General features: G+C 37.5%; 63 protein-coding genes (1 of these 63 cut by a window edge). 37 read left to right on the forward strand and 26 right to left on the reverse strand.

Features of this window, described 5'->3' with window-relative positions; genetic code table 11:
* Window positions 1-45: 45 nt before the first annotated feature.
* Window positions 46-1,545, forward strand: a complete 1,500-nt coding sequence (purF, locus tag LIV57_RS07025) for an amidophosphoribosyltransferase (protein WP_227942257.1) — start codon at window positions 46-48, stop codon at window positions 1,543-1,545.
* A gap of 139 nt (window positions 1,546-1,684) precedes the next feature.
* Window positions 1,685-2,632 carry a glycerophosphodiester phosphodiesterase family protein gene (locus LIV57_RS07030; protein ID WP_227942041.1) on the forward strand — a complete coding sequence of 316 codons (948 nt, stop codon included), beginning with the start codon at window positions 1,685-1,687 and terminating at the stop codon, window positions 2,630-2,632.
* Between the two features lie 90 nt (window positions 2,633-2,722).
* Here LIV57_RS07030 and LIV57_RS07035 read toward each other — a convergent pair whose 3' ends face one another.
* The 6 genes from LIV57_RS07035 to aroB all read right to left on the reverse strand — a co-directional run bounded on the left by LIV57_RS07035 (window position 2,723) and on the right by aroB (window position 8,548).
* The gene (locus tag LIV57_RS07035; protein ID WP_227942042.1) at window positions 2,723-3,442 is read right to left on the reverse strand and encodes a porin family protein; all 720 of its coding nucleotides are present in this window, start codon (window positions 3,440-3,442) and stop codon (window positions 2,723-2,725) included.
* A 363-nt stretch (window positions 3,443-3,805) separates the two neighbouring features.
* A complete protein-coding gene (locus tag LIV57_RS07040; protein ID WP_227942043.1) occupies window positions 3,806-4,501 on the reverse strand; it encodes a porin family protein in 696 nt (231 codons plus the stop codon).
* Between the two features lie 447 nt (window positions 4,502-4,948).
* Window positions 4,949-5,542, reverse strand: a complete 594-nt coding sequence (locus LIV57_RS07045; protein WP_227942044.1) for a porin family protein — start codon at window positions 5,540-5,542, stop codon at window positions 4,949-4,951.
* A 188-nt stretch (window positions 5,543-5,730) separates the two neighbouring features.
* Window positions 5,731-6,348, reverse strand: a complete 618-nt coding sequence (locus LIV57_RS07050) for a porin family protein (protein WP_227942045.1) — start codon at window positions 6,346-6,348, stop codon at window positions 5,731-5,733.
* A 230-nt stretch (window positions 6,349-6,578) separates the two neighbouring features.
* Window positions 6,579-7,226 carry a porin family protein gene (locus LIV57_RS07055; protein WP_202840194.1) on the reverse strand — a complete coding sequence of 216 codons (648 nt, stop codon included), beginning with the start codon at window positions 7,224-7,226 and terminating at the stop codon, window positions 6,579-6,581.
* Window positions 7,227-7,501: 275 nt separating this feature from the next.
* Complete coding sequence (aroB, locus tag LIV57_RS07060) at window positions 7,502-8,548, reverse strand: 3-dehydroquinate synthase (RefSeq protein WP_227942046.1); 1,047 nt, start codon at window positions 8,546-8,548, stop codon at window positions 7,502-7,504.
* Between the two features lie 102 nt (window positions 8,549-8,650).
* On the opposite strand from aroB, the gene LIV57_RS07065 reads away from it, so the two are divergent.
* Entirely contained in the window at window positions 8,651-9,832 is a 1,182-nt protein-coding gene (locus LIV57_RS07065; protein WP_227942047.1) for a pseudouridine synthase, read from the forward strand.
* Between the two features lie 157 nt (window positions 9,833-9,989).
* Here LIV57_RS07065 and LIV57_RS07070 read toward each other — a convergent pair whose 3' ends face one another.
* A complete protein-coding gene (locus tag LIV57_RS07070) occupies window positions 9,990-11,555 on the reverse strand; it encodes an amidase (protein ID WP_227942048.1) in 1,566 nt (521 codons plus the stop codon).
* 148 nt (window positions 11,556-11,703) lie between these two features.
* The gene (pncA, locus tag LIV57_RS07075; protein ID WP_110008849.1) at window positions 11,704-12,309 is read right to left on the reverse strand and encodes a bifunctional nicotinamidase/pyrazinamidase; all 606 of its coding nucleotides are present in this window, start codon (window positions 12,307-12,309) and stop codon (window positions 11,704-11,706) included.
* A gap of 214 nt (window positions 12,310-12,523) precedes the next feature.
* Between pncA and LIV57_RS07080 the strand changes: the two genes are divergently transcribed.
* The 5 genes from LIV57_RS07080 to LIV57_RS07100 all read left to right on the forward strand — a co-directional run bounded on the left by LIV57_RS07080 (window position 12,524) and on the right by LIV57_RS07100 (window position 15,799).
* Entirely contained in the window at window positions 12,524-13,666 is a 1,143-nt protein-coding gene (locus tag LIV57_RS07080) for a DEAD/DEAH box helicase (RefSeq protein ID WP_227942049.1), read from the forward strand.
* A 171-nt stretch (window positions 13,667-13,837) separates the two neighbouring features.
* Window positions 13,838-14,374 carry a YfiT family bacillithiol transferase gene (locus LIV57_RS07085; RefSeq protein ID WP_227942050.1) on the forward strand — a complete coding sequence of 179 codons (537 nt, stop codon included), beginning with the start codon at window positions 13,838-13,840 and terminating at the stop codon, window positions 14,372-14,374.
* The gene (locus LIV57_RS07090; RefSeq protein WP_227942051.1) at window positions 14,368-14,829 is read left to right on the forward strand and encodes a DUF1569 domain-containing protein; all 462 of its coding nucleotides are present in this window, start codon (window positions 14,368-14,370) and stop codon (window positions 14,827-14,829) included. Before LIV57_RS07085 ends, LIV57_RS07090 begins: the two co-directional genes overlap by 7 nt.
* Window positions 14,826-15,206 (forward strand): bacillithiol system redox-active protein YtxJ, encoded by a 381-nt coding sequence (ytxJ, locus tag LIV57_RS07095; protein ID WP_110008852.1) that lies wholly within the window; start codon window positions 14,826-14,828, stop codon window positions 15,204-15,206. Before LIV57_RS07090 ends, ytxJ begins: the two co-directional genes overlap by 4 nt.
* The gene (locus tag LIV57_RS07100; RefSeq protein WP_110008853.1) at window positions 15,203-15,799 is read left to right on the forward strand and encodes a Crp/Fnr family transcriptional regulator; all 597 of its coding nucleotides are present in this window, start codon (window positions 15,203-15,205) and stop codon (window positions 15,797-15,799) included. Before ytxJ ends, LIV57_RS07100 begins: the two co-directional genes overlap by 4 nt.
* A gap of 126 nt (window positions 15,800-15,925) precedes the next feature.
* Here the strand turns inward: LIV57_RS07100 and LIV57_RS07105 are convergent, their stop codons facing one another.
* Window positions 15,926-17,347, reverse strand: coding sequence for a PLP-dependent aminotransferase family protein (locus tag LIV57_RS07105; RefSeq protein ID WP_227942052.1), 1,422 nt, complete (start codon window positions 17,345-17,347; stop codon window positions 15,926-15,928).
* 97 nt (window positions 17,348-17,444) lie between these two features.
* Here LIV57_RS07105 and LIV57_RS07110 point away from each other — a divergent pair, with 97 nt between their 5' ends.
* The 17 genes from LIV57_RS07110 (at window position 17,445) to LIV57_RS07190 (ending at window position 30,484) form a co-directional block, all read left to right on the forward strand.
* A complete protein-coding gene (locus LIV57_RS07110; RefSeq protein ID WP_227942053.1) occupies window positions 17,445-18,329 on the forward strand; it encodes a DMT family transporter in 885 nt (294 codons plus the stop codon).
* 86 nt (window positions 18,330-18,415) lie between these two features.
* Window positions 18,416-18,649 carry a hypothetical protein gene (locus LIV57_RS07115; RefSeq protein WP_227942054.1) on the forward strand — a complete coding sequence of 78 codons (234 nt, stop codon included), beginning with the start codon at window positions 18,416-18,418 and terminating at the stop codon, window positions 18,647-18,649.
* Between the two features lie 317 nt (window positions 18,650-18,966).
* Complete coding sequence (locus LIV57_RS07120) at window positions 18,967-19,563, forward strand: Crp/Fnr family transcriptional regulator (RefSeq protein ID WP_227942055.1); 597 nt, start codon at window positions 18,967-18,969, stop codon at window positions 19,561-19,563.
* A gap of 56 nt (window positions 19,564-19,619) precedes the next feature.
* Window positions 19,620-19,913: a hypothetical protein gene (locus LIV57_RS07125; RefSeq protein ID WP_227942261.1), complete on the forward strand. Its 294-nt coding sequence runs from the start codon at window positions 19,620-19,622 to the stop codon at window positions 19,911-19,913.
* Complete coding sequence (locus tag LIV57_RS22965; protein WP_227942056.1) at window positions 19,801-20,061, forward strand: helix-turn-helix domain-containing protein; 261 nt, start codon at window positions 19,801-19,803, stop codon at window positions 20,059-20,061. The genes LIV57_RS07125 and LIV57_RS22965 overlap by 113 nt, the downstream gene beginning before the upstream one ends.
* Window positions 20,062-20,281: 220 nt before the next feature.
* Window positions 20,282-21,079, forward strand: coding sequence for a KGG domain-containing protein (locus tag LIV57_RS07135; RefSeq protein ID WP_227942057.1), 798 nt, complete (start codon window positions 20,282-20,284; stop codon window positions 21,077-21,079).
* Window positions 21,080-21,151: 72 nt separating this feature from the next.
* Complete coding sequence (locus LIV57_RS07140) at window positions 21,152-21,739, forward strand: ferritin-like domain-containing protein (RefSeq protein WP_227942058.1); 588 nt, start codon at window positions 21,152-21,154, stop codon at window positions 21,737-21,739.
* A 47-nt stretch (window positions 21,740-21,786) separates the two neighbouring features.
* Window positions 21,787-22,104 carry a hypothetical protein gene (locus LIV57_RS07145; RefSeq protein ID WP_202840211.1) on the forward strand — a complete coding sequence of 106 codons (318 nt, stop codon included), beginning with the start codon at window positions 21,787-21,789 and terminating at the stop codon, window positions 22,102-22,104.
* A gap of 15 nt (window positions 22,105-22,119) precedes the next feature.
* Window positions 22,120-22,497: a hypothetical protein gene (locus LIV57_RS07150; protein ID WP_110008860.1), complete on the forward strand. Its 378-nt coding sequence runs from the start codon at window positions 22,120-22,122 to the stop codon at window positions 22,495-22,497.
* A gap of 59 nt (window positions 22,498-22,556) precedes the next feature.
* A complete protein-coding gene (locus tag LIV57_RS07155; protein WP_227942059.1) occupies window positions 22,557-24,695 on the forward strand; it encodes a catalase in 2,139 nt (712 codons plus the stop codon).
* 49 nt (window positions 24,696-24,744) lie between these two features.
* Window positions 24,745-25,923 carry a zinc-dependent alcohol dehydrogenase gene (locus tag LIV57_RS07160; protein WP_227942060.1) on the forward strand — a complete coding sequence of 393 codons (1,179 nt, stop codon included), beginning with the start codon at window positions 24,745-24,747 and terminating at the stop codon, window positions 25,921-25,923.
* Window positions 25,924-25,959: 36 nt separating this feature from the next.
* Window positions 25,960-26,460, forward strand: coding sequence for a CinA family protein (locus LIV57_RS07165; protein ID WP_202840219.1), 501 nt, complete (start codon window positions 25,960-25,962; stop codon window positions 26,458-26,460).
* A 4-nt stretch (window positions 26,461-26,464) separates the two neighbouring features.
* Window positions 26,465-27,262: an SDR family NAD(P)-dependent oxidoreductase gene (locus LIV57_RS07170; RefSeq protein ID WP_202840221.1), complete on the forward strand. Its 798-nt coding sequence runs from the start codon at window positions 26,465-26,467 to the stop codon at window positions 27,260-27,262.
* 8 nt (window positions 27,263-27,270) lie between these two features.
* Complete coding sequence (locus LIV57_RS07175) at window positions 27,271-28,020, forward strand: SDR family oxidoreductase (RefSeq protein ID WP_227942061.1); 750 nt, start codon at window positions 27,271-27,273, stop codon at window positions 28,018-28,020.
* A 36-nt stretch (window positions 28,021-28,056) separates the two neighbouring features.
* A complete protein-coding gene (locus LIV57_RS07180; protein ID WP_202840226.1) occupies window positions 28,057-28,221 on the forward strand; it encodes a hypothetical protein in 165 nt (54 codons plus the stop codon).
* Between the two features lie 20 nt (window positions 28,222-28,241).
* Window positions 28,242-29,774, forward strand: coding sequence for an FAD-dependent oxidoreductase (locus LIV57_RS07185; RefSeq protein WP_227942062.1), 1,533 nt, complete (start codon window positions 28,242-28,244; stop codon window positions 29,772-29,774).
* 53 nt (window positions 29,775-29,827) lie between these two features.
* On the forward strand, window positions 29,828-30,484 hold the full coding sequence (locus LIV57_RS07190; protein ID WP_227942063.1) for a DUF6766 family protein: 657 nt from the start codon (window positions 29,828-29,830) through the stop codon (window positions 30,482-30,484).
* Here LIV57_RS07190 and LIV57_RS07195 read toward each other — a convergent pair.
* Window positions 30,466-31,269 (reverse strand): AraC family transcriptional regulator, encoded by an 804-nt coding sequence (locus LIV57_RS07195; protein ID WP_227942064.1) that lies wholly within the window; start codon window positions 31,267-31,269, stop codon window positions 30,466-30,468. The two genes, LIV57_RS07190 and LIV57_RS07195, sit on opposite strands and share 19 nt — an antisense overlap.
* A 116-nt stretch (window positions 31,270-31,385) precedes the next feature.
* Between LIV57_RS07195 and LIV57_RS07200 the strand changes: the two genes are divergently transcribed.
* Window positions 31,386-32,522: an Atu1372/SO_1960 family protein gene (locus tag LIV57_RS07200; protein WP_227942065.1), complete on the forward strand. Its 1,137-nt coding sequence runs from the start codon at window positions 31,386-31,388 to the stop codon at window positions 32,520-32,522.
* Window positions 32,523-32,747: 225 nt separating this feature from the next.
* On the opposite strand, the gene LIV57_RS07205 is transcribed toward LIV57_RS07200, so the two are convergent.
* Entirely contained in the window at window positions 32,748-34,175 is a 1,428-nt protein-coding gene (locus LIV57_RS07205; protein WP_227942066.1) for a PLP-dependent aminotransferase family protein, read from the reverse strand.
* A gap of 100 nt (window positions 34,176-34,275) precedes the next feature.
* Here LIV57_RS07205 and LIV57_RS07210 point away from each other — a divergent pair, with 100 nt between their 5' ends.
* The 3 genes from LIV57_RS07210 (at window position 34,276) to LIV57_RS07220 (ending at window position 36,012) form a co-directional block, all read left to right on the forward strand.
* Window positions 34,276-34,731, forward strand: a complete 456-nt coding sequence (locus LIV57_RS07210; protein ID WP_227942067.1) for a cupin domain-containing protein — start codon at window positions 34,276-34,278, stop codon at window positions 34,729-34,731.
* 152 nt (window positions 34,732-34,883) lie between these two features.
* On the forward strand, window positions 34,884-35,774 hold the full coding sequence (locus LIV57_RS07215; RefSeq protein ID WP_227942068.1) for a dihydrodipicolinate synthase family protein: 891 nt from the start codon (window positions 34,884-34,886) through the stop codon (window positions 35,772-35,774).
* Between the two features lie 4 nt (window positions 35,775-35,778).
* Window positions 35,779-36,012, forward strand: a complete 234-nt coding sequence (locus LIV57_RS07220) for a thioredoxin family protein (protein ID WP_227942069.1) — start codon at window positions 35,779-35,781, stop codon at window positions 36,010-36,012.
* A gap of 100 nt (window positions 36,013-36,112) precedes the next feature.
* Here the strand turns inward: LIV57_RS07220 and LIV57_RS07225 are convergent, their stop codons facing one another.
* The 5 genes from LIV57_RS07225 to LIV57_RS07245 all read right to left on the reverse strand — a co-directional run bounded on the left by LIV57_RS07225 (window position 36,113) and on the right by LIV57_RS07245 (window position 38,580).
* Window positions 36,113-36,619: a pyridoxamine 5'-phosphate oxidase family protein gene (locus LIV57_RS07225; protein ID WP_227942070.1), complete on the reverse strand. Its 507-nt coding sequence runs from the start codon at window positions 36,617-36,619 to the stop codon at window positions 36,113-36,115.
* Between the two features lie 178 nt (window positions 36,620-36,797).
* The gene (locus tag LIV57_RS07230) at window positions 36,798-37,160 is read right to left on the reverse strand and encodes a rhodanese-like domain-containing protein (RefSeq protein WP_227942071.1); all 363 of its coding nucleotides are present in this window, start codon (window positions 37,158-37,160) and stop codon (window positions 36,798-36,800) included.
* A complete protein-coding gene (locus tag LIV57_RS07235) occupies window positions 37,157-37,459 on the reverse strand; it encodes a DUF3817 domain-containing protein (RefSeq protein ID WP_227942072.1) in 303 nt (100 codons plus the stop codon). The genes LIV57_RS07230 and LIV57_RS07235 overlap by 4 nt, the downstream gene beginning before the upstream one ends.
* Window positions 37,460-37,461: 2 nt before the next feature.
* Window positions 37,462-37,920, reverse strand: coding sequence for a hypothetical protein (locus LIV57_RS07240; RefSeq protein WP_227942073.1), 459 nt, complete (start codon window positions 37,918-37,920; stop codon window positions 37,462-37,464).
* A gap of 69 nt (window positions 37,921-37,989) precedes the next feature.
* Complete coding sequence (locus LIV57_RS07245) at window positions 37,990-38,580, reverse strand: TetR/AcrR family transcriptional regulator (RefSeq protein ID WP_227942074.1); 591 nt, start codon at window positions 38,578-38,580, stop codon at window positions 37,990-37,992.
* Between the two features lie 151 nt (window positions 38,581-38,731).
* Here LIV57_RS07245 and LIV57_RS07250 point away from each other — a divergent pair, with 151 nt between their 5' ends.
* Complete coding sequence (locus LIV57_RS07250) at window positions 38,732-39,952, forward strand: MFS transporter (protein ID WP_227942075.1); 1,221 nt, start codon at window positions 38,732-38,734, stop codon at window positions 39,950-39,952.
* Window positions 39,953-40,013: 61 nt separating this feature from the next.
* Here the strand turns inward: LIV57_RS07250 and pdeM are convergent, their stop codons facing one another.
* The 6 genes from pdeM to LIV57_RS07280 form a co-directional block, all read right to left on the reverse strand.
* On the reverse strand, window positions 40,014-40,658 hold the full coding sequence (gene pdeM / locus LIV57_RS07255; RefSeq protein ID WP_227942076.1) for a ligase-associated DNA damage response endonuclease PdeM: 645 nt from the start codon (window positions 40,656-40,658) through the stop codon (window positions 40,014-40,016).
* A 49-nt stretch (window positions 40,659-40,707) separates the two neighbouring features.
* Window positions 40,708-41,310, reverse strand: coding sequence for a 2,3-bisphosphoglycerate-dependent phosphoglycerate mutase (locus LIV57_RS07260; protein ID WP_227942077.1), 603 nt, complete (start codon window positions 41,308-41,310; stop codon window positions 40,708-40,710).
* A gap of 129 nt (window positions 41,311-41,439) precedes the next feature.
* The gene (locus LIV57_RS07265; protein ID WP_227942078.1) at window positions 41,440-43,893 is read right to left on the reverse strand and encodes a ligase-associated DNA damage response DEXH box helicase; all 2,454 of its coding nucleotides are present in this window, start codon (window positions 43,891-43,893) and stop codon (window positions 41,440-41,442) included.
* Window positions 43,894-43,912: 19 nt separating this feature from the next.
* Window positions 43,913-45,493, reverse strand: coding sequence for an ATP-dependent DNA ligase (locus tag LIV57_RS07270; RefSeq protein WP_227942079.1), 1,581 nt, complete (start codon window positions 45,491-45,493; stop codon window positions 43,913-43,915).
* Window positions 45,490-46,512 (reverse strand): ligase-associated DNA damage response exonuclease, encoded by a 1,023-nt coding sequence (locus LIV57_RS07275; RefSeq protein ID WP_227942080.1) that lies wholly within the window; start codon window positions 46,510-46,512, stop codon window positions 45,490-45,492. The genes LIV57_RS07270 and LIV57_RS07275 overlap by 4 nt, the downstream gene beginning before the upstream one ends.
* A 138-nt stretch (window positions 46,513-46,650) precedes the next feature.
* Window positions 46,651-48,108 carry a S41 family peptidase gene (locus LIV57_RS07280; RefSeq protein WP_227942081.1) on the reverse strand — a complete coding sequence of 486 codons (1,458 nt, stop codon included), beginning with the start codon at window positions 48,106-48,108 and terminating at the stop codon, window positions 46,651-46,653.
* Window positions 48,109-48,302: 194 nt separating this feature from the next.
* Between LIV57_RS07280 and LIV57_RS07285 the strand changes: the two genes are divergently transcribed.
* The 3 genes from LIV57_RS07285 to LIV57_RS07295 are packed head-to-tail and all read left to right on the forward strand — an operon-like array spanning window position 48,303 to window position 50,322.
* On the forward strand, window positions 48,303-49,094 hold the full coding sequence (locus LIV57_RS07285) for an SDR family oxidoreductase (protein ID WP_227942082.1): 792 nt from the start codon (window positions 48,303-48,305) through the stop codon (window positions 49,092-49,094).
* 4 nt (window positions 49,095-49,098) lie between these two features.
* A complete protein-coding gene (locus LIV57_RS07290) occupies window positions 49,099-49,500 on the forward strand; it encodes a GlcG/HbpS family heme-binding protein (RefSeq protein WP_227942083.1) in 402 nt (133 codons plus the stop codon).
* Between the two features lie 18 nt (window positions 49,501-49,518).
* The gene (locus LIV57_RS07295; RefSeq protein ID WP_227942084.1) at window positions 49,519-50,322 is read left to right on the forward strand and encodes a helix-turn-helix domain-containing protein; all 804 of its coding nucleotides are present in this window, start codon (window positions 49,519-49,521) and stop codon (window positions 50,320-50,322) included.
* 123 nt (window positions 50,323-50,445) lie between these two features.
* On the opposite strand, the gene LIV57_RS07300 is transcribed toward LIV57_RS07295, so the two are convergent.
* Window positions 50,446-50,892 (reverse strand): PPC domain-containing DNA-binding protein, encoded by a 447-nt coding sequence (locus tag LIV57_RS07300; protein ID WP_227942085.1) that lies wholly within the window; start codon window positions 50,890-50,892, stop codon window positions 50,446-50,448.
* Window positions 50,893-50,902: 10 nt separating this feature from the next.
* The gene (locus LIV57_RS07305; protein WP_227942086.1) at window positions 50,903-51,748 is read right to left on the reverse strand and encodes an NAD(P)-dependent oxidoreductase; all 846 of its coding nucleotides are present in this window, start codon (window positions 51,746-51,748) and stop codon (window positions 50,903-50,905) included.
* A gap of 212 nt (window positions 51,749-51,960) precedes the next feature.
* On the opposite strand from LIV57_RS07305, the gene LIV57_RS07310 reads away from it, so the two are divergent.
* Window positions 51,961-52,590, forward strand: a complete 630-nt coding sequence (locus tag LIV57_RS07310) for a chloramphenicol acetyltransferase (RefSeq protein ID WP_227942087.1) — start codon at window positions 51,961-51,963, stop codon at window positions 52,588-52,590.
* Between the two features lie 41 nt (window positions 52,591-52,631).
* Here LIV57_RS07310 and LIV57_RS07315 read toward each other — a convergent pair whose 3' ends face one another.
* A complete protein-coding gene (locus LIV57_RS07315) occupies window positions 52,632-53,225 on the reverse strand; it encodes a Crp/Fnr family transcriptional regulator (protein WP_227942088.1) in 594 nt (197 codons plus the stop codon).
* Window positions 53,226-53,826: 601 nt separating this feature from the next.
* On the opposite strand from LIV57_RS07315, the gene LIV57_RS07320 reads away from it, so the two are divergent.
* The gene (locus LIV57_RS07320; RefSeq protein WP_202840275.1) at window positions 53,827-54,168 is read left to right on the forward strand and encodes a helix-turn-helix transcriptional regulator; all 342 of its coding nucleotides are present in this window, start codon (window positions 53,827-53,829) and stop codon (window positions 54,166-54,168) included.
* A gap of 12 nt (window positions 54,169-54,180) precedes the next feature.
* On the opposite strand, the gene LIV57_RS07325 is transcribed toward LIV57_RS07320, so the two are convergent.
* Window positions 54,181-54,912 carry an MBL fold metallo-hydrolase gene (locus tag LIV57_RS07325; RefSeq protein ID WP_227942089.1) on the reverse strand — a complete coding sequence of 244 codons (732 nt, stop codon included), beginning with the start codon at window positions 54,910-54,912 and terminating at the stop codon, window positions 54,181-54,183.
* 256 nt (window positions 54,913-55,168) lie between these two features.
* Between LIV57_RS07325 and LIV57_RS07330 the strand changes: the two genes are divergently transcribed.
* Both LIV57_RS07330 and LIV57_RS07335 read left to right on the forward strand, forming a co-directional pair.
* Entirely contained in the window at window positions 55,169-56,365 is a 1,197-nt protein-coding gene (locus tag LIV57_RS07330) for an MFS transporter (protein ID WP_227942090.1), read from the forward strand.
* A 205-nt stretch (window positions 56,366-56,570) separates the two neighbouring features.
* Window positions 56,571-56,785: the 5' end (the start) of a DsbA family oxidoreductase gene (locus LIV57_RS07335; protein WP_227942091.1), read on the forward strand. 487 nt of this gene lie beyond the right edge of the window; the window shows 215 of its 702 coding nt (coding positions 1-215); it begins with the start codon at window positions 56,571-56,573; its stop codon lies off the right edge, out of view.

The following is a 56,785-nucleotide window of genomic DNA, read 5'->3' on the forward strand; positions in this document are numbered from 1 at the left end:
CAAAACCCCCCTAGTAACATCCACGACAGCACAAAAAGTGTAGAAATGAAAAGTTTAGACATTCATAAAAGTGAATATTTAAAACAATTTAAAACCCAGACCTACGGAAGAAATCTTTTCAGAACTCAGGAAGAGGAAAGACTGGATGCTCCTAATGAAGAGTGTGGGATCTTCGGATTGTATTCGGATAATGATCTGGATACTTTCTCTCTTTCTCAGTTCGGGCTTTTTGCTTTGCAGCACAGAGGCCAGGAAGCTTGTGGTATTTCCGTTTTAAAGGAAGGAAGAATCACAAACATGAAAGACGAAGGACTGGTTTTAGATGTTTATAAAGACATTCAGGAACCTGAAACTTTTATGGGAAATTCTGCAATTGGTCATACCCGTTATACTACTGCAGGAGATAAGAAGAAATATAACTTCCAGCCATTTTTCGCCAAAAACGAATATGACCAGATTATACTTTCTATAGCACACAATGGTAACCTTACCAATGCGAAAGAATTAAAGGCTGAATTAGAGGCTGAAGGCGTTGTTTTCAGAGCAACTTCCGATTCTGAAGTAATCCTGAGACTGATCCAGAAAAACCTTGATTTAGGCCTTCGCGGAGCGATCAAAGCAACCATGGAAAAGATTGAGGGAGCTTATTCTGTAGTAGGGATGACAAGAAATAAATTCTTTGCCTTCAGAGACTTCAACGGTATCCGACCGCTGGTGTTGGGAGCTATCGACGAAAAGTCTTATGTGGTGGCGTCAGAATCTGTTGCATTGGATGCCGTTGGCGCTCAGTATGTACGTAATATCCTTCCTGGTGAGATCATTTATACCAATGAAAACGAACCTGGAAAACTTCATTCTTATATGATGGATGAGGCGAAAGGAAAGCAGAGAATCTGCTCTTTTGAATATATTTATTTTGCAAGACCCGACTCTACGCTTGAAGACATCAACGTTTATGAAATCAGAGAAAAATCCGGAGAGAAAATTTGGGAACAGGCTCCAGTAGAAGCTGATCTGGTAATTGGAGTTCCTGATTCCGGTGTTCCTGCTGCTATCGGTTTCTCAAAAGCTTCAGGAATCCCTTTCCGCCCGGTATTGATCAAAAACAGATATATCGGAAGAAGTTTCATCGTTCCTACACAGGAAATGAGAGAAAGGGTAGTGAACCTTAAACTGAACCCGATCATCTCTGAGATGAAAGGTAAGAGAGTAGTCATTATAGACGATTCTATTGTTCGTGGAACAACATCTAAAAGACTGGTTAAAATTTTAAAAGATGCAGGAGTAAAGGAAATCCACTTCAGAAGTGTTTCCCCTCCAATTATCGCTCCTTGCTACCTTGGAATTGATACTCCGTCCAAAGATGATCTGATTTCTGCCAATATGACTACGGAAGAACTTAAAAATTATCTGGGAGTAGACTCCTTAGAGTTTTTAAGTATTGATAACCTGAAAGATATTTTAGGATCAGCCAACCACTGCTTCGGATGCTTTACAGAAGAATATCCTGTAGGAAAAGGAGAAGAAGTAGATTTATTCAATTAATCTCTTTATTGAAATAATAAAAAAGAACCGGGTGTACAACCTGGTTCTTTTTGTTTTAGAAATGTAGCAAAAGCTTAATATTCCTGTATTATTCAATATACAATGGAGTTTTAATTTTGTAAGATTAAAACTTCAGGATATGAAAAATGCGCTATTCACGGGTATTTTTATTGTATTTACCCAATTTTATGCTTCACAATCTTTTGACAGGCAGGCACACCGCGGAGGAAAATCCCTTTACCCGGAAAATACAATACCGGCTATGAAAAACGGATTAAAAATGAATGTTACCACATTGGAAATGGATCTGGCCATAACAAAAGATAAAAAAGTAATTCTTTCCCATGATGCTTTTCTTTCTCCTGAATTGGTAACAAAACCAGATGGAACCTATATTCCCAAGGATTCGGGGTTTTATTATAAAATTTATGAAATGCCTTATGCAAAGATCAAAACTTTTGATGTTGGTTTAAAAAAACTGGAAAACTATCCTGATCAAAAGAAAATGAAGGTTCAGAAACCTCTGTTTTCAGATGTAATAGATGCATGTGAGGCTTACGCCCGTGAATTGAAAAGGCCGTTACCTTATTATAATATAGAAACCAAAACCCGTCCTTTCTCAGACAATATATTCCATCCCGGGCCCAAAGAATTTGTGGATCTGATGATGAAGATCATTACTGAAAAAAAGATTCAGGACAGAGTGATCATTCAGTCTTTTGATCCAAGAACACTGGAAATTCTTCATAACGAATATCCTGGAATCATGACTGCTTTACTCGTAGAAAAGGTAGATGATAAAAAGCTGGCTCAGCAGCAGGCTTATTTTAAAAATATTCCGGCAGAAAAGTTCAGAATGTATCCTAATCATATGAATGGAGTAGCCGGAGATATGAAGTTCCTGAGTTTCACTCCTACAATTTACAGCCCGGAACACAATCTTGTAACACCTCAGTTAGTACAGGAATGCCACTCATTAGGCATGAAAGTAATCCCATGGACTGTTAATACAAGAGAAAGATTAAAGGAATTAAAAGAAATGGGAATAGATGGGGTGATCAGTGATGATCCGAGAATATTTGAATAAAACTTTTTTATATAAATAGCCGGAAGAAAATCTTCCGGCTATTTTATGCGTGCAAGGTTAATGCACTTCGGTTAAAAAATTGGTTCCTAATTAGAATTTGTAGTTAAGACCTAACTGAAATACTCTGTTGTTGTTTTCAGCAGCAGGTCTGCTTTTATCAATTTTTGTCAAGCTATTTACATATCTTGCGCTGATACCGATGTTGGATGTAATATCATATCCTAAACCAAGACCCAATCCGAAATTGAATTTATTGATCTGATCTTTGTCGATATCTTCAGTATTAGAACTTGTAGTGGTTGTAGTAACACCTCCTGTAGTACTTGCTACACTTCTTTCTCCTTTAGTTTTTCCGTTGATGAAATAACTGAATTCAGGTCCGGCTTCAACGTAAAATTTCTCTGTAGGTCTCATCTGAAGCATTAACGGAACTGAAATATAGTTCATTTTTACTCTACCTTCTTCTTTAGTTTTTACATTCGTAACTCCGTTATCAGTTTCTGTAGATGAAATTACATCTTTCGCTCCCATTTGGTTGTATAATACCTCTGGTTGTAAGCTGAATTGTTTTGAAAGTGGAATATTAACGAATGCACCTGCGTGGAAACCTAGTTGTTGTGTGTTGATTCCAAACTTTTGCTCACTGAAATAAGCTGAGTTTCCTCCGGCCTTGATTCCGAATCTAACGGGTTGTACATCTTTTTTTAGTGGTGATGCATTAACTGTTTTCGTTTCCGTCTTTGTTTCTGTCTCCTGAGCGAAAGCTAGTGTACCAGCAGTTAATGCTAATCCTAAAAATAACTTCTTCATAATTTTATTTTTTAATTTTACTATTTGTGTGTCGGATATCTCTCAATCAGACTCCAAGTATTTTGCAAATTGCTTGCCAAAGTCGAAAAACGCCTGTTTAAAGGGGTTTTCAGATGGTTTTCATAAAGTTTTTTTTTAACCATTTATCCCTTTTTGATGAATAAATGTTTTATAAAATGAATGTTTTGTGAAAATAGTTGAACACTCAATATGCTTTATTGTTGATAATTAAAATGATAAAAATTTTAAATTGAATTATTTTTCTGATAATTGATAAGCTGTCCGGAAGAGCTTTTGCAGTACAGAAATAAAAAATACCGGACTATTAAAGCCCGGCACCGGTTTTGAAAATAATAAATATCTCTATTTAAATCGGTACGCAACTCCTGCCTGAATTGCATTATTTCTTACTTTATCACCGTCGTTGTATTTGTAAACTTCAGTAAGCCCAGCCGTAAATCTTGCAGTTACGCCAAAGTTTTCGGTAAAATAATATCCAGCACCAATACCTAATCCCACGTTGAAACGATTAAAAAGACTTTTTGAAATGTTCTGTGAAATATGTTCCGTACGATCAACAGTAATTGAATTTCCAGTAGTCTCAATAGTGGTTAAATCTCCTTTTGTTTTTCCTCCCAGCAGATATCCGAATTCAGGACCTGCTTCTACATAAAGCTGTGGAAGAATATTGTATTGAACCATTACAGGAAGAGAAAGGTAATTTAATGTTGTCCTATAATCATAGTGTTGTGTTATTCTGTAATTTCCTGAGCTGGTTCTGTAGTTATAGTCTGATTTTGATCCCAGCTGGCTGAAAAGAAGTTCCGGTTGGATGCTGAATTTGTCAGAAACAGGAATATTCGCAAACACTCCTGCATGAAAACCTGCTTTGATTTTCTCATTGTTATCATATTCATAGCCATCTCCTCTGGTAAGTGTAGAACCGTTAAAACCTGCTTTAACACCAAAAGTAACAGGAGAAGATTTTGACTGATGCTTTTCCTGAGCATTTGCGGAAAGGCAACCTGCAATTGCAAGTACTGCAAAGAGTTTTTTCATGATTTAAAGTTTAATTTTTTCTTTTCAACAAAATATCTGCCACAAAAGGGTAAAGTGATAAAAATCATGCAATAAGCGAAAAAGTCAGGCTTAAACTAATAAACCTGACTTCTTCTATTGAAATCAAAATGTATCTTATTTACAAACAAAATATCTTCAATATTCTGTTGTGTACTCAGACTGCCGGTCCGGCTGACACAGTTCTCGTTAAAGTTTAATGGTAATAGTTAGATTGTAATTCTGATATTCAATTGAATATCAAATGAATCAAAGTATACTCATTGTGAAACGTGAACCGTAAGTTGGAAAATTTCCGGATTGAGTACAATCAATTATTCTACAGGCAAATTTCTTGCCAAAAATATCGGGACAAATAAAAAAGCCGGATTATATTGAATCCGGCTTTGTATTGATGAAAAGTCTGCTTTAAAAAGCTAAACTGATTTCTTAGAATTTATACGCTAAACCTACCTGGAATACTCCGTTTTTAGCCTTATCTTCAGATAGATCCGGTCTGTCTTTGGCAACATCCGTTAAACCAGCCACATATCTTGCCGTAATACCGATATTGTCTGTGAAATAATATCCTGCTCCAAGACCGATTCCGAAGTCAAAACCTTTGAACAGATCTTTAGCATCTGCAGAATTGGAATCAGCTTTCAGTTTTGAGTTAATCAAAAAGCTGAATTGAGGTCCTGCTTCCACGTATAGGTTAGGAAGGGCATTATATTGAAGCATTAACGGTACAGAAATATAATCCAGGTTTACTTTTATATCATTAGTCCCTTTAATTTTTGCACCCATTCCGTTGTATAACACTTCTGGTTGGAAAGAGAAGTCCTGAGCTACAGGAATATTGGCAAATAATCCTCCGTAGAATCCCGCTTTTGAATTGAAATCATTCTCGGTAAGAGTTGAAATATTAAGACCCGCTTTCACACCAAATCTAACTGGAGAAGAAGAAGCAGTAGAAGTTGAAGTCTTCTGAGAGAAAGCAAAAGTACCTGCTACAAGCGCAAGGCCTAAAAAAATCTTTTTCATAAGTTTATTTTTAATAGTTATTAAGTTTTATTTAACATTTCTTTAAGAAACAAACTACGTGCCAAAATCAATTTATGTTCTTAATTTTCTACTTAGTATACATTTTTTAAGAATATTTTTTTATCTGCGGTAAAAAAGCCGGATTAAAATTAATCCGGCCTCCTTGTCATTAAAAAACTTAGTAAACTTTAGAATTTGTAGTTTAATCCTATCTGGAATACGCCATTTTTTACAGATCCCTCTCTGTCATATCCGTACTGATATTTTGTTTTTACAATATCAGATAAGCCTGCGGTATATCTCACATTCACCCCAATATTTTTGGTAAAAAAATAACCCGCTCCCAATCCGATCCCAAAATCGAAAGATTGAGTTCCATTTTTAAGAAGGCTCGTAGAAGCAGTTTTCTTTAATCTGGCATCAATCAAAAAGTTAAATTGCGGGCCTGCCTCTACATACAGATTAGGAAGTGCCTTATATTGGAACATGACAGGAACAGAAAGATATTCTAAATTAAGCTGGGTATTATTATCTCCTTTTCCTTTTGCTCCCGTAGCGCTATATAAAACTTCCGGCTGCACTGAAAAATCTTTAGCTACAGGAATATTGGCAAATACACCACCATAGAATCCTGCTTTTGACTTCATATCCATATTGGAAAGGGTAGAAATGTTCAGACCTGCTTTCAAACCGAATTTGATTTTAGAAGATGTGGATGGAGTAGTAGCTTCAGTAGCTTCAGTAGTGCTCTGAGCAAAAGTGAAAGTACCTGCGATAATGGCCAGGCCTAGAAAAATCTTTTTCATAGATTAGTTTAATTTTTATGTTGTTTAACGCTCGGAAAGCAACAAACAATATGCCGTCAAACCCCATGAATAAAGACTTTATATGTTTTTAACGAATGAAAAAATCAACTATGTGGGATGTATTAATGGTGAATTATTAACTCCATATTATTTTAACATAAAAAAAGACCAGATTAAAAAATTAATCTGATCTTTTCTATTGAATATAAAATTTGTTAGTGAATGTAAGCTTATTTGAATCTATAAGCTAAACCTACCTGGAATACATTGTTTTTTACAGCATCACCAGAATTATTCTTGTAAATGTCAGTAAGACCTGCAGTATATCTTGCTGTAATTCCTAAATTAGGAATGAAGTAATATCCTGCACCAATACCTATACCAAAGTTAAAAGTCTGGAAATCATCTTTGTCAAGAGTAGCAACTTGTGTATTGTTACTGTTGTTTGTTGAACTTTTTAACTTATCTTTAGCGCTTACAAGAAATCCAAATTCAGGACCTGCTTCAAGGAAGAACTCAGGTGTTGCATTATACTGGAACATTACCGGTACAGCAACGTATCCTAAATTTCTTGAATATTCGCTCTTATAATTATTACCAAGTACTGAATATTCTCTTGTTACTTTTGAGCCTAAGTCATTATAAAGAACTTCCGGCTGCACACTAAAAGAACTTGCTAATGGGATGTTGGCGAAAACTCCTGCATTAAAACCAATTTTTGATTTAGAATCACTTAAATCTGCACCGTTAGAAAGTGAAGAAACGTTCATTCCTCCTTTTACCCCAAATGTTACCGGATTAGAAGATGTGTTTCCTGTCTGTTGAGCGAATGCGAATGTTCCTGCAGTTAACGCTAATCCTAAAATTAACTTTTTCATAACTTTAATTTTTTAATTTTACTCTTTCTTAATTTTAAATTTTACTACTGTTCAACATTTTCAGTTGAACGCTGAGTATCTTTCAAATTGCTTGCCAAAAATTTTTTTTATGATTAAAATCAATAAAAAAACCACTTAGCGTTTAAGTGGTTTTAATTTCATATGTTTGATTGTTAGTGACTTACATCTTTAAATAAACATTTGTTTAGATATGGTCTAAATTGACAATTTTGTCAAAAGTTATATACCTGAAATGAATTATTTGATAAAAATCACTAGGCATCATTCAGTTTTCTATAAAAAGTTAGGGATTTAAGGATATTTTCCTGGCTGCACTGATGATCATAATTGCAGAAACCTATCCCTGTAAGCAGAGAAAAATTGATTTTACTGTCTGTATTCTTTTTATCATTCAGTAATAATGCGGTAATATCTTCATCTTTAAAATCGCTGATGTCGAGGTAAGGATAGTATCTCTGGATGTTTTCAATAATTATTTTAGAATCTTCTTCAGAGATAAGATTTTCAAGATATGCCAGATGAGCTTCGGCAATCATTCCCATCGCAACTGCTTCCCCGTGAAGGATAGGATTTTCCTGCTGTAAACATAAACTTTCCACAGCATGTCCGATGGTATGCCCGAAATTAAGCGTTTTTCTGATGTTCTGTTCATGGAAATCCTGATCTACCACATTTTGTTTAATATTCATAGAAGCCTGGATATGAGGAACAACGGTTTCCACTTCCAGTTTACGGATCTGAATCAGCTGGTCCCAATGATTTTTATCAGCAATTAGTCCATGTTTCAGCATTTCTGCAAATCCGCTTCTCAATTCTTTAAAAGGCAGTGTCTCTAAGAATTTTGGATAAATAAAGATTTGTTCAGGAAAAGCAAAAGTTCCCACCATATTTTTATAGTGCATCAGATCAATCCCGGTTTTTCCTCCTATGGAAGCATCACACATCGATAAAAGGGTAGTAGGGATATTAATGAATTGGATTCCTCTTTTATAAGTAGAGGCAACAAATCCTCCCATATCGGTAATTACACCACCACCAAGGTTGATAACCAGTGCTTTTCTGTCTGCCTGCATTTCCGTAAGAATTTCCCACAGCTGGTTGGCTGTCTGGATATTTTTCATTTCTTCTCCGGCTTCGATCTCTAAAATTTCAAAGCCAAGATCGGTTTCCATATTTCCCAGAAGAACCGGAAGACAGTATTCATGAGTATTTTCATCTACAAGAATAAAAATTTTACTGAAAGATTTCTGGTGAAGAAACTCGTTGAGCTGTGAAAAATTATCGTTTAATATTGTTATCATCTTTGATTGTATGTAAAGTTAAAAATGTAAACTATAGTGCAAAGTTATGATTCTTAATTTTTAACTCGTAACTAAATTACTATCTTTGCAGAAATTTTTAGAATGAGCAGAGATAATAATAATTCAGACAGACCAAAGAGACCAAGAATTTCAACCAAGAAAAGTTCTGATGATTCTCGTGCTTCCAGATCTGGAAATTCTTCAGGATCAAAACCTTTTAAAAAGCCTTTCTCTAAAGATGGAGGAAAAAAAGGGCCGGAACATAAAGGATCCAACTCAAGATTTGAAAAGAAACCTTTTAAAAGAAATACGGACAGTTTCGAAAATTCCAATGACGATTTTGGTCCAAAATCTGAAAGAAAACCTTATATCACGAATAAAAGTGAGAGCTATGAGAAGAAATCTTTTGGAAAGCCTAAGAGAGGAGGAAAAAATTTCGATACAAGAGATAAGTATGAAAGAGGCAGTCTGAAATACGGAAGAAGACCTTCCAGCGGTGATGACAGGAATGATGACAAAACGAGATCTTTTGTTCAGAAAAGGAGATTGAATAAAATTGAAAAAGACGTTAACAAAGACAGCATCCGTCTTAATAAGTATATCGCTAATTCCGGAATCTGCAGCAGAAGAGAAGCTGATGAGCTGATTACTCAGGGATTGGTAGAAGTCAACGGAAAGGTGGTAACTGAAATGGGATACCAGGTACAGAAAACAGACAGAGTTGTTTTTGACGGACAAAGCATTACTCCTGAAAAGCCTGTATATGTCCTGTTGAATAAGCCGAAAGGATATATTTCTACTACCAAAGATGATAAAGCAAGAAAAACTGTAATGGATCTTGTTGCGAATGCTTCTCCATACAGACTTTTCCCGGTGGGAAGACTGGATCGTTCTACAACAGGAGTTATCTTATTAACCAATGACGGACACATGACGAAAAAATTAACGCATCCGTCTTTTGATGCCAAAAAGATTTATCATGTAACATTGGATAAAAAACTTACCGGTGAAGATTTACGTCTTATTGCAGAAGGTATCCGTCTTGATGAAGGATTAGCTGTTGTTGATCAGATTTCATATATTGAGGGGAAACCTAAAAATGAAGTCGGAATTGAAATCCACATTGGATGGAACCGTGTTATCAGAAGAATTTTCCAAAGATTAGGATACGAAGTGGAAGCTTTAGACAGAGTAATGTTTGCCGGATTAACGAAGAAGAATATCAAAAGAGGACACTGGAGAATCCTTACAGAACTGGAAGTAAACAACCTTAAAATGCTTTAAACAGCATATTAAATGTAAAGAATAAAAAAGCGCAGAATTATTTTCTGTGCTTTTTTTGTTTCTATATTCCGCCCTGAAATAAGCTGACAATTAATCAATTATAAAAGATCAAGAGTTAAAAGTTGTATTTGATATATTGTAACTGATGATATACTTACTATTCTTTTAAAAACTGAGGAGCTTTTCTTTGTGGGTTGTTCTGTTCAAATGTATAGGCCATATTGATCAGTTTACCTTCTTCCCATTTTCCGGCAAAAAAAGAAATACCAATCGGTAAATTATTTATATAGCCCATTGGTAAGGTAATGCTTGGGTATCCGGCAATAGCTGCAGCACTGGAACTTGAATAGAAATTTTCATAATTATCACCATTTTTCAAATCCGTTTTCCATGCTTCCGCAGTAGTAGGTGCTATTATCGCATCTAAATTATATTTTTTTATCGTAGAGTCTATTCCTTGCTGGCTGCCTTTTTGGGCAATTGTAACAGCCTTTTTATAATTCTTATCTTTCTTTCCATTACTTTTTGCTGAAATCTCTAAATATTCCTGTCCAAAGTATTGAAGTTCTTCTTTGTTGTTTTTGTTAAAAACAATTAACTCATCTATATTTTTAATTACTGCATTTTTCCCTAAAGATTTTAAATAATCATTCAAATCATCCTTAAATTCACTGACCATCAATTCAAAGGAGCTTTTTGAAATTTCGGGGGAAATCCAATCTTTTTCTATTTCAACAATTATGGCTCCCTGAGATTCCAATATTTTTAATGTTTGTAAAAATAAATCGTCCACTTTTTTATTTGCTCCTTTGGTAATTCCTTTTACATATCCGAGCCTTTTTCCTTTCAATCCTGTTAGAGTAAGGAATCGGGTATAATCTTTATGTAGAAATGGCGTATTACCAATGGTCTTCTTATCATGTTCATCCTCACCTACCATAGTTCCAAGGCTTATGGCAATATCTTTCACCGTTCTTGCCATTGGCCCCGGGGTATCCTGTGAACTGGAAATGGGAATAATTCCTTGTCTGGAAATTAAACCGACAGTAGGTTTTAAACCAACAATTCCATTGAAGCTGGAAGGGCAAACGATAGATCCATTAGTTTCTGTACCGATTGCTATTATGCCGAGATTGGAGGAGATAGCAACCCCTGAACCAGCACTGGATCCGCAGGTATTTCTATTAAGAATATAAGGGTTTTTTGTAAGTCCGCCCAGCCCGCTCCAGCCACTTGTGGATTTCTCACCTCTGAAATTTGCCCATTCACTGAGATTGGTTTTTCCAATGATTACAGCACCTGCATCTCTAAGCTTTTTAACGAGATAACTATCCTGTAGTGGAAAAGAGTTTTTTAAAGCCAGGGAACCTGCCGTATTGGGCATTTTATCATGAGTATCTATATTATCCTTCAATAATACAGGAATTCCAAATAAAGGTTTATTTTTAAATTTTGAATTCAAATGATCCAAGGAGTCAGCAATCTTAATAGCATCCGGATTGGTGGAGATCACAGAATTTAATTGTATTCCATTTTTATCAATATCGTTGATGCGTTTAAAATAAGCTTCAACAACTTCTTTTACCGTCACTTTATTGTTTCTATACAAATTTTGGATCTTTTCAATATCATATTCCAGATATTTGAATTGCGAATCTTTTGTATCCTGAGCCTTGGTAAGAACACCAAAAAAGACTACAGCAGATAGAATTATTTTTTTCATTATAAATGTTTTATCAAATATAAAGAAATATCCCGAATTCATGTAATTATTGTATCTGAAGCTGTTGAAAGCCAAAATCCTGATTATAGAAAAAGCGCAGAATTATTTTCTGCGCTTTTTGTTTTTATATCGTTGTAAATCCTATTTATTATCCCAGAACAGTTACTCCTTTTTCAATCATTTCATAGATGGCATCTCTGGCATTGTCTGGTTTTACATTCACGGCACGTGTTCCATTGAAATGAAGACAAGTTACATATCCATTAGCTACCGCATCCTGTGCAGTGAACTTAACACAATAATCTAATGCCAGGCCTACAATTTCTACCAACTGGATGTCGTGATATTTTAAGAAATCATCCAAACCGGTTTTCATAAAGTGATTGTTATCCTGGAAACCGCTGTAGCTGTCAATTTCAATATTTTTACCTTTTTGTACAATATGGGTTACTTTATCTCTGTTCAGATCTTTATGGAATTCTGCTCCGAAAGTCCCCTGAATACAATGATCCGGCCACATAAATTGCGGAACTCCATTGAGAATAATGCTTTCCCCCACCTTTCTTCCATTGCTGCTTGCAAAACTTTTATGACCTGCAGGATGCCAGTCTTGTGTAAGAACCACCTGATCATATTCATTTTCCTCCATCAAGAGATTGATGTATGGAATAATTTCGCTGGCTCCAGGGACAGCAAGTGCTCCGCCTTCACAAAAGTCATTCTGTACATCGACTATTATTAACGCTTTTTTCATATATTGATTTCTCGAATTTTTGATAAATTTACAAAACTAATCTTCAAAAATTTGTCCAAACCCTAATTATCGGACAAATCGGCAATATAAATTTTTCAATGCTTATCAACGAAGAACCTAACACATAAAATAATTGAGTTTTGTCTGCAACGTATGCTGTTTTGAGAGCTGAACCAAATATCAATAGCGTATCTTTGCGGGAAATAAGTATTTTATGTCATTTGAATCGTTAGGATTATCACACAATATTATTCGTTCCGTTAAAAAATTGGGGTATTTAAAACCTTTTCCAATCCAGGAACAGGCTGTTCCTGTCATTTTGCAGGGAAAAGATCTGATGGGAATTGCGCAGACAGGTTCCGGGAAAACGGCGTGTTTTGTGATGCCGATTTTAGAAAAATTACAGAATGCAGAAGTAAAAAAAGATCGTAATGTTCAGGTTCTGATATTGGTTCCTACCCGTGAACTGGCTATTCAGATCGATGAAGTTTTCAGAGCATTCACTGATAATCTAAAGAGAGAAGTCCGTACAATGGCTGTGTACGGAGGTGTTTCTATCAATCCACAGATGAAGGGAATGTTTGGTGTGGAAGTTTTGATTGCCACACCGGGACGTCTGTTAGACTTGATTGATCATAATGCATTGAGTATTTCAGGAATTAAGCATTTGGTGATTGACGAAGCTGATAAAATGTTTCAGCTCGGCTTTGGCGAAGAAATGAATAAACTTTTTACCATGATGCCTGTGGCGAAACAGACTACTTTATTTTCAGCAACCCTGAATGATAAAGTTTCAGAAATGAAAGAACGTCTTTCCATCAATCCTACGATTATCGAAATTAAAAAAGAAAAGGTTGAAATTGACAATATCGAACAGCTGGCATACCATGTTGCTCCGGAAAATAAAGGACCTTTTTTACGATATTTAATTAAGGAAAAGAAAGTTGAAAAAGCACTTGTTTTCGTTTCATCCACAAGGTCTGCGGATAATCTGGTAGAGAAACTTAAAAAGAATAAAATAAAAGCAGTGGCCATTCACAGCCAGAAATCTCAGGGGGCGAGAAGAAACAACCTGGAAGAATTTAAAGTAAACGGAGCCCAGATCCTGGTTGCAACAGACTTAATCGGGCGTGGAATTCATATTGAATCACTGCCATGTGTTATCAATTATGAATTGCCGCGTTCACCGCTGGATTATATTCACCGTATCGGAAGGACAGGACGTGCCAATGAAAAGGGCACCGCAATCAGTATTCTGACGGATGATGAATTGCAACATTTCCGGGTAATTCAAAAGAAAATGGGAAAAAAAGTAACCCTGCAAAGGACAGAAGGTATTGATTTACATGGTTATTAATCCTTAATTAATAACAAAGGCTTCAGTTGATACAATTGAGGCCTTTATTATCAAATGAAGCCAGACCTTCTTATAAATAGTTATCCGTATAATTAATGCTTTATTCACCTTATATTCTTGAAATTTTGATAAATTTACACAAGCGATATTTGAAAAATTAAAACCATAACAATGAGTGATTTAGAGAAAAAAAAGTTTCCTATAGGACCGTTTGAAGTGCCTGAAAACATTTGTGATACGACATTGGATACTTATATCAAAGTAATTAAAGACTTTCCCGGCCGGCTAAAGAATCTCATTGAACATTTTACAGACGAACAATTGGATACACCTTACAGAGAAGGTGGCTGGACGGTAAGACAACTTGTAAATCATCTTTCAGACAGCCATATGAACAGTTTTATCCGTTTTAAACTAGCCCTGACAGAAGATAATCCTACCATAAAACCGTATGATGAAGCGAAATGGGCAGAACTTCAGGACAGTTTTCATATGCCTGTAAAACCCGCTATGAGAATGCTGAAAGGAACCCACCAGAGATGGGTAACACTTCTTAAAAGCCTTACCAATAAACAGTTTGAAAGGACTTTCCATCATCCCGAGCATCAGAAAAATTATAATTTAAGAGAAAGTCTTGCATTGTACGTGTGGCACTGTAATCACCATTTTGCTCATATTGAAAATCTGAAGATCGAGAAAGGTTGGTAAGGAAGAGTCTCAATAATCCAATATACTATCAGGAAATTATAGATAGAATTTCTTTGTTATCTGAAAACTCCACCGGAAGATGGGGGAAAATGAACGTTTGCCAAATGCTAAAACATTGTGATCTGGTTCTTCAGGTAGCTTTGAAAAATCTGGAACTTCCCCGTATCAATCTCTTGTTTGGAACAATAGGGATTTTTACTAAAATAGAAATGTATGTTTTCAATAATGGAATTCCGAGAAACATGCCTACTTTTCAAAAACTAATCGTTAATTTTGAATGTGATTTTGATGAATCAAAAGCCAATCTGCTGAAAACGCTGGAAGAATTCCGGGAAGCCTGTGAAAAGAGCAATTTGCCGGATCACCACAGATTATTCGGAAACATGACTGAAAAAGACTGGACATTTTTAGAATTCAAACATCTTGATCACCATCTAAAACAATTTAATGTATGAGTTTTTTTGATAAAATATTCGGTGGGAAAAGTGAAAACCCTGAGCAAAAAACATTCTGGAAAAAGATAGAATCTGAAGAGGATCTTACCAAAGCTATAGAAGACTCCTTTCAGAATAAAATAGCGATATTCAAACATTCTACAAGCTGTTTTATCAGCAGAACTGTTCTGAAAAATTTTGAAAAAGAAGTAGAGAATTCGGAGCAGCCGGTACATGTATACTATCTGGATTTATTGGCTCACAGACCTGTTTCCAACAAAATAGCAGCAGACTTTGAGATCAGGCATGAAAGTCCGCAGCTGATTGTCATAGAAAACGGAAAACCTGTTAACAGTGCTTCACATCAGGATATTTCTTTAAGCCAGATTGTATCATGAAGAATATAAATAATTATTTAGCCAAAGTTTTAAATGTTCCGCTTCAGAATGTGAACACCTGCAGCCTGCACTATGAGGTAAAGAAAATTCCAAAAAATCAGTTTCTTCTTCAGTATGGTGAAATTTGCCGTCATATATTCTTTGTAGAAAAAGGGCTTTTAAAAATGTATTCCATTGATAAAAACGGTAAAGAACATATTATTCAGTTTGCTCCGGAGAGCTGGCTGATTTCTGACCGAAGCAGTCTTTATTTCAATGAAAAGTCTATTTATTATATAGAAGCCGTGGAGGATTCTGAAGTTTTGTTTCTTCATCCTGACTTCTTCAACAAACTGGTAGAACAATTTCCGAACAGTATTGAAAGAAGTGATTTTCTCCTGCAGAAACACATCAGAAGTCTTCAGAACAGGATCAATTCTTTGCTGGGAGAAACTGCAGAAGAAAGATATATGAAATTCATCAAAATGTATCCGGATTTGCTGCTGAGAGTTCCGCAATGGATGATTGCATCTTATCTGGGAATTACTCCTGAGAGTCTGAGCCGCGTTAGAAAAGAGCTGGCAAGAAAAAATTTCATCCCGGATAATAAATAAGAAAGGCTGGAAGATGGGAGAGGAAAGCCTGAAGTTCCGGTCAACACAAAAGAACTTTTAAACATCCTTATTAATAAGAATTGAGATAAGCCTGTAATGACTTCCATCTTCCAGCCTCTATCTTCCTTACCTCAAATCAATCTTTTTGGCAAGCTGTCCAACCTGTCTGAGTTTTGCCTGCGTATTTTCCGACCATGGAAGTCCTATGCAGAGTCTCATACAATTTTCAAACTGCTGCTGAAAAGTAAACATCCTTCCGGGAGCGATACTTATGTTCTGTTTGATGGCCAGATCATATAATTCTGTTGTACGGATATTTTTATCAAATTCTATCCATAAAGACAAGCCTCCCTGTGGACGGCTGGTTTTCGTACCTTCCGGAAAAGATTCTGCAATGGTCTGAACATAGTTCTGGTAATTGATCTGTAATGTTCTGCGAAGCTGCTGAAGATGCTTTTCATATTTTCCGGATTTCAGGAAATTAGCCACCGCTTCATTCACAATAGAAATAGAAGAAGTAGAGTGCAGAAGCTTCAGCTTCATGATTTTGTCTTTATACTTCCCGGGAGCAATCCAGCCAACACGATAACCGGGAGCCAGAGTCTTTGAAATAGAGCTGCAATACAGTACATTTCCATCTTTATCAAAAGATTTACAGCATTTCGGACGGCTGGAACCAAAATAAAGGTCTCCATACACATCATCTTCTATTAACGGAATATTATTTTCAGAAAGTATTTTTACAATTTCTTTTTTATTTTCATCAGGCATACAGCTTCCCAACGGTGAATTAAAATTGGGAATCAGGAGACAAAGATCTATTTTCGGAATTAACTTTTTTAAAGCCTCAATTTCTATTCCCGTAGTAGGATGGGTAGGAAGTTCCAGTACCTTTAATCCCAGCCCGTTGGCCAGCTGAAGAATTCCGGGATAGCAGGGACTTTCGATCGCAACGGTATCTCCTGGCTTTCCCAGGGCCATCAAACAGAAAGAAAGGGCATTCATTCCTCCATTGGTGGTGATAAGATCATTTTCGCTCAGATTGCCTCCCCATTGTAAGGAACGTACTGCAATCATTCTTCTTAATTTCAGATTTCCCTGAAGTTCCTCGTATTCGGTACCACCGTCTTTTAATTCCCTGGTGGCATTCACAATCTCCTTTTTTAGTTTAGCCTGAGGCAAAAGATCTCCCGACGGAATTCCGATAGAGAAGAAGGTAAGATCCTTTTTACCCATATTTTCATATACTTTACTGATCAGCTCATCCGGTTCATCATTATTGGCGATCAATGACGGACGGCTTACTTCCGGCAAAGGAAGTTTTGCTGAAAACAGCTGGCTTACAAAATAGCCGGACTGCGGTTTGGATTCTACCAAAGACTGGGATTCCAATTCCAGAAAGACACGTTTGGCCGTATTCATGCTTACCTGATGTTCCTGACATAGCATTCTCACTGAAGGAAGCTTGTCTCCGGCCTTTAGAATACCATTTCTGATCTGTCCTGCAATGCCGTCTGCAATTTCCGTGTACAAAAATTCTTTACTCATATTATTAAACTGTGCTCATGCAAATATACAAAACTGATACTGTGTTTATCAGATTATCCTTTCTAATTTTGAACATCAATTAAAAAGCTTGAATACAATGTTGACAAAACAAATATCAAAAGATGAAAATATAAGCGGCTGGATCAATGGCTTTATTGGTGTCGTATTATTTAGTGGAGGTTTGCCTGCCACAAAGTTAGCCGTAATGGAAATGAGCCCCATTTTTGTAACGATTGTTCGTGCGGCTGTTGCAGGAATTCTTGCGCTTATCGTATTATGGCTGGGTAAAGAAAAACGTCCTGTTAAAAAAGATTTAATTCCATTACTGTTGGTTTCCCTTGGCTGTGTGATAGGTTTTCCGCTTCTTTCTGCATTGGCACTTCAATATCTTACTTCAGCCCATTCTATTGTATTTCTTGGAATGCTGCCTTTGGCAACGGCTGTATTTGGAGTGATACGTGGTGGCGAAAGGCCTCATCCCGTATTTTGGTTTTTTTCGGTTACAGGAAGTCTTTTGGTGATTGGCTATGCTGTCTCGCAGGGGATATCAGCGTCACCTGTTGGCGATATTCTGATGTTGCTTGCCGTTATTTTATGTGGAATGGGTTATGCTGAGGGCGCTAAGCTATCTAAAACATTAGGCGGCTGGCAGGTAATTTCCTGGGCTTTGGTATTGGCACTGCCTGTTATGATTCCTTTATTTTTTATTTATTTTCCTGATGATATTGAAAATATTAGTTTTCAGGGATGGTTTGGAATGGCTTATATTTCGCTTTTCAGCATGTTTATTGGATTTATATTCTGGTATAAAGGATTGGCCCAAGGCGGAATTGCGACTGTTGGACAGCTGCAGCTGCTTCAGCCTTTCTTTGGCTTGGCGCTCGCTGCCTGGCTTCTTCATGAGCAGGTAAGTGTGGGAATGCTGGGGGTGACAGTGGGCGTCATCTTATGTGTTGCAGGAACTAAAAAATTTGCGAAATAATTAAATATAAAGCATTATGACTCAAGTCATAAGAAAACAGCTTCACAATAGTCTAATTTTGATACATCACCACAAAATAGAGCATTATGAAGTTTATTATGTCAAGCCTGCTTATAGGATTTATTGTCCTGAGCTGTAAAAAAGAATCCAAAACAGAAACCAATGTTACAACAGATACTGTCATAACTGATACCATCAGGACGGATTCTGTTTCCACTATAAATCCAATCCCTTCCGATACAATACAAAGTGATACGGTTTCCTCAAAAAAACTTACAGATACCACAGGAACCCATAAAAATAAAATTCCAAAGAAATAGCAGTTTTTTCTGTTATTACTTTGAAAAACCCGTTTTTATTAAGTAAAAATGGGTTTTATTATTTTGTATTTCTACAAATTGTTGAAATTACAGCTTAAATATGTGGTATCAAAAAATCAATTTAATTGCATTTTTAGTAGCAATACTTAACCAATAAATAAAATACACAATTAAAGTTATCAATATTTTTAACTTTTTTTAACTTTCAAAACAATCATTAAGGTGCGCTTTTTGCACTCATTAAGTATCGATTACCAATATATTTTTACTAAGATTAAGAAGAGGAGAAGAAGAAAACAACACCAAAAACAACTATTATGGTTATCGACGAAAACATTTTGATTTCAGCGGGAGCAGAAACGAGACACTACAGCCCTTCAGAAGTGATATTCTGTGAGGGGGATATTCCTAATTATTATTACCAGATTATTAACGGAGAAGTAAAACTCAATAATTATAATGAGGAAGGAAAAGAATTTATTCAGAATATTTTATCCGACGGAGAAAGCTGTGGAGAATCTATTCTTTTTATAGAGAAACCTTATCCTATGAATGCTGAAGCTATTACAGACTCTACTGTTTTAAGGCTTCATAAATCCATTTTTTTCAATCTGCTGAACCAAAACCCCGAATTATACATGGAGGTCAACAGTTTTCTCTCCGAACGCCTTTACTATAAATTCATCATGATGCAGAATCTTTCATCGCAAAATCCTTCAATACGACTCAGAGGACTGATGGATTATCTGAAGAGTTTCCAGAAAGATGCACGTCCTTATTCATTCCTGATTCCTTTAACTAGACAACAAATGGCTAGTCTTACAGGTTTGTGTGTAGAAACCGCAATAAGGACCATCAAACATATGGAAAGGGATAAAATCGTAAGAATTGAAAATCGTAAAATTTTATATTAGCATTTATTTGACATAGAAAATTTTGTGATTTTTTTCATTTAAATCTTTCTGAAGATATGAAAACGATAAGCTGTATGAATATTAATGAAAGTCTGCTGTACTCCATGAGTGCAGAGGACTGGAACTATAAAAGGCGGGAATTGGTTTTCAAAAAAAAGGATTCCCGGATTATAAGACTTTCCAAAAATATTTTCTTTGAAATGACAGACGGGAATCCTCATCTTTCAATGGAAATGAATGCCTGCTTTTCGCAGGAAATCTACTTTAAAAATTGGGCAGAGCCTTGCATCAGAAAATCCTTTGCGGAGGCAGAAAGGTTTACCGGATTACCTGAAAAGCTATCATCATGAAGACTGCCTAAAATGGTTCCACATTGAATTGACACGACAGCAGATTGCCAATCTTACAGGCATGCGTGTGGAAACATTAAACCGGACTCTTATAAGGATGGAAAAAGCAGACAGTATTATCATAAAAGACAGAAAAATTTTGTATTAATCCGCATTAACATGATCCAGGTCATAAAAAAGTGAATTATTCTGACGTATATTTGAAATATAAATTTTTCAATCCAATTCCTAAACCTTAGTAAAAAAAGGAACGTAAAAAGCATTTGCTTTTATTATCATTTAAAATTACCGACATCCAACTGTTGCCGTCTAATACTAGTCACGGGCTGCAATACACATCACTAAATATTAATAAAAAAAATTCAGTTATGAACACTAGAAATTCAAGAAACCGCAGTTCAAGAGGACAGTCACATTCATCAGAAAACCTTGAAGAAGTATACCAGTTAGGATATGATCATGGTTTCAACGATGCAACCAGAGATGAAGACTATGACGATGATTTTTCAGAATATGAAAATTATTTTGACGATGAAAATGAGGATTATGACGATGACTACGATGAAGATGATTATGATGAATACGACGACGATTATGATGATGATGAAGATTATGACGACGAAGAAGAAGACGATGATGATGATCAGGGAGGCCGTAGAGGTGGAAGAGGTGGTTCCAGAGGCGGAAACGGTAACCAGCAGAGAGACAGCCAGGGAAGATTTACTTCCGGTAGAGGTGGTTCTCGTGGAGGAAACTCCGGTGGTGGTTCCCGCGGACGTTCAAGTTCTGGTTCCGGCTCCAGATCAGGAGGCCGAGGCAGGTCATCATCAGGAGATGGTACTTCAAGAAGAGGTTTCGCTTCCATGAGTAAAGCTGAGCGTACAAGAATAGCCAGAATGGGAGGCCAGGCTTCTCATGGTGGAGGCAGATCTTCAGGCTCAGGCTCCAATTCAGGAAGAGGAGGTTCATCCAGATCAGGAAACAACAGTAACAGCTCAGGAAGAGGAGGCTCGAACTCCAACTCCAATTCAGGAAGTTCAAGAAGAGGATTTGCTGCAATGAGTAAATCTGAGCGTACAAGAATAGCCAGAATGGGAGGCCAGGCTTCCCACGGAGGCGGAAGATCTTCAGGCCGTTCCGGATTCGGAGGCAGACGTAATTCATAATTCTTTTTCCAGGATTGCCTCTTTAGCCATATATAAAGAGGTAATCCTTTAATAACAAACACCATTTACACCATGCCCAATAAAATATTAGAAACCAATACGGCAGTTTCTGCCACCAAAAAAGGTACGGCAGACAAGACAACTGTCAACGAGGATGAAATGAAAAATTCACCCCTTCACAAGTTCTTTGTGAGTGCCCTGAAGGATATTTATTTTGCTGAAAATGCCATTCTGGATGCATTGGAAAAAATGCAGGAAGCAGCTACTGCTGAAGAATTGAAAGATGCTTTTGAAGACCATCACCTTCAGACTCAAAAACATGTTAAACGTTTGGAAAAAGTTTTCAAACTCATTGATGAAAAGCCTGAAAAGAAAGAATGTAAGGCTATCAAAGGGATTATTGAAGAAGGGGAAGAAGTCATCAAAGCTACAGAAGACGGTACCGCAACAAGAGATGTTGCCCTTATTATTGCAGCACAGAAAGTAGAACATTACGAAATTGCCACTTATGGCGGATTGGCCCAGCTTGCCATAACTATGGGACATGATAAGGCAGCCGATCTGCTTGAAAGAACGCTTCAGGAAGAAGAAGACACCGATTCTTATCTTACAGATATTGCAGAAACATCCATCAACTTTGATGCAGAACAGGAAGACTAAACTATGTAATAAGCCATGTAGCTTGTTCTATATGGCTTATTTTAATCATGAAATCAAAATATATGGAATGCCAGAAAATAATAAAAACACTGAGACATAAGGATTTTATAAAAATACCGAATACCGGGAAGTGTTTTGAAGACGGGGCAGCAATCTATGCAAAAGAGATCAAAAAAAATATTTTTCTTTTATTTATTATTCTGAAAGATATTGATATTGAAAATATACAGGCATTAATTGCTCACTTCGACTGCTTCGGCAGTATCGGATTAAAAGAACCGGAGCAGATCATGTTTTATTTATCCATAAAAGATAAAAATGACCTTCATTATTTTGAAAAATATCTGGAAGCTTCTAATAACTAAAAACCATTCTTAAATATGACTTTTGAAAACGACACTTTACAACATTCCGGCCTGAATGATAAAAATAATGCAATAGAGAATGAGTCTTTATTTCCGTCTATTATGAATTCTTACGGAGTTACAGCTTTTCTGATCAAGTCTTTAGAAAAGATTAAAAATAATGCTACCTGTGAAGTCCTGAAAGGAGTGATAGACAATTATATGGAAGAATACATCCTCAATATCCGTGAGTTTCATTTTAATAACACAACGAAAACCACAGATTTGGATGCTGAAATAAGATATGAGTCTCCTGCCTTCACCTTGTATGCCAAAACAGCGTATTACAAAGTTCTGAAGGAAGAAGAATATATCAACAGACTTCTTGAAATTCTGGGAAATAAGACAGATTAATTGCTGCGGCCCCATTATTTACTGCTTTTGAAAGAAAATACACCAACCACAAAAAGATTATGAATATGAACACCAACGAACACAACAAAAAAGCAGAACAGCTGGATCTACACAGCACTTCCAATGAAAATGAAAAGCTGACCACCAATCAGGGCTTAAAGATCAACAACAACCAGGATTCTTTAAAAGCTGGCGAACGTGGCCCTTCATTGCTGGAAGATTTTATCCTGCGGGAAAAGATTACCCACTTTGATCATGAGAGAATTCCCGAAAGAGTAGTGCATGCCAGGGGTTCCGGTGCACATGGCGTTTTTAAGCTTACTAAAAGCCTTGCAGAATACACCAAAGCAAAATTTTTAACAGAGCTGGGAAAAGAAACACCTGTTTTTGTACGGTTTTCAACCGTCGCAGGGAGTAAAGGAAGTACCGATCTCGCTAGAGATGTCCGTGGTTTTGCGGTAAAATTTTATACCGAAGAAGGAAATTATGACCTTGTTGCCAATAATATGCCGGTATTTTTTATTCAGGATGCTATCAAGTTTCCTGATCTCGTACACGCTGTAAAACCGGAACCAGACAATGAAATTCCTCAGGCCGCATCTGCTCATGATACATTCTGGGATTTTATTTCACTGATGCCCGAAAGTATGCACATGATCATGTGGCTGATGAGTGACAGAGCCATTCCGAGAAGTCTGAGAATGATGGAAGGCTTTGGAGTACATTCTTTTAAATTCATCAATGAGGCAGGAAAAGTACATTTTGTAAAATTCCATTTTAAACCTAGGTTAGGTGTTCATTCCGTAGCCTGGAACGAAGCTCAGATGATTTCAGGAGTAGATTCTGATTTCCATAAGCGGGATCTTTGGGAGGCCATTGAAAACGGGGATTATCCGGAATGGGATTTCGGAGTACAGCTCATACCGAAAGAGGATGAGCACAAATTTGATTTCGATCTTCTTGACCCTACCAAAATAGTTCCTGAAGAAGAAGTTCCTGTACAGCTCTTCGGAACGTTAACACTTAACAGAAATCCGGATAATTTCTTTGCAGAAACCGAGCAGATTGCATTTCACCCGGGACATATCATTCCTGGAATAGATTTCACCAATGATCCGCTGCTGCAGGGAAGATTATTTTCATATACCGATACTCAGCTTTCAAGACTGGGATCTCCCAATTTCCATGAAATACCGATCAACAGATCTATCAACACGGTTCATAACAACCAAAGAGATGGTCATATGAGACAGCAGATCGTTAAAGGAAAAAGCAGCTATGAACCGAATTCCATAGGCGGCGGATGTCCTTTCCAGGCGATGATGTCTGAAGGCGGCTTTACCTCCCAGCAGGAAAGAGTTTCCGGAGTGAAGATCAGAGAAAGAAGTAAAAGTTTTGTGGATCATTATTCACAGGCAAAATTATTCTATAACAGCCAGTCTGCACCGGAGAAAACACACCTTCAGAATGCATTGATCTTTGAATTATCAAAAGTAACCCGTCCTGAGATCAGAGAAAGACTGGTAGGACAGCTTGCCTATATTGATACAGACCTTGCCTGGAAGGTAGCAGAAAAATTAGGAGTGGAAGTTAAAAAACTGGAATGGCCCAATCAAAGTCTGCCGGCGGATAGTAACATCATAGACCTTCAAAGCGAAGAAAGAGAACCTCATACAAAGATATCCGATGCTTTAAGTATGAAGAATACGGTTAAAAATACAATTAAGAGCCGTAAAATTGGCTTTATTCTGGCTAATGGCGCTGATGGAGGAGTTGTCAATGATCTTAAAACAAAACTTGAAGCAGAAGGTGCCAGAGTTGAACTGATTGCAACAAGTGTTGCTCCCGTAAAACTGAATGACGGTTCAGAACTGACTCCCAAACATTCTCTTAGCAGTACGGCAAGTGTCTGTTTTGATGCCCTTGCCATCTGCCCGGGAGAAGATTCTGTAAAAGAGCTGATGATTGCTGAAAACAAACATCTGGTTCTGCATTTCATCAATGAAGCTTATAAACACTGTAAAGCAATTTACTTTGGAAAAGATACGGAGGTGCTTTATCACAATTCCAATGTAGCCGCTAAACAACATGAGGATCCCGGAATCATTACATGGGAAGACGGAGATCCGGCAGATAAATTCATCCAGGCAATTGCCCAACACAGAGTCTGGGATCTTGAAAAGGAGAGAAACGCGTAATCATAAAACACCCTTCACACCAACACCAATCACTTTAAATATTTACATTATGAAAGCAGCCGTTTTTCATTCACCAGGTAATATTACCTGTGATACCGTAGAAGATCCCAGAATTCTGGATGAAAATGATATTATTCTGAGAGTGACCTCCACAGCTATTTGTGGCAGTGATCTCCATATGTATTCAGGAGGAATACCGCAGGCCCGGCCCATGGTAATGGGACACGAATTTATGGGTATAGTAGAAGAGACCGGGAAAAATATCAGTCACCTGAAAGCAGGCGACAGGGTAGTAGTTCCTTTTCCCATTGCTTGTGGAAGCTGTTTCTTCTGCCAGCATGATCTTCCCACCGCATGTGAACATAGCAACCCCGATTATTACGGCCCGGAAGGAGGTATTTTTAAAGAAAAAGGCGGAGCTCTGTTCGGATATACCGACCTGTATGGAGGATATGACGGTGGCCAGGCCCAGTATGTAAGAGTTCCCTACGCGAATTTTGGGCCCAGAAAAGTTCCGGAAAACCTTAGTGATGAACAGGTTTTATTTCTTACTGATATTTTCCCAACAGGCTACACAGGAGTGATGTGGGGAGAGCTTAAAGGAGGAGAAACCGTTGCGGTTTTTGGAGCAGGCCCCGTAGGGACAATGGCCACAAAAAGTGCTGTTCTTCATAACGCAAAGAAAGTTATTGTAATTGATACCCTTCAATACAGATTAGACAGAATCAAAATGCTTACAGGATGCGAAACCATTTTGTGGGAAGATGCTGAAAGTACTATTGAACAGATCAGGGATATGACAGACGGGCGGGGTGCAGATCTTTGTATTGAGGCCGTAGGATTTGAACCGGAAAGAAGCTTTATAGACCGGGCAAAAGCTGTTTTAAACTTTGAAAAAGGTTCTATCAAAGTGCTGGAAGCATGCATGAGCGCGGTACGCAGAGGTGGCATTGTTTCTGTTCTGGGAGTTTATCCCGTTAATTATGACAATTTCAGACTTGGACAAATTTTTGACAAGGGAATTACACTTAAAGCAGGACAGTGCAATGTTCATCCTATTATAGACCGGCTTATGGACTATGTCGTGACCGGAAAAATCACTCTTGATGATGTTATTACCCACCGTTTATCTCTTGATGAAGTAAGCAAAGGATACGAAATTTTTGATAAAAAAGAAGACGGATGTGTAAAGGTCGTTCTTGACCCATGGAAGCTGATAGGCTTTTAATATAAATTATCAACCAATCACTCAAAATTTAATAGTATGGACTTTCAAAAAAATCTTCTCGAATATATAAGTCAGTCACTGATGACCACGGATGAAACCATTTCAATTGCGGAAAGTGTTACTTCAGGATGTTTGCAGCTGGCCTTTTCACAGATGCCTAATGCTACTATGTTCTACAAAGGAGGATTGACAGCCTACACATTGCCGGAAAAAGTAAAACTGCTAAAGGTTAACAGACAGGAGGCTGAAGAGTGTGATTGCGTTTCAGAAAATATTGCGGAGACGATGGCTTTAAATGTAGCAAAACTTTATGAATCCGACTGGTCTATTGCCACAACCGGTTACTGTACACCAATCCGTAATTCCGGGTATAAAATTTTTGCCTATTTCTCATTCTCTTACAAAGGTGAGATCATCCTGACTAAAAAACTGGAATTACATCCTAAAACTCAAGCCCTGAATGCCCAGCTATATTACACCGAATTTATTTTGGGGTGTTTTAAAAGTGAACTCAACAGGCTTTTAATCTTAAAATAAATCTATGGAACGCAAAAATCAATATGCACTCATTACAGGTGCTACCAGCGGTATAGGCTACGAACTGGCAAAGAAATTTGCCAGTAACGGATATGATCTTGTTATTGTGGCCAGAGATCATGAAGAGCTGAAAAGAAAAGCCGATGAACTCAAAAATTATGGAGTGAATGTGATCAGCATCTCCAAAAATTTATTCTTGCAGGAAGAAGTCTATTCTCTTTATTCCGAATTAAAAATGAATGGAATAAGCCCTGAAATATTAGTGAATGATGCCGGGCAGGGAGTGTACGGGAAATTTCAGGATACGGATATCCACAGGGAAGTAGACATTGTTCAGTTAAATATCATTTCAGTCATCATATTGACCAAACTGTTTTTAAAGGACCGGCTGCCCGAGGGGTCAGGAAAGATTTTGAATCTGGCATCTGTAGCCAGCAAAGCTCCCGGCCCGTGGCATTCGGTATATCACGGTACTAAAGCATTTGTATTATCATGGTCTGAGGCCATCCGTGAAGAGCTGAAAGATTCCGGAATTACAGTGACGGCTCTTTTACCGGGACCTACCGATACCGATTTCTTTAATAAAGCGGATATGAACAGAAGTAAAATACTTGAAGACCGTGATAATCTGGCATCTCCGGAAGAAGTGGCTGCAGATGGTTATCATGCTTTGATGAATGGTGATGATAAAATAATATCAGGGTTAAAAAACAAACTTTCTGTAGCAATGGCGAATATAGCCAGTGACAGTATGGCGGCTCATAGAATGGCAGAAATGCAGAAACCTTCAACAGAAGAATAAAAAGACTTATGATAGAAAAACTAGACAATAAAACAGTTTTGATTACCGGTGCAGACAGCGGAATAGGAAAGGCTGTTGCCCTTCTTTTTGCCCTGGAAGGTGCAGATATTGCCATTATTTATCATTCCAGTGACAACGACGCCGGAAGAACAAAAGCGGAAATTGAGAATCTGAATAGAAAGTGTCTCATTTTCAAAGGAGATATCAATGATTACGATTTTTGTGAAGAAACGGTAAAAGAAGTGATCTCGGCATTCGGAAAAATTGATATTCTCATCAATAATGCCGGAATTCAGTTTCCTGCAGAAAGTATTGAACAGCTTGAAGAGAAAAACATCAGACAGACCTTTGATTCCAATATTGTCGGAATGATTTTGTTAACAAAAGTAGTATTCCCTTATTTAAAAGAAGGAAGCTGCGTTATCAATACCACTTCCGTTTCCGCCTATCAGGGGCATCCTGAACTCCTTGATTATTCTGCAACAAAAGGCGCTATTGTTTCCTTCACCCGTTCTCTGGCACTGCAGGCAAAACCCAAGGGAATCAGGATCAATGCCGTTGCTCCGGGACCTGTGGCTACACCACTTACCGAAGAAACTTTTGATGAAAAGAAAGAAAATCCCAATAAACCTCCTTTGGAGAGAAATGCTACTCCTGAAGAAATCGCTTTCAGTTTCCTGTTTCTGGCAGGTGATGATGCGTCACAGATTACGGGCCAGGTACTACACCCCAATGGAGGGCTGATAGTAAATGGCTAAAATATATAAAAGTATAAACATAAAAATATTTAAAATATGAAAACTACAGCACTTATTTTAGGCGTTATCAGCCTGTTTGCTTTTACTTCCTGCCGATGTAATATTGATGAAGACGAAAACCAGAAAAGGGATCAGAAAAGCAGTTCGTCCAATACCGATAAATCCGGTCTGCCCGAAAGTGATACCCTGAGTATCAAATAAGTTAACAATAAAAAATTCTGATGATGTACAGAGACGGTGCAAGAAAAAGTATTTGGCAGGAAGAGATCAGAAAATTTTCTACAGAAACGGATCTCAGCTCATTATTTGATGTTGCCATTGTAGGAGGTGGAATTACAGGAGTTTCAACAGCGCTGAAACTTCAGGAATCCGGAAAGAAATGTGTTATCCTCGAAGCAGCCAATATAGGATTTGGAACTACCGGCGGCACAACGGCCCATTTAAACGATTTTTTTGATACAACCTTTAATCAGGCTATCCGTGATTTTGGACTGGATAATGCCAAACTGTATGCACAATCCGGAACTGATGCCATCAGCATTATTGAAGATAATATTCAGAAATATCAGATCAGCTGTGATTTCACAAGAAAGTCAGCTTACCTTTTTGCCCTGGATGAAAAACAGGAAGAACAGTTAAAAGATATTGTAGAAGGAGCAGCCAGGGTAGGTCATGAAATGAGTTATGTGAATGAAATTCCTTTTCCCATCCCATTCAGAGAAGCGGTGCTTATTCCCGGGCAGGGGCATTTTCATCCTGTAAAATATAGTAAAGCGCTCTGCGAAGCTTTTATAAAACTGGGCGGCTCTATTGTAGAAAACTGCCATTGTGAAGAACATGATGAGCAAAATGATTTTGTAGTTTTAAAAACTTCAAAAGGGGAAATAAAGGCCGCAAATGTAGTCTATGCTACCCATATTCCGCCTGGAGTCAATCTTCTTCATTTTACAAACGCTCCCTACAGAAGCTATGCCATGGCTTTTACCATGAAAAATGACAAATATCCGTGGGAGCTTGGTTATGACCTTTGCGAGCCCTATCATTACTACCGTATTCAGAATATTGAAGGTGAAAATCTATTGATTGCAGGAGGTGAAGATCACAAAACAGGACATGCTGATGATACCGGAGAATGTTTTTCAAGACTTGAAAATTATGTCAGAAAATATTTTGAGGTAGAAACAGTCTATTACAGCTGGTCCAGCCAATATTACGAACCAGTGGACGGGTTTCCCTATATAGGAAAACTTCCCGGAAGCAAAGAAAGAATTTTTACAGCTACAGGCTTCAGAGGAAACGGAATGATCTTCGGAACACTTTCGTCACAAATCCTTCATGATCTTATCCTCACAGGAAAAAGTAAATATGGAGATCTGTTCAATCCTTCCAGAATCAAACCTGTTGCAGGATTTTCAGATTTTGTAAAAGAAACGGCAACGGTAGCTTTTGATTTTGTAAAAGATAAAATTTTAACCGAGAAAATTGAGTCTTTTTCTGAAGTCGGTGAAGGTGAAGCGAAAGTGATCAGATATGAATCAGAATCTTATGCTCTTTACAAAGAAAATGACGGCACTTTACATCTGCTCAGAAGTACCTGTCCACACGCAGGATGTGAAGTCCGGTGGAACAGTGCGGAGCTGAGCTGGGATTGCCCATGTCACGGTTCCCGGTTTAATGTCAACGGAAAAATCCTTACCGGACCCACCACAAAGAACCTCCAGAAGGTATTCCCTTATCAAAAACGTGATTCATAAAACTTTAAACCTTAAACTTTAAATATTGAACTCTAACCTTTAAACTCAGAAATATGTCACGCACCAGTTTCCTGTATCGCAACAGCTTAAGTATTGTTCTGATTACTCTGATGATTATTTTTCTTGCAGGACAGTTTTTTATGGGCTGGAAAACAGAAAATAAAGAACTCATTGAAAACGGCCAGCCTGTTTTAAAGATCGGTGAATATATCCATAGCGGTCACTTTATACAGGCTACTTTTGAAAACTGGGAAAGCGAATTTCTCCAGATGATGCTGTATGTTTTATTAACGATTTCTCTGAGGCAAAAAGGCTCCAGTGAATCAAAATCTATGACAGAAGAGGAAGATGTTGACAAAGAACCTGTACCACATCCCAAAGCGCCATGGCCTGTAAAAAAAGGCGGAATATGGCTGAAACTCTACAAACATTCTTTATCAATTGCTTTTGCTCTCCTTTTTCTGGCGAGTTTCATTTTGCATTTCTATGGCAGTCTCAGGGATTTTAATGATGAACAAATGATGAAAGGTAAACCTGCAGTAACGGCCGTTCAATATATTTCAGAATCGCGGTTCTGGTTTGAGTCTTTTCAAAACTGGCAGAGTGAATTCCTGGCGGTTGCTTCCCTGGTTCTTCTCTCTATATGGCTTCGCGAAAAAGGTTCTCCGGAATCAAAACCCGTTGATATGCCTCATGATGAAACGCCTTGATTTTTATTCACTTTCGGCTTTGTCTGCATAATGGCAAAATACGATGATGTAAAAGCGGATAAACTCTGATAGCCCACTTTATAGGCTACTTCACTCAACGTGTACTGTCTGGTATCTATCAGTTCAATACTTTTTAAAATCCTTGTCAGCTGAAGGTATTTCTGTATCGTAATTCCCGTTTCATTTTTAAAAATTCTCTGGAGGCTCCTCACAGACATTTGTGCTTTTTCTGCAAGAGCATCCATGTCCGGATTATATTTAAAATTGGAATTAATTTCATTGCATACAGGAATCAGTCTTGAATCCGTAGGAACAGGAATCTGCAGACTGCTGCTTTCTTTGCAGAAATTGGGAAGGCTTTTTAAAATAGCTTTAAAAAACAGATCCTGTTCTTCGTTTTCATCCAATAACTGGTTCCATTTTGAGGCATACAAAAGCATTTCTTTTAAAACAGCAGGAACAGCAAATACCTGAACATGCCGGTAAAATTCATCTTCAAAAACAGATCTGAACAGGAATACCATCAGATTTACTGTTTGTGCCTCAGAAGTGATCTTATGGGCTTTTTCCGAAGGAATCCATATGACATGATGCTGGGGGACAAGATAAATTTTCTGGTCGATATGGAAGTATTGGTAGCCTTCTTCCACAAAAGTGAGCTGAGCCCGGCTGTGCTTGTGCTCATAATCATCATGTTTCCAGTTTTTTTCACACCATACATAAGCTTCCTTGTTGATAGAATCTACAAAGTGGCTTTCCGTTTTTTCAATCAGTCCGCATTTCATTTTGTCGTTTTGAATGTATATTTTGGCAAATTTAATAAAAACGACAATAGTAATTTTGTACTGTCACTGTCATGGTTACAGGATTTAACACATAAAAAACCTATATCTTATTCAGAATGAAAAAACTATGTCTTTTTTTTATCTTAATTTTATTATCAAATACCACCCACATCATGGCACAAAATAAAGCTAACATACTGGTTCTTATTCATTCGGACAATGGCGGAACCTACGAACTGGCTAAGGAACTCGCCAAAGGAATTGAAAGTGAAAATAACGCAGTTTCCCATATAAAACTTGTCAAAGCATCACAAAATCCAAACCTGAAAAATCTTCCGGTTGCAACACCAGATGAGTTGACCCATTATGACGGAATCGCTTTTGGTTCCCCGGTTTATTTCGGAAATATCAGCACAGGAATGAGTGAATTTTTATCCGGAACTGTTCAGCTCTGGACCAATCATGCGTTGGAAGGAGTTCCGGCTACTGTTTTTATGTCTGCCGGAAGCGGAGCAGGAAAGGAGCTTGCTCTTCAGGCGTTCTGGAACAGCCTTGCCGTCCACGGAATGGTTCTCGTGTCTAATGGAATACGTGGAACAGAAGAACTGAACAAAGCCATTCCGCAAGGAAATACTGTTTTGGGAATTACCAGCATGGCTTCTTTAAAAGATGTGGAAAGACCTACGAAAGGAGAGCGGAATATGGCTGAAATTCAGGGAAGAAATTTTGCAAAAATAACATTGGCATTAAAAGATACGCATCCTAAAAAAATGCTGGTTGTTACGGAAAATCATCAGAATTTTGGTGAAATATTAAAGCAGAAAAACATTATTCTTCCACAGGTTCCAAAACCGGCGGGAAATTATCAGCCGTTCGTCCGTTCCGGAAATCTTGTATTTATCAATCAGGTTGCTTTAAAAAACGGTAAAATTTTCAATCCGGGTAAATTAGGTGTTGAAGTGAATGAGCAGCAGGTAAAAGACGCTGTAAAAGTAACCATGCTGAACGTGATTTCAGTGTTAAATGAAGCTGTAGGTGGAGATTTGAGCAGAGTAAAACAATGCGTGCAGCTTACGGGAATTTTCAATACAAAAGATGATTATACAAAACATGCTGATCTGATGAATGTGGCTTCTGATCTGGCTGTTGAAATCTTCGGGGAAAAAGGAAAACATGCCAGAGCTACCTTGGGAGCTTCTTCCATTCCTGTGGGCTCTTCTGTAGAGATTCAGGCGGTTTTTGAAGTAGAATAATTTCCCAGTCTAAACAACAAAATCACAAATGTTTAAAAACACTTAAGTTAGCTTAAAAAAGTATACAGAAAAATCCGTGTAAATCTGCGAAATCTGTGGGAGAAAATACTTCTTTAACCACAAAAGTTAAAACACTTAAGTGACAGATAGCTGCTGAGAAGCTCAAATAAGTTTAAAAAATATTTGATTTTTTGATTATATAAATATCGTGTAAATCTATGGAAGTTAAAAACCCGAGATAATCTCTGCGATAACTGGGATACTTTGCTCCAGCTGCTCTTCAGAAAGTGCTCCGTAACTTAACCGGAATCCGTTTGCCTGGCTTTTACTGTATTGTTTAGGATGAATAATCTTAATATTTTTTTCCAGTAAAAGCTTTGTTACAGCATCCCAATCCAGCCTTGTTTTGGGAACAATCCAAAAGGCAAGGCCTCCTTCAGGCAATGTAAAGTCAGCAATATCTTTCATGTATTTTGTCAACAGTTCAAAGACAAAATCTCTTTTGTTTTTATAATGAACAGTGGCCTTTCTGATGTGCTTTTTTATGGCTCCTTCCTTAATCAGCTGGAGAACTGCCTGTTCCATGATAACATCTCCATGTACATCAATAATTTTTCTCAGATCACCAATTCTTTTTAATAATTCCTGATTTTTAGTGGCCAGATAACCGATCCTTAAAGCCGGAGCTACCACCTTGCTTAAAGTTCCGATGTACACATAATTGTGCAGTTCGGGAAAGCTTGAAATGGGGAGAATAGGGCGGTATCCGAAGTGAAACTCATTATCATAATCATCTTCAATAATGGTTATATTGTATTGGTTGGACAGCTCAATTAATTGTAATCGTCTTGCCAGACTCAAAGTAACTGTAGTAGGGTATTGTCTGTGAGGAGTAATATACAGGGCTTTAATATTCTGATGTTGCTTTAAAAGCTTTTCAACAGTCTCCATATGGATTCCTTCCTGATCTACAGGGACCGACAAAAGCTTTGCTCCTGCATACTCAAATGCCTGCCATGCAGGCTGATACCCCGGATCTTCTACAATAACCATGTCTCCGGGATTTAAAAGTGTCTGAGCGGTAAGGAACATTCCCATCTGGCTGCCCCTTGTAATGGAAATTTCATTTTCATGAATATGCATTCCACGCTGGTGGTTGAGCATCTGAGAAATCATTTTTCTAAATTCTGTGTCACCATGTTCATTTCCATACCCCATCATCTGCCACTTGGCTTTGATGCCGAAAATTTGTCTGTAGGCTCTGGCCAGCTCTGTCACAGGGGCAATTTTACTGTCGGGATGTCCATCATCGAAATTGATTACAATTCCATTAGACATTACCTGCTGATGAGATGGGTTATGTAATGCCTCTGCATTCTTTTCATGCAAAGCCGGGAGTCTTTCCGATACGAAAATACCTTTCCTTTCTCTGGAAATTACCCACTCTTCATTGATCAGCACCTGATAGGCTTCTACAACAGTATTCCTGTTAATTTTCAAGGTCTGGGCAAGATTTCTGCTTCCCGGAAGTGCGTCTCCGGTTTTTAACCTTCCTGAACGTATATCAGAGATGATCGTATCCGCAATCTGTAGATAAACTGCTTTTTCAAGCTTTTTATCAATTTCTAATTCTAATTTCCAAGGGCGTAACATCTGGACTATCTATTTATATAAAAACTGAATCATTTAAACAGTCCAAAGATAGAATAATTTTGCCATGCAATAAAGCACAAAACCCTAATAATTTAAAATCATGGACAAGAAACAATTCAGTTCTAAAGACTTCCACGAAACCTTTGCAAGACCAAAGTATTTAAAACCGAGTCATTTGATTCATAAAAATGTAGAAAATGCAGGAGAACACAATCAGTTTTCAACAGAAAGGAAACACCCGGTTTTTTTTGTAGATCTTCCGAGTAAAAATGTAAGCATGACGATTGGCGGACTTATCCCAGGACAACAAACCAACAGACACCGCCATACCTATGAAACCGTTTTGTTTGTCATTGAAGGGAAAGGATGGACAGAAGTAGAAGATGAAAGAGTATATTGGGAAGCCGGAGATGCGGTATATATTCCTTCATGGGCATGGCATAAACACCAGAATCTCAGCGATACGGAACCTGCCAAATATATCGCCTGCGAAAATGCGCCTCAGCTGCAGAACTTAGGAGTTGCTTTAAGAGAGGAAGAAGGCAGAGACCTTTAATACCAGAGCTTTAAGCCGTTAAGAATTTTGTATGTTAATTATTGATATCGGATATGACTTTTCCTTTCAAAGCGTAGCTTACTTAATCCTCTTAACAGCTTAATACTTTCTTAATGGTTTAAAATTATTTTCAAATTTTAAAATCAGTAAACATGAAAAATGTTCCATTCAAAGGGATAATTGCTTATCCCATAACACCTTTTGACCAAAATGAAAAAGTAGATATTCCTCTTTTTAAACACCTGGTAGAAAGACTGATCACTTCCGGAAGCCACGGAATTGCTCCATTGGGAAGCACAGGGGTAATGCCTTATTTATCTGACGAAGAAAAAGAAGAAGTTACGGAAGCTACTTTACAGCAGGTAAAAGGCAGAATTCCAACGCTTGTAGGCGTTTCCAACCTTACAACAGAGAAAACCATTCATCATGCTCAGTTCGCAGAAAAAGCAGGAGCCGATGCGGTGATGATCATTCCTATGAGCTACTGGAAACTTACCGATGACGAAATTGTAACGCATTATGATGCGGTAGCACGCAAAATTTCTATTCCGATTATGGCATACAATAATCCGGCAACTAGTGGAGTAGATATGTCTCCTGCTTTGTTGAAAAGGCTGCTTGAAATTCCCAACGTAACGATGATTAAAGAAAGTACAGGAGATGTTCAGAGAATGCATTACCTGAGAAGAGAACTGGGGGAAGATGTTGCATTCTACAACGGTTCCAATCCTTTGGCTCTGGCGGCATTTTCCGCGGGAGCAAGAGGCTGGTGTACAGCAGCTCCTAATCTTATTCCTGAACTGAATATCAGCCTTTATCATGCGGTGGAAGAAGGTGATCTTGAAAAAGCAAAAACGATTTTCTATCAGCAGTTTGACCTTTTAAAATTTATTGTAAACAAAGGATTGCCGCGAGCAGTGAAATCAGGTCTGAATATTCTGGGTGAAGATGGGGGAAATCTGAGAAGCCCTCTGAAACCGCTTCACGAAAAAGAAACCGAAGAATTAAAAAATATTATGAAAACCCTTATCAATCCAGTATAATCTTATGAAAAAATCCATTTTTTACCACGCAGGATGCCCTGTATGTATCAGTGCTGAGCATGATATCGTTAACCTTATAGGTTTGGAAAATGTAGAAATTATCCATTTGGGTAATGACAGAAGCAAAATTGAGGACGCGGAAAAGGCTGGAGTAAAATCTGTATCCGCTTTAGTGACCCCTAACGGCAATGTGCTTCATATTAATTTTGGAGCTTCTATGGAAGAGGTGAAAAATTAACAGTATTAATTTTGTAGTATAAACGGCTCATAAAATTGAGCCGTTTATTTTTTTTCCGCTGTAAAATCTGTGGGAAAATGTATTGCTTATTCAGAGCTTTCTAAATCGTTGCATTTCCTTCCACACCGTCGGAATTATCGGTTTTGTTGCCTGTGATTGCGGCCGCAACAAAACTAAACAGGCTTACTAGTTTTCCTGCTTTAGTATCCCAGTAATAGGTTTCTTTAGGTTCTACACGGATAATCGTAACATTGGGATCGTCTTTACCATCAAACCAGGCCTTAGCCATTGGAGACCATTTATCTTCTATGGTTGCTTTGTCCTTGTAAACAGAAGCTTCTCCATACACCGAAAGATACTGGGAGTCGCTGTTGTTCATAAAAAACAACTGTACTCTCCGGTCTTCTTTGATTTCAAAATTCTTATTGCTGGTTCCACTGCTGATAAACCACAAATTTCCGCTGTCGTCTGTTTCCTGAAGGGTCATAGGTCTTGAATTGATGGGAGTGGTTTCCAGTTCTGTACAGAACATACATATTCTTGCTTTTTCTGACAGTTCTTTGATCTTTTTGATCGCTTCAAGGTGGGTAAGGTTTTCTGTTGACATATTAAATATTTTAAGTGATTAATGTAAATTAAAAGAAATTTATTCAGCAGAATGATGAATAATTTGCTTAAGTCTTTCAAATACCCGACCAAAAAGAAATAAAATGTGGTACCTAAGCTTAATTTATTTATAAAATTCGGCTCAAAGTTAATCTCTCCTTAAAATTATGATCGAAAGATTATTGTTTCTTGCTTAATGTTGTCTGAAGATCACTCCACGCGCCTCCGTTGTATACACGTTTAAATCCTTTTTCTTTCAGAATAATTTCAACTTTTACACTTCGAAGTCCGTGTGAACATACTGTTATATATGTTGTTTCAGGATCCAGTTCTACATACCGTTCTCTGATTGTCCCTAATGAAATATTAATGGAACCTTCTATATGTCCTGTCTGGAATTCCTTTTCAGTTCTTACATCAAGAATAACAGCTCCTTTTCTGATGAGTTTGGGCAATCCGTTGTCCAAGGTCTGCAACCGGTAAACTCTATACACAATGTACAGAATAAAAACTGCACCCAAAATGAGGAGAATACTTTTCATAGCTTGCTCAGTATTTTTTTGTCAATATAAAAGGTTCCGAACGGAATAAAGCAGGCAAGAATTACCTTCCATGTTATTTCTTTAAATTTCCAGTTTTGTTCTACACCCACACTCAACGTATTGAATAGGAAAAGCAGGAATAATGTTCCATGAACAGGGCCGATAAGCCTTACAAACAAGGGATTTCCCATCCAGTATTTCACCGGAACAGCAATAAATACCAAACTCAGGAGTGAAATTCCTTCCAGGATCGCCAGAATTCTCAGTCTGCCGATTTTTGTTTTAAATAAATTGATCATAATTATCTGAAATAAGGTCTGTTTGCAAAAGGAGAAAATGGCCAGGGAATGGCAATGAAAATAATGATCAGCGCACAGGAAAACCAAATGCCCATCGTTTTGAATTTTTCTTTATCTGAAAGCTTTCTTTTAGCCAGCGCAGAACCAATTGTGATAATGACAATCGCTGTAATCATCAGTACGATATGGATTAACCCGAAAAACAGATGTTCAAATGAATCTTTAGCCACATTAAAATGTTTCCAGAAGTATTGAATCACAGGGCTTTTGAGATAAAAAATCATTCCTGTAATCAGTTGGATATGAGCAATTGTAGCGGTCCAGTGTCTCACAGAATTGTCGGCTGCTGTAAATTTACGGTCTGAGAAATATCCTTTAAAAGCCCGGAAAATTGCGTAGATTAAACTTATTAAAACCAGCCAACGGGTTTGGGAATGTAAAAAAGTCAGGGTTTGATACATGGGTTATTTTTTGAACAGAGCAAAGGTAAAACAAAAACATACTAATTAGTATGTTTTTTAATAAAAAAATTACTGAAGGCTTTTAAAATAAGACTTAAGCCCTTTTAAATAAGTGAGATATACTTCTTTTGAGTTTTCAAGTTTGCCCAGATTTCTTACTCCCCAATACCCTGAAATGACAAAAACACTCACTTCTTTTGCACTTACTTCTTTTTTGATTAATCCGGCATTTTTACCTCTTTCAATACTTTCTGCAAGCGCCAGTTCCCATTCTTTTGACAGTTCGTGAAGAGCCTGGGTAAAGGCGTTATGCCATGGAGCCATTTGCTGCACAAAATTAGAAGTAGGGCAGCCGTATTCCACTTTTAAAAAATCATTTTCCATCAAAAGATGGTGCATGATATCATAAATGCTTTTTAAAGGATCCGGATTGTTGTGAAGAGTGTTAATGAAAGTTTTTCTGAAGTTGGGTTTCATCAGATCGTTGATAATTGCCAGCCCCATTTCATCTTTGGTTTTAAAATGATAATAGAAAGCACCTTTCGTCACCTGAGTCGTTGCAATAATTTCATCAATGCTTGTAGTCTGAAAACCTTTCACATAGATCAATTCGAACGCTTTCTGGAGAATAGTAAGACGGGTTGCTTCTGATTTCTTCATTAAAACTGCTGATTATTGTTGCAAAGAAACAAATTTTACAGGGAAAATAAAACTATCATTATTCTGATACTTTGATAGAATTTAAATAATTTTTATAATACAAATATTCATCGGAAATTTGCCTTGTCAATATCAACAAAATTACAAGACAATGAATTTTCAAAAAGAAATACAGATCAATACTGAAGCACAGACAGCCAAAAGAGGTCTTCCTGCTGCTTTATGGGCATTAACAATAAGTGCCTTCGGAATAGGAACTACGGAATTTGTCATTGTAGGACTTCTTCCCACAGTAGCTTCAGACCTTGGAATTACCATTCCTTCAGCAGGGCTTCTGGTAAGTCTTTATGCGATAGGAGTAGCTATCGGAGCACCCATCTTAACAGCACTCACAGGGAAAATGCCGCGTAAGATGCTGCTGGTATCAATCATGCTGTTATTCGTTATTGGAAACGGACTGGCTTCTATTGCTCCCAGCTTTATAACTTTAGTGCTGGCCAGAATACTTACAGGATTGGCGCATGGGGTTTATTTTTCTATAGGTTCTACCATTGCAGCTTCACTGGTTCCTGAAGAGAAAAGAGCTACCGCAATTTCCATCATGTTTGCCGGGCTTACACTCGCCATAGTAACGGGAGTTCCCCTGGGAACATTCATAGGACAGCATTTCGGGTGGAGAGCGACTTTCATCGGCGTTTCGATCCTTGGAATTATCGGATTGATCGCCAGTTTATTATTGGTGCCTAAAAATCTTAAGAATGGAAAAACAGCTTCTTTAAAAAGCCAGTTTAAAGTACTGGGCAACAGACGTCTGATTTTTGCTTTTTTAATGACCGCAATGGGATATGGAGGTACGTTTGTGGTATTTACGTATCTGTCGCCTATTTTACAGAAAATCACAGGGTTTCAGGAATCTACAGTCACTTTTATTCTTCTGATTTATGGAATTGCCATTGCCCTGGGAAACCTGATTGGAGGAAAAGTAGCCAATAAAAATCCTCTGAATGCCCTTTTATGGATGTTTGCTGCACAAGGACTCGTATTGCTGGCATTTTATTTCACCGTAAATAGTCCTGTTTTCAGTATCGTTACACTTTTCCTTCTGGGAGCATTATCATTTGCTTCGGTTCCCGGACTTCAGCTGTTGGTAGTCCAGATTGCAGAAAAAGAACTGCCTGGAACTGAAGACGTTGCTTCGGGGATTAATATTGCTGCTTTTAATATTGGTATTGCCATCGGATCTTATGCAGGTGGAATGATTGTAACATCCTCTTTAGGACTGGCAAGCACACCATGGATAGGAGCTTTGTTCCTGTTGGTTACGGTTTTAATAACCATCTACAGTATCCGTTTAAGCAAGAAAAATATATAGTTTTTTACCCTTGTCAAGGTTTAAAACCTTGACAAGGATATTTTTACATAATAAAAAAAAATTAAATCTCATAAATATCCGCATCCGTAAACACAAAAAATGTACTTTTCTTAGGCAGATTTTTCGTGTCCAGTCCTGTAAATTCACTGAATGCAGGCAGTAATAACTGATTGCTGCTTAAAGCAAAACAGGGAAGTCTGATATTCTTTACCGCAGAATTCAGCACAATTCCCGGATGGATATGTCCGGTAATCTGAAATCCGGATCTGGATACATCAAAATCATGAATGAACGTAATATCATTTATTTCCAGCCATTCAGCTTTATGATTAAAACATAACTTTTTTTCCAGCGTTTTTGAAATCCGGTCATGGTTTCCTTCAATAAGATAAAACTGAATATCAGGATATTGATTTTTCCATATACAGAATTCATCCACATCAGAATTGTCTCCGGCATGAAGTAAATCTCCGACCACTACAAACTTTTCCGGCTGAAAATATTCAATCAAAGCGGATAATCTTTCCAGATCACTTTTCATAATATGATTGGCCAGTGCAATACCGTTTTTTCGGAAATGAGCGGTCTTTCCAATGTGAAGATCGGAAAGAATCAACGCTTTTTCTTTTTGCCAGAATGCAGCCCGCTGATTGGTCAGAATGAAAGTTTCATTTTGAATGGAAATATTTTTAGTTGCTATAAACACTTGATAGATTGAAAAATTGAAGGTTTAAAGGTAAGCTATTTAAACCGGATCAGCTAACTTTCCGGCTGACGTGAAATTTTTCATCAAAAATATAGGTCAGAGGAAAACCGGTAGCAATCTCTCTTTCTAAAATCTCTTCAGGAGAAAGATGCTCCAGATACATAATTAAGGCACGAAGGCTATTTCCGTGGGCCACAATTAATACATTTTTGCCTTGTTTCAATAACGGCTGTATCTCTTTTTCAAAATAAGGGATCACTCTGTTATAAGTATCTTTAAGACTTTCTCCGCCTGGCGGAACTACATCATAAGATCTGCGCCAGATGTGAACCTGTTCGGCTCCATATTTCAGCGCTGTGTCTGCTTTATTTAATCCTTCAAGGTTTCCATAACAGCGTTCGTTGAGTGCTTTATCTTGAATGACAGGAATATCAGGATTTCCAATGACATCCAAAATGATAGAGAGGGTATGCTGTGCTCTGATGAGGGCAGAAGTAAAAGCAATATCAATTCTTTCTCCTTTCAAGGCAATGCCCGCTTTTTTTGCTTCTTCAATACCCGCTTCTGTTATATCGATATCTTTCCAGCCTGTAAATCTGTTTTCAAGATTCCAGAGTGACTGTCCGTGACGGACCAGGAACAACTTCTCCATTTTAAATTGTATTAAACTTCTATAAGATATATTCTAAGTTACGATGATTATTTAAGCTTATCAAGAAAATTAACATAGAATATTAGGCTAAGAATAGGATTAAAATTGGAAGGAAACTTAGGAATTCATTTATGAAATATCACTTATATCAGCCAGTTTCAACATTCTTTTAATTCTCGCATCCAGACCTTCGCTGGAAAGCGTTTGTCTTAAGCTGTCTACTTTAATCGGAAAACTCAGTGGTGTAAAGGAACGGGAATGTTTTAAAATAATTTCCGATTTTTCAATTCTTTTAAAAGCCTCTACAAGCCTTTGTTCCTGAAGCTGCATATTAAAAACTTCTGTATACGCCTGCTTTATTAAAAAATGATTGGAATCATGGTCCTCCAGTACTTTAAAAATTAATCCTGCAGAACTTTGCAGCGATTTGTTGGAGCGCTGCTGTCCGGCATAATTTTGAATGACCATTCCTGAAATCACGGCAATATCACGGAACTTCCTTCTGGCCATTTCCGCAGAATTGATGCTTGCAATGACATCATTCATCAGGTTTTCTCTGGTTAGAATCTGCTGTAGATTATCCTCATTTAAAGGGATTTCCTTATCGCTGAACAGCTCAAATCCATAATCATTCATGGCCATGGAAAAGGAAATAGGAGCGAGCTTTGAGATACGGTAGGCAATCAGAGCAGCCATGACTTCATGCACAAGACGCCCTTCAAAAGGGTACATGAACAAATGGTAACCTTCACGGTTCTTGATCATTTCCACCAGAAATTCATCTTCTTTGGGAATATGGGAACGGGTTTCCTGATTGATCAGTAAAGGATGCAGAAATTTCAGTTCTTTTTCAGAAGCTTTCGGACTTAATGCATGAGAGAGTTTTTCTCTTAAAAAATGACCCAGATTGGAACTTAGCGGCAGCCTTCCGCCAAGATAACTTGGGACTAAAGCTCTTCCTTTAGCGGCCCTTACGTAGACTGTCATATCTTTAATCATGGCGACCTCGAGGGTTCTTCCGGCCAGAATAAATTTTTCTTCTTTTTTAAGTTTTGAAATAAAATATTCTTCAATCATTCCAATATAGCCTCCGGAAATAAATTTCACTTTCAGCATGGCATCACTTACAATCACGCCCATATTCATCCGGTGAAGCATTGCAATTTTCCTTGAAGTGACTTTATACAGACCGTCTTCCATAATGACGATCTTGTGGAATTCTTCATAGTTTTTTAATACACTGCCGCCAATGGTCAGGAATTCGAGAATGCTTTTCCATTCCTCATCCAGCATTTCCTGAAAAGCATACACTTTTTTGATTCTTCCATAGAGTTCATCAGGATAAAAGCCATCTCCAACAGCCAATGTCATAAGAAACTGAACCAAAACATCGAAACACAGGACCTGGGGTTCCCGTGGCTCAACGACTTTCTGTTTTACGGCTTCTTTTAACGCTGAAACTTCGATCAGTTCTAAAGAATGGGTCGGAACGCAATAAATTTTTGAAGTTTCAAAAGGGGAGTGGCCGCTGCGTCCTGCTCTTTGAAGGAAACGGGCAACTCCTTTGGCAGATCCAACCTGAATAACGGTGTCTACAGGCTTAAAATCAATACCCAGATCGAGGGATGATGTGGAGACAACAGCTTTTAACTTTCCTGAACTTAAGTTTTCCTCAATCCAGATTCTTAAATGAGCATCAATAGAACTGTGATGAATGGCAATCTGCCCTGCAAAATCCGGATGCGCATCCAACAATAACTGATACCACATTTCACTCTGACTTCTGGTATTTGTAAAAACAATGGTAGATTTTGAATCCAGAATAATGGGAACTACTTTATCGGCGAGCTTATTGCCAAGGTGTCCTGCCCATGGTAATATTTCAATTTCATTGGGGAAAACCGGGATAATATCTATCTTTTTGTGCTCTTTGGCGGTTATTTTTGTCTTTTTAATATCATAGGGAATAAGCACATCCATGGCTTCATCCAGATTTCCGATCGTGGCTGTAATGCCCCAGATTTTCATCTTCGGGACATATTTTCTAAGTTGTGAAATACCGAGTTCTACCATGACACCACGTTTTGAACCTAATAATTCATGCCATTCATCCACAGCCACACATTTCATTCCGGTGAAAAAACGTTCATTATTTTTCTGAGCGAGAAGCAAATGGAGACTTTCAGGAGTTACCACAAGAATTTCAGGCATTTTTTTCACCTGCTGCTGTCTTACTTTGGGATCGGTATCTCCGTTTCTTACACCTACCGTCCAGTCAAGTCCGATTTCGTCAATAGCTTCCTGCATTGCTTTTGCAATATCTTTGGAAAGAGAACGAAGGGGTGTTATCCAGATCATTTTCAATCCTTTTTTATATTGTTCAGGATGATTGAGAAAGTCTGAAACCAAGGCTAAAAACACGGAAAAAGTTTTTCCAAAACCGGTGGGAGCAACCACCATTCCGCTGTATCCGTTTCCAAATTTCTTCCAGGTTTCCAGCTGAAATTTAAAAGGGGCAATACCTTTATCGGTCATCCATTGCTGGATGATCTTTAATCCGGTGGTATGTTCAAAAGCTGCCAATTTATATTTGATTAAAATACTATTGTATTAATTTTTTAATTTCTTCCAAATCATCAATCTCATCTACCGTTTTGTCTTTCCGCCATCTTACAATTCTGGGAAAACGGAGGGCGACACCGCTTTTATGACGGTTGCTGAATCCTATGCCTTCAAAAGCAATTTCAAAGACCAGTTCTGCTTTTACGGTTCTTACAGGACCAAATTTTTCAATGGCATTTTTGGTTACAAACCGGCTGACCTCCATGATTTCCTTGTCTGTTAATCCGGAATAGGCTTTAGCAATAGTTACCAATGTATCACCATTTTTCACGGCAAAAGTATAATCGGTGTAGTAAGCACTCCGCCTGCCGCTTCCTTTCTGAGCATAAATCAGGACAGCATCAATCGTGAGCGGATTGATTTTCCACTTCCACCAGTCGCCTTTTTTCCGCCCGGAATGATAGGGAGAATTTTTTTGTTTCAGCATCAGTCCTTCACTGTTTATTTCCCTTGAATTTTCACGAAGAGCATCCAGTTCTTCCCATTTCTCAAAATCCAGACTTTTTGAAATACTGATATTTTCGGGCTTTTCATTCAATAATAATTCTTCAAGAAGAGCTCTTCTTGCGGAGATCGGTTTTTCTCTCAGGTCGTTATTTTCAAGTTCCAATAGGTCATAGACAAAAACTTCAATCGGAATTTCTGAGAGCATTTTCTTTGTTAAAGTTTTTCTGTTTAATCTTTTCTGTAATTCATTAAAATTTAAAACCTTACCCTCTTTAACCGCAAGTATTTCTCCATCCAGTACAAAGTTACCTTTCATGGATTTTACGACTTCTGTGATTTCAGGAAATTGTTCTGTAACAAGTTCTTCACCTCTTGACCAGATGAAGACTTCGTCATTTCTCCTGATGATTTGTCCGCGGATTCCGTCCCATTTATATTCTACCAGCCATTCGTCGGGATTTCCCAATTCTTCAGTCGGTTTTTCCAGAGGATAGGCAAGGCAGAAGGGATAAGGCTTTGAATTGTCAGGATTCACATTTTCCGCATCAATAAGTTCTCTGAAGGAAACTTCATCCGGCAGCCATTTTCCCATTAAGCTGTGCATCAGTGCACTCGGTTCCTGGCCTGAAAATCTGGTCAGGGCATTAATTAATGTTTTGTCTGATACTCCGATCCTGAAACTTCCGCCAATTAATTTATTGAAAATCAAGCGTTCGGTGTAATCCAAGCCGTTCCACGACTGCAGAACAAATTCTTTTTTTTCTGCATCGGTTTTGCCTTTTAAACCAACGATATCATTCATCCATTCTGATAAAGTACGCTCTATTTTTTCCTCGGGAGGCGGAAGTATTAAGGATAATGTTTCTCCCAGATCGCCAACAGAAGAGTAAGATTCCTGAAACAGCCAGTAAGGAAGCCGGGTAATTTCCAGTGCCCAATCTTTCATGTAATTGGTATTGACATTTCTTTTGGGTCTTTTCCCGGTAAATAAGGCGATAAACCATACTTTGTCTTCATCAGGAGCACGTTCCAGATAATCGATGATGGCATCAATTTTAGCGTTGGTCTTATTGGTGGTTTCCAAAGCGTTGATAAGTTCTGCAAAATGTCTCATGATTCCGGGGTTTCAAGGGTTTCTTTTTCAGATTCTTCTTCGTCTTCACCAAATAATGTTTCCACCACATCAGACTGGATTCCGATTTCGTTCAGATATTTTGAAAAAACTTCGGTTTGTCCGTGCGTTACGTGTACAAGCTCTGCTTCTGTTGCTTTCACAGTCTGTAACAATCCTTTCCAGTCTGCATGATCACTCATCGCAAATCCTGCGTCTGCACTGCGCCATCTTCTGGCACCGCGAACCTGCATCCAGCCGGAGCATATTGCAGTAGCCGGATCCGGAATCTTTTTAATTACGTTGCTGTCGAGTAAAGCAGGCGGAACAATCACAATTTCGTGTTCCACTTCTTTCGGACGTTCCCTGAAATCTGCAATGGTATATTCAGGAAGATCAATTCCCACTGCTTCAAAGGCTTCATTCAGTTTTCCGATAGAATAGTGAACGTATATTTTTCCCAGTTCTTCCACGGCTTTCATAATACGCTGGGCTTTTCCGAGAGAATATCCAATGAAAACAGAGGTTTTGTTATTTTCTTTATTCTTCAGTACCCAATTCTGAAGTTTATTATTTAAATCCGGAACTTCCAGCCAGTTGTAGATGGGAAGCCCAAAAGTACTTTCAGTCACAAATTCATTACATTTTACCAGCTCAAAAGGAGTGCTCAATCCATCATTCTGAACTTTATAATCTCCTGAAACTACGGTTACATATCCTTTATATTCAAGCCTTATCTGTGCAGAACCAATGATATGTCCTGCAGGATGAAGCGAAAGTTTTACTCCGTTGATGGTAATAACTTCTCCATATTCCACGCCCTGACATTCGATATCCGGTCCTATTCTTTGGTACAAAATAGGTTTTGTAAAATGATGACAAAGGTATTTTTTCATTCCCCAACGGGCATGATCGGCGTGGCCATGGGTAATAACCGCCATATCCACGGGTCTCCAGGGATCAATATAAAATTTCCCCTGTGGGCAGTAGATTCCTTTTTTAGTAAATGTGATTAATTTCAATGGTGTGACTGGTTTACAAAAATACGCTTCAAAAACTTAACCAATTTTAATAATATGGTATTTTTTATTAATTAAAAACTGATTGTTTTACGGAAAAACATCAAAAAAAGCTGTCTCCATTTGAAACAGCTTATTATTTTATTTTTCATTCAAAACATTGTTTACATAATCAATCCATTGATAATCTGGGATGGACTGATCAATGAAATAGTCAGGCTGAATGCCTTTTCCATCAATGGCCATATCCGGAATACGAAAACTTTTGGAGAGCGAATATCCCAGTTTAAATTCGTTGCAGGGTGAATTTACAAAATACATATTGGAGATATCCAGTACTCCGGCAGTAGTTGTTCCAAAGAGTTTTACCTTTTTACTTTGTTTGGCAGCGAGTAAAAATTCTTCTGCAGTACTGCCGTTTCCATTATTGATGATAATTCCTACATTTTTGGGGTAAGGAGAAATTTTATTCATCTTATTGATTCCTACAGTGCTTCCATCATCCTGTAAACTTACATACTTACCCAGATTCTGGCTGAGTTTATCATACGCTTTTTTCAGATATTCTCTTTCGTCTTCCGGTATTCCGTATTTCTGGTAATTTTCATAAAGATCCAGCATTCTCTGATTATTCAGTTTCGTGGAATAAAACTGCGTTCTGACACTTCTGACAGGATTGGTGTAGAGATAAGGAATAATTTTAGCAAAACTGTTATCACTGCCGCCTCCGTTATATCTGATATCAATAATAAGATTTTCCGTACTTTCGATTTTAGATTTGTTGGCTGTAATTACGCTGTCTATATCTTTTTTCAAAGCGCCGTTGAAGGAAGGAATCCTCAAAAACAATGTCGTTTTGTTAAGGGGTTTCAGAAAAGGTTTTTGAGCCTTTATTGCTTCATAGTGTGTTTCAATTCCTTCTTCCTTTTCAAATGCAGGGGAAACTCTTTTCAGGGTAAAATCATTGATTTCAAGATAGTTTTTTCCCACCAAACGTATGCTCTTTATTTCCTGACCAGATTTATTTCTTACATAGAAAGTTCCTTTCGACCTGTCGGCACTGAAAATAAGTTTTAATTCATAAGGCTTCCAGTTTTCTGCGCCGGATTTGATAATGAAACCTTTGTATACATCTCCAAATTTTTTAATCCCTATGGTATAAGGGTCAGTTTCCCAGATTCCTTCAATATCAGAATCTTTTTTAGAAACAATTTCTTTTTTAAATTTATCAATATCTATTGTTACCGTTTCTGGTTTATTATTTGTGGTTGAGGCTGGTGTTTGAGGCTGAGATTGCTGATTCTCTTTTTCGATCATTCTGATGGAAAAATGCCCGGATCTGAAGAATGTAAGCCAATCATAAATAGTCTGAATACATTCCGTATCAGATTTTGCATTTTTGATTTTTTCCAGAAAATCATCATTATGAGCCTGGTAAGCTGAAATTCCCTTTTTATCAATGATATACTGATATCCGGCATCATTTTCTTCGAAGGTTTTTTTTACCCATTGGTAATTACTTTCACAATTACAGTTTTGAGCATAGCTAAAAGAAGAAGAGGAGATAAAAATTAAAAGGAGTATTTTAATTTTAAGCATAGGTTGGTTTTTAGTTTTTAAAGGTTACAAATTTAACGATAAATCTATCTTTTTATGATGTAAAAAGAGGTTATTAAACAAAATCTTATTCCACTGTTTTTTTTGAGCTTTTCAGCAATATAAAAATGAACCTTGAGCCAATATTGCCCTTTGAAAAATTTTTGAATTTTGGAGCATCATTAAAAAAGAATACAATGAGTAAAACAATTTTAATTACAGGCGCAGCAAGCGGATTTGGAAAGATTGCTGCTTTCGAACTTGCTAAAAAAGGGCATCAGGTAATTGCTACTGCACAGATCTATCCTCAGATGAGTGATTTAATCCGTGAAGCCAAGGAACATGGAATAACCTTGATCGTGGATAAACTGGATGTAACCAACCCAAGAGATGTGGAGTATATTGTAAAGAAATACAATGATATAGATATTCTTATCAGTAACGCAGGAATTATGGAGGGAGGTCCCATTGCAGAACAACCGGTAGATATTATCCGTTCTATGTTTGAAGTGAATGTTTTTGGTGCGTTGAATCTTGCACAGGGTTTTATCAAAAAATTTGTTGAAAAGAAAAGCGGGAAGGTTGTTTTCACCTCTTCAATGGGAGGTTTATGGACTGTTCCTTATGTTGCTGCTTATTGTGCTTCAAAACATGCGCTGGAATCTATTGCAGAAGGTTTAAGAACTGAACTTGCCCCATTCAATATCAAGATTGCAACCTGTAATCCGGGTGTATTTGGAACAGGTTTCAATGACAGGGGAGTAGATTCTATTTTCCACTGGTATGATCCGAAAATCAATTTCACTCCGGAATCTGCTTTTGATGGAGCTGCAGAATCTTTAGCGCACCAGCTTGATCCTCAATCTATGGCTGAAGTAATTGTAAATGTAGCTTTAGATGACAACAGTAATTTCAGGAATGTACATCCAAAGGAGACTGAAGATTTTGTAAAACAGCTTCAGGCAGATGCATGGAACACAAAAAGCTAATCATATGGAACTGAATTATAAAACTGCCGAAAAAGTCTTACATGCAGCAAAGGAAAAAGCATTATTGATGAATATTCCTGTGAGCATTGCCGTGGTAGATACCGGCGGACATCTTATCGCATTAGCCAGACTGGACAGTGTTTACGGAGTGATTGATTTTGCCCTTAAAAAAGCAAGGACGGCGGCTATGTTTGGAGTTAACAGTGATATTATGGGAGGAATCATTTCAGAAACAGGTGTCCATGGCTATGGAATGCTGAATTCTAACGGTGGGCTTCTGACGATCGCAGGCGGTGTCGTCTTACAAGATAAAGCCGGAAAGATTATCGGCGCAATAGGTTCTTCAGGGGGAACTCCGGAACAGGATAAAGAAATTGCCGAGGCAGGAGCGCAGGCTATTGCGTAAATTTCAGATATTTGTATCATGGAAAATACTTCTGAAATCATATTTGATAAACTGGTTTATTCATGCGCCTTTGAATCTTACAGAGGTCATGAAGAGTTTATTCCTGATTATTTTCTGGGGTTTCAGATTTCAGGAGAAACGCACGCTTTCCATGAACAGGGAAAAACGGTGATCAAAGAAAATACAGTAGTTCTGGTAAGGAAAAATCAACTGATCAGAACAATCAAATATCCTTCAGCTTACGAAAAGTATCAGTTTATTTCTATTACGCTTGATGATGAAACATTAAGACAGTATGCCACTGAGAACAGAATAGCAGCAAATACACCTTTTCCGGGTAATCAGCGGTTGTTTTTTGAGCCTGATGATTTCTTTGGGAGTTATTTTGCTTCTCTTATTCCTTACATCAATAAAACAAAGGAAATTCCTCCAAAGTTAGCGGCATTAAAAGTGAAAGAAGCCATAGAGTTACTTTTGCTGAGCAATCCGGATTTTAAAAATCTTCTTTTTGATTTTTCCGAGCCTCATAAGATTGATCTTGCAGAGTTTATGAACAAAAACTATATGTTCAATGTTTCCGTAGATGCTTTTGCAAGGCTTACGGGACGCAGTCTTTCCGGATTTAAAAGGGATTTCAGTAAAATATTTAAAATGGCTCCCAAACAGTGGCTGAAAGAAAAAAGACTGAAGGAAGCCTATTATTTGATTAAAACTCAGGATAAAAAGCCTTCAGATATTTATCTTGATCTGGGCTTTGAGAATTTATCTCATTTTTATTCTTCTTTTAAAAAGAAATTCGGAGTAACGACTACGGAGCTTTAAGCATTGCTGGTTTGCCGTAAATGCAAAGACACAGGAAATACTCTTGTGTTTTTGTATTTACCTTTATGTAACGAATAAAACATTCAATAAATATTTGATTACAAATACTACACGGGAACCGGATTATTTTTCAAAATCATAAAAGTTGATTCCTGTTTCTTCATTTTTAATTTTTACAACTCTCGTTGCCAAGGGGTAAAAAATAAATTCTCCGGCACCCTGAATTTTTGCCTCCAGAAGGTGTCCTGCCAAAGCTGTGTAATCTTGTCTTCCCAGCGTAATGTGAAGGTGCAGGGTTTGTTTTCCTTCTATTTCAGAAACATTTCCGGAAATATTGGTGACTTCCATCTGTTCTTTGAAGGTCCTGTCCACATATTTTTTGGTGACCGGATTAAAGAACCGGAGAGTGGCTTCACTCACAGCTCCTATTCCTGTTACTTCTCCCGCCCGGATATTCTGATTCTGGATAAAGTCGGTTAAAGCATCTACAATATTGGAATGATTTTCAATACTAACGATGTAAATATGATCCACTTTCCTTGCAGACCAATGGTTTCCTTTATAATTCATGATTTCCATGTTATTGTATTGTTTTCAAATAATTGATGATTCCTATAACGTCATCCTGACCGAATCCTTTATCATGTGCATTCTGATAGGTTTGAACCAGAGCCTCAGACAGAGGATAATCAGCACCTGCATTTTTGGCAAGAAGGATATCTTTCAGCATCAGGTCAAGGGCAAATGCCGGGGTGTACTGATCGGCAGTCAGCATAGGTGTTTTTACTTTGGTTGCCCCGCTTCCGCTGGCACTTTCGTTGATTATTTCCAGCATGTCTGATCTTTCAATCCCCAGCTTTCCTGCCAATAAAACTGTTTCTGCAAGCCCCTGATAAATGGCAGACAGAAAATAATTGACAGATAATTTTCCTGCAATACCTTTTCCGTTTTCACCTAGATGTTTTACAGATTTTCCCATTTTCAAAAGGCAAGGCATGGCTCGCTGAAGGTCTTTTTCTTCACCTCCTGCCATAATGATCAGGGTTCCTTCCTTTGCCGGCTGGGTGCTTCCTGCTACAGGTGCATCGATAAAGGAGGCCTCTTTTATTTTCAGAGCAGCAGATGTTGCCGAAGACGCTTCGGGTGAGATCGTACTCATATCTACAAAGAGTTTCCCTTGAATATTTAGTGGAAGAATTTCTTTGTATACTGCTTTTACAGCAGTGTCGTTGGTTAGCATTGTGAATATAATATTACTGTTTTGAACAAGGTCTTTAATCTGGGTGCAGACTGTAGACTTTTCTTCAAAATCCTTGGCTTTTTCAGAAGATCTGTTATACACTGAAAGCGGAAATCCAGCTTTTTCAATATTCTTTGCCATAGGATGTCCCATATTTCCTAATCCGATGAATCCGATTTTTTCCATAGTATTTTTTCTATTTTTTATTGAGTAAGTCTTAATATCCTGATTGAAGAAGAGCCCTCTGAAAGGAGATCAATGAGTATATAAAATACGTTTGTTTTGCAGCAAAATATTGACCAAACAGCCACTTTACCCAATTAAGTTTTAATTATATTTTTATCCATAAGCTTTTAAAACCGGATAAACTTTCAGAAATTTGCAGCAAATAAGAATTAATGAAGATCGTAGATATAGACAACTGGAACAGAAAAGAACATTTTGAATTCTTTTCTAATATGGCAAGCCCTTATTTTGGATTTACAACGGAGGTGGACTGCACAAAAGCCTATGATACCGCTAAAGAAAAAGGGTACTCATTTTTTGCCTATTATTTTCACAAATCTATGGTGGCCGTTAATAGAGTAGATGAGCTGAAGCTCAGAATTATTGATGGGCAGGTAATACAGTTTGACACCGTTCATGCCGGCAGTACGATCGGAAGACCGGATGGTACTTTCGGTTTTTCATTCACTCCTTTCTCAGAAGATTTTGAAACATTCAACGCAGCACTGCAGGAGGAAATAAAAGGAGTACACGAAACCACGGGGCTAAGATTAAGCAACGGAAGGCTGGGAAAAGATCACATCAGACATACTACTATTCCATGGAATTCATTCAGTGCGATATTGCATCCTACAGATTTTAATACAGCAGAATCAGTTCCAAAAATTGCTTTTGGAAGATTCAATATCCGTGGAGGCAGAAAATATCTGCCGGTTTCTGTTGAAGCACATCACGGATTGGCAGACGGTATTCATATAGCAAGATACCTGGAAGAGTTTCAGAAAGAACTGGATCAGGAATAAGACATTATAACAAAAGCCGGACTTAAAACCGGCTTTTGTTTTTAGTAATAAATCTTCCCACGTTCTATTTTCAGGATCTGATCCTTTTCCATCTGTTTTATGGTGCGTATAACGGTTTCCACACGTAATCCCGTCAATGAAGCAAGCTGCTGCCGGGTAAGAGGAATCTGGAAAGTATAAGGCTTTTTATCATCATGATAGCTTTTCAGATAATCCATCAGTAGTTTTAGCCTGGAAACAGGATTTTGAAAAGAAAGGTTATAGAGCATGATATATTTATAATACATTCTTTCTGCAAGGCACTGATAGATATTTAATGAAATTTCGGGATTATCCTGGATCAGCTTCAGAAAGTTCTGTCTCGGCATGATGAAAATACTGGAATCTTCCATTGCAATGGCATTCATCGGGTAGGGTCGGTCTACGAAAAGTAAGGATTCTCCAAAGCTATGGCCATCTGATAATATATTCTGGATAAACTCTTTCCCGTCTTCCATATAATTATTAAGCTTAACTTTTCCTTTTTCAATCTGGTAATAATACATTGGCGAATCTTCTTCCCGGAAAATAATATCTTCTGCTTTATAGTTTTTAATTTTGGCTCCAAATGAGATGAGCAAATTTTCAGTGATCATAGTTCTAATTTATTTTCAGCTAAAATTTTAAATGCTCTTTAAGAGACTGTTTAATGCTTCAAAGTTTATAATAATAAAGGAACTGTGATTTTCTTGATTTTCTATGCAATGTGGTACCATTAATATACCACATATTATCACTTTTTTTTGAGTAATTCTTTTGTTTAAATATTGATCCAGATCATAAAAAGTAACCTTGGTAATCCACTACATTTACAACCCATCAAAAAGAAACAGTACAAACAATGGGAAACAGGCTGATAAAAGCTGTTAAGAAATTTTATTAAAAAAATAACGTGGTATCTATGTGGTACACGCTTTTAATAAAATTTTAATCATTTTTTCTTTCTTTGCCAATATAAAATTGATATAAAATTCACATGTGGGATTTTTTTAACATAATTATTCAATAAATACAACCTATACACTATGAAACATTACATTATATTAATTAAAAGTAACAGAATTTTGAATACATAAAAATTAATTTACCCCCAATTAGTAAATCAGCAAAATACAGATAGAAAAGAGAAAAAAAAGACTTTGTACTGATATGCGCAAAAGATGCCATATCTGAAATAAGTAGAGATGAGAAAGTATTATGAAAAATAAAAAACCTGAAACGAACATAGAGGATTTGAACCAAAAGATTCTTGTACAAGACGAAATTATGGCTCTTGCCAAAGCAAATTCTCCACGACTGCTGAATAAATTCAGACTCGTCTATCCCGATTTTTTTAAGAAGTTATCTGCTATACAGCCTGCACTAAAAAATTCTGAATTGATCTTTTGCATTTACCTTAAGCTCAATATGACAACAAAGGAAATTGCAACCTGTATTTTTGTAACTCCAAAAGCGATACAAAACAGGAAAAACAGGATCAGAAAAAAACTCAATATCCCTTCGGAATTTGATATCTACAAATGGTTTAATGAAATTTAAACCATTTTTTGTTTAAACCTCTACAATAGTTTTATCCAAATCGTGATACAAAAGAATTTTCCAACGGTTTTCTCTTGCTTCTTTTTCCCACTTCAACCGTAATTCCATTGCCTTTCTACCGTCAAAATCACTTTTGTAAGCTAAATGATATTTTAAATAAGAAGCCTGCGGGAGGTCATCAGCTCCATAGAAAACAGTTTCATCATTTTCTCTGATCCAGAACACCTGCATAAACGGTGTGTGTCCGCCTGCAACTTCATAGGAAATTTCATCTGTGATCTCTCCTTTATCATCATTCATCCACGTGATATTCGGGAGCTGAATCAGTTTTTCCAGGATCTCAAAATCAAAAGATGGATTGCCTTTATTTTCCATTGCAAAATCCAGTTCGCGTTTCTGTATGTAAATCTGAGCATTTGGAAAAGCGGCTTCAAAACCATTTTCTGTGAGCTTCACAGCTCCTTCAATATGATCTTTATGAAGATGGGACAGCAATAACCTGGTGACTTGTTCAGGACGAATATTTTCCTTTTCAAGAATTTCTGAAACCACAGTTGTTCCGGTGCTGTTTTTCCAGCCAATGCCGGCATCCAGAAGGATATAGTCATTTTCAGTGATGATAAGAAACGGCTGAACCGACATTTTGATTCCACCAGCCTTATCAAAATTTTCTTCTGTTAAAAGCGTAAAATCCTTGGTTTTGCTTGCCGAAAAATTGCCTTCTTTAAGTGGAATGATTTTCATGCTGCAAATTTCCTTATTATTTCCAAGATTCAAAAAGTTTTTCGTCAATATATATTATCCATAAAAACAATCAGGCAGGCAGAATACTGAAATCATTCTACTTATCTCAGAATCACGCAGCATTCGTAAAAATGTAAAAGAAAAGAGCAGATTATTTCCTTTTTTAATGATTATCTTTGATCTCTTAAAAATCTGAAAGTATGCATCGTTATCTGCTTTCAGACTGCTTTCAATTCAAATAAAAACTTTATACGCAATGCAGGAGAATTCTTCCAATGGTATTTCCCGGACTGTTATCTGGCTTATGGCCGTTATTTCCGGACTCGTGGTGGCGAACAATTATTATAATCAGCCTTTACTGGCCCTTATTTCAGAGGAATTGCAGGTTTCTGAGAGTGCAGCAGGTAAAATTTCTGTACTGACTCAGATCGGTTATGCGTTAGGGCTTTTGCTGATTGTTCCGTTGGGAGACAAATTTTTCCGCAAGAAACTCATTTTAATTGATTTGTTTCTTGTTTTCGGATCACTTTTATGGATGACTTTTGCTACTGAATTATGGATGCTGTATGCAGCCAGCTTACTCATCGGGACAACTTCAGTTATTCCACAATTATTTGTCCCTATTGCAGCGGAACTTTCATCAGATAAAGAAAAATCCTCCAACATCGGATTGGTCATGTCCGGATTATTACTCGGGATTCTTCTGTCCCGCTTTGTGGGAGGAATTGTAGGAGAAGTCTGGGGCTGGAGAGCCATGTTTGGAATTGCGGCAGGGTTAATGATTATTGTCTGGTTAGCTGTCTATAAAATGCTTCCGGAAATGTCGCCCAATTTTAAAGGTAGCTATAAAGAGCTGATGCAGTCTGTAGCTCATCTTGCAAGAACACAGCCTGTTCTTCAGCTGGCATCATTCCGTGGGGCAATGGCATTCGGTTCTATGTGTGCTTTGTTTACCACATTGGTTTTTCATATGGAAAAACCACCTTTTAATGCAGGTTCTTCTGTCGTGGGAAGCTTTGGATTGGCCGGGGCTGTAGGAGCTTTAGCTGCTGCTAAGGTGGGAAAACTTCAAAAGTATCTGGATATTAACAGAATTATCTTGTATTCTTTACTGATTGTCATCGGAAGCTGGGGCTTTACCTATTTTGCAGGTGAAACTTATTGGGGACTGATTGTAGGAGTAATTCTTGTAGATCTGGGAGTACAGTCAAGCCATATTATGAACCAGACCAACTATTTCCTTATCAGATCAAATGCAGTCAACAGACTGAATACAGTGTATATGGTTTCTTACTTCATTGGAGGATCACTGGGAACATGGTTGGCTTCTATTGCCTGGCAAAAGGCTCAATGGACCGGCGTATGTCTTGTAGGAACTGTATTTGGAGTACTGGCTTTGATTGCCCATATTTTGTTTTCAAAAAAAGTCAATAAAACAAACGCAGAAATGTAATTTTTTATATTTGTGATTCGTTTAAGAAGCGGGATTTTATCTTTGATAAAATCCCGCTTCTTCTATTTTCAGGTTTATTCAATTTCCGGATCTGTAGAACCTAGCCAGGTTCTTCCACCTGTCAGGATTAAACTGTAATAATTTTTGTTACATTAAATAAAATACCCTATCTTTGTACTATTAATTTGATTTAAAATTAAATACAATGAAAATAGAAATCTGGTCGGACGTAATGTGTCCGTTTTGCTATATCGGAAAAAATAATTTTGAACAGGCTTTGAATAAGCTTCCTTTTAAAGATGAAGTAGAAGTAGAGTGGAAGAGTTTTCAGCTGGATCCAACTTTAGATCCGAAAGAAACTCAGGATACCATTCAATATTTCAGAGAGAAAAAAGGAGTTGCCGAAGCTCAGGCTACTCA

The organism is Chryseobacterium sp. X308 (assembly GCF_020733145.1).
In the GTDB taxonomy this organism is placed as follows: Bacteria; Bacteroidota; Bacteroidia; order Flavobacteriales; family Weeksellaceae; genus Chryseobacterium; species Chryseobacterium cupriresistens.

Coding starts and splice junctions, on each gene's coding strand:
- purF (WP_227942257.1), top strand. CDS start 46: ATGAAAAGTTTAGACATTCATAAAAGTGAATATTTAAAACAATTTAAA.
- LIV57_RS07030 (WP_227942041.1), top strand. CDS start 1,685: ATGAAAAATGCGCTATTCACGGGTATTTTTATTGTATTTACCCAATTT.
- LIV57_RS07035 (WP_227942042.1), bottom strand. CDS start 3,442: ATGAAGAAGTTATTTTTAGGATTAGCATTAACTGCTGGTACACTAGCT.
- LIV57_RS07040 (WP_227942043.1), bottom strand. CDS start 4,501: ATGAAAAAACTCTTTGCAGTACTTGCAATTGCAGGTTGCCTTTCCGCA.
- LIV57_RS07045 (WP_227942044.1), bottom strand. CDS start 5,542: ATGAAAAAGATTTTTTTAGGCCTTGCGCTTGTAGCAGGTACTTTTGCT.
- LIV57_RS07050 (WP_227942045.1), bottom strand. CDS start 6,348: ATGAAAAAGATTTTTCTAGGCCTGGCCATTATCGCAGGTACTTTCACT.
- LIV57_RS07055 (WP_202840194.1), bottom strand. CDS start 7,226: ATGAAAAAGTTAATTTTAGGATTAGCGTTAACTGCAGGAACATTCGCA.
- aroB (WP_227942046.1), bottom strand. CDS start 8,548: ATGATAACAATATTAAACGATAATTTTTCACAGCTCAACGAGTTTCTT.
- LIV57_RS07065 (WP_227942047.1), top strand. CDS start 8,651: ATGAGCAGAGATAATAATAATTCAGACAGACCAAAGAGACCAAGAATT.
- LIV57_RS07070 (WP_227942048.1), bottom strand. CDS start 11,555: ATGAAAAAAATAATTCTATCTGCTGTAGTCTTTTTTGGTGTTCTTACC.
- pncA (WP_110008849.1), bottom strand. CDS start 12,309: ATGAAAAAAGCGTTAATAATAGTCGATGTACAGAATGACTTTTGTGAA.
- LIV57_RS07080 (WP_227942049.1), top strand. CDS start 12,524: ATGTCATTTGAATCGTTAGGATTATCACACAATATTATTCGTTCCGTT.
- LIV57_RS07085 (WP_227942050.1), top strand. CDS start 13,838: ATGAGTGATTTAGAGAAAAAAAAGTTTCCTATAGGACCGTTTGAAGTG.
- ytxJ (WP_110008852.1), top strand. CDS start 14,826: ATGAGTTTTTTTGATAAAATATTCGGTGGGAAAAGTGAAAACCCTGAG.
- LIV57_RS07100 (WP_110008853.1), top strand. CDS start 15,203: ATGAAGAATATAAATAATTATTTAGCCAAAGTTTTAAATGTTCCGCTT.
- LIV57_RS07105 (WP_227942052.1), bottom strand. CDS start 17,347: ATGAGTAAAGAATTTTTGTACACGGAAATTGCAGACGGCATTGCAGGA.
- LIV57_RS07110 (WP_227942053.1), top strand. CDS start 17,445: ATGTTGACAAAACAAATATCAAAAGATGAAAATATAAGCGGCTGGATC.
- LIV57_RS07115 (WP_227942054.1), top strand. CDS start 18,416: ATGAAGTTTATTATGTCAAGCCTGCTTATAGGATTTATTGTCCTGAGC.
- LIV57_RS07120 (WP_227942055.1), top strand. CDS start 18,967: ATGGTTATCGACGAAAACATTTTGATTTCAGCGGGAGCAGAAACGAGA.
- LIV57_RS07125 (WP_227942261.1), top strand. CDS start 19,620: ATGAAAACGATAAGCTGTATGAATATTAATGAAAGTCTGCTGTACTCC.
- LIV57_RS22965 (WP_227942056.1), top strand. CDS start 19,801: ATGCCTGCTTTTCGCAGGAAATCTACTTTAAAAATTGGGCAGAGCCTT.
- LIV57_RS07135 (WP_227942057.1), top strand. CDS start 20,282: ATGAACACTAGAAATTCAAGAAACCGCAGTTCAAGAGGACAGTCACAT.
- LIV57_RS07140 (WP_227942058.1), top strand. CDS start 21,152: ATGCCCAATAAAATATTAGAAACCAATACGGCAGTTTCTGCCACCAAA.
- LIV57_RS07145 (WP_202840211.1), top strand. CDS start 21,787: ATGAAATCAAAATATATGGAATGCCAGAAAATAATAAAAACACTGAGA.
- LIV57_RS07150 (WP_110008860.1), top strand. CDS start 22,120: ATGACTTTTGAAAACGACACTTTACAACATTCCGGCCTGAATGATAAA.
- LIV57_RS07155 (WP_227942059.1), top strand. CDS start 22,557: ATGAATATGAACACCAACGAACACAACAAAAAAGCAGAACAGCTGGAT.
- LIV57_RS07160 (WP_227942060.1), top strand. CDS start 24,745: ATGAAAGCAGCCGTTTTTCATTCACCAGGTAATATTACCTGTGATACC.
- LIV57_RS07165 (WP_202840219.1), top strand. CDS start 25,960: ATGGACTTTCAAAAAAATCTTCTCGAATATATAAGTCAGTCACTGATG.
- LIV57_RS07170 (WP_202840221.1), top strand. CDS start 26,465: ATGGAACGCAAAAATCAATATGCACTCATTACAGGTGCTACCAGCGGT.
- LIV57_RS07175 (WP_227942061.1), top strand. CDS start 27,271: ATGATAGAAAAACTAGACAATAAAACAGTTTTGATTACCGGTGCAGAC.
- LIV57_RS07180 (WP_202840226.1), top strand. CDS start 28,057: ATGAAAACTACAGCACTTATTTTAGGCGTTATCAGCCTGTTTGCTTTT.
- LIV57_RS07185 (WP_227942062.1), top strand. CDS start 28,242: ATGATGTACAGAGACGGTGCAAGAAAAAGTATTTGGCAGGAAGAGATC.
- LIV57_RS07190 (WP_227942063.1), top strand. CDS start 29,828: ATGTCACGCACCAGTTTCCTGTATCGCAACAGCTTAAGTATTGTTCTG.
- LIV57_RS07195 (WP_227942064.1), bottom strand. CDS start 31,269: ATGAAATGCGGACTGATTGAAAAAACGGAAAGCCACTTTGTAGATTCT.
- LIV57_RS07200 (WP_227942065.1), top strand. CDS start 31,386: ATGAAAAAACTATGTCTTTTTTTTATCTTAATTTTATTATCAAATACC.
- LIV57_RS07205 (WP_227942066.1), bottom strand. CDS start 34,175: ATGTTACGCCCTTGGAAATTAGAATTAGAAATTGATAAAAAGCTTGAA.
- LIV57_RS07210 (WP_227942067.1), top strand. CDS start 34,276: ATGGACAAGAAACAATTCAGTTCTAAAGACTTCCACGAAACCTTTGCA.
- LIV57_RS07215 (WP_227942068.1), top strand. CDS start 34,884: ATGAAAAATGTTCCATTCAAAGGGATAATTGCTTATCCCATAACACCT.
- LIV57_RS07220 (WP_227942069.1), top strand. CDS start 35,779: ATGAAAAAATCCATTTTTTACCACGCAGGATGCCCTGTATGTATCAGT.
- LIV57_RS07225 (WP_227942070.1), bottom strand. CDS start 36,619: ATGTCAACAGAAAACCTTACCCACCTTGAAGCGATCAAAAAGATCAAA.
- LIV57_RS07230 (WP_227942071.1), bottom strand. CDS start 37,160: ATGAAAAGTATTCTCCTCATTTTGGGTGCAGTTTTTATTCTGTACATT.
- LIV57_RS07235 (WP_227942072.1), bottom strand. CDS start 37,459: ATGATCAATTTATTTAAAACAAAAATCGGCAGACTGAGAATTCTGGCG.
- LIV57_RS07240 (WP_227942073.1), bottom strand. CDS start 37,920: ATGTATCAAACCCTGACTTTTTTACATTCCCAAACCCGTTGGCTGGTT.
- LIV57_RS07245 (WP_227942074.1), bottom strand. CDS start 38,580: ATGAAGAAATCAGAAGCAACCCGTCTTACTATTCTCCAGAAAGCGTTC.
- LIV57_RS07250 (WP_227942075.1), top strand. CDS start 38,732: ATGAATTTTCAAAAAGAAATACAGATCAATACTGAAGCACAGACAGCC.
- LIV57_RS07260 (WP_227942077.1), bottom strand. CDS start 41,310: ATGGAGAAGTTGTTCCTGGTCCGTCACGGACAGTCACTCTGGAATCTT.
- LIV57_RS07270 (WP_227942079.1), bottom strand. CDS start 45,493: ATGAGACATTTTGCAGAACTTATCAACGCTTTGGAAACCACCAATAAG.
- LIV57_RS07280 (WP_227942081.1), bottom strand. CDS start 48,108: ATGCTTAAAATTAAAATACTCCTTTTAATTTTTATCTCCTCTTCTTCT.
- LIV57_RS07285 (WP_227942082.1), top strand. CDS start 48,303: ATGAGTAAAACAATTTTAATTACAGGCGCAGCAAGCGGATTTGGAAAG.
- LIV57_RS07290 (WP_227942083.1), top strand. CDS start 49,099: ATGGAACTGAATTATAAAACTGCCGAAAAAGTCTTACATGCAGCAAAG.
- LIV57_RS07295 (WP_227942084.1), top strand. CDS start 49,519: ATGGAAAATACTTCTGAAATCATATTTGATAAACTGGTTTATTCATGC.
- LIV57_RS07300 (WP_227942085.1), bottom strand. CDS start 50,892: ATGAATTATAAAGGAAACCATTGGTCTGCAAGGAAAGTGGATCATATT.
- LIV57_RS07305 (WP_227942086.1), bottom strand. CDS start 51,748: ATGGAAAAAATCGGATTCATCGGATTAGGAAATATGGGACATCCTATG.
- LIV57_RS07310 (WP_227942087.1), top strand. CDS start 51,961: ATGAAGATCGTAGATATAGACAACTGGAACAGAAAAGAACATTTTGAA.
- LIV57_RS07315 (WP_227942088.1), bottom strand. CDS start 53,225: ATGATCACTGAAAATTTGCTCATCTCATTTGGAGCCAAAATTAAAAAC.
- LIV57_RS07320 (WP_202840275.1), top strand. CDS start 53,827: ATGAAAAATAAAAAACCTGAAACGAACATAGAGGATTTGAACCAAAAG.
- LIV57_RS07325 (WP_227942089.1), bottom strand. CDS start 54,912: ATGAAAATCATTCCACTTAAAGAAGGCAATTTTTCGGCAAGCAAAACC.
- LIV57_RS07330 (WP_227942090.1), top strand. CDS start 55,169: ATGCAGGAGAATTCTTCCAATGGTATTTCCCGGACTGTTATCTGGCTT.